General features: G+C 42.3%; 51 protein-coding genes. 8 read left to right on the forward strand and 43 right to left on the reverse strand.

Annotated features, from left to right (window positions below; all coding sequences use genetic code 11):
• From AOC28_RS10205 to bchF, 26 genes are all read right to left on the reverse strand, one after another.
• The coding region (locus tag AOC28_RS10205; protein WP_143143933.1) for an NAD(P)H-dependent oxidoreductase at positions 1-616 on the reverse strand (616 nt) is incomplete at its 3' end.
• Between the two features lie 90 nt (positions 617-706).
• Positions 707-1,015, reverse strand: a complete 309-nt coding sequence (locus AOC28_RS10210; protein ID WP_072583881.1) for a winged helix-turn-helix domain-containing protein — start codon at positions 1,013-1,015, stop codon at positions 707-709.
• A 12-nt stretch (positions 1,016-1,027) separates the two neighbouring features.
• On the reverse strand, positions 1,028-2,350 hold the full coding sequence (locus tag AOC28_RS10215) for an NAD(P)/FAD-dependent oxidoreductase (protein ID WP_072583882.1): 1,323 nt from the start codon (positions 2,348-2,350) through the stop codon (positions 1,028-1,030).
• An 8-nt stretch (positions 2,351-2,358) separates the two neighbouring features.
• Positions 2,359-3,480, reverse strand: coding sequence for a uroporphyrinogen decarboxylase (gene hemE, locus AOC28_RS10220; RefSeq protein ID WP_072583883.1), 1,122 nt, complete (start codon positions 3,478-3,480; stop codon positions 2,359-2,361).
• A 17-nt stretch (positions 3,481-3,497) separates the two neighbouring features.
• On the reverse strand, positions 3,498-4,460 hold the full coding sequence (locus AOC28_RS10225; protein WP_072583884.1) for a cobalamin B12-binding domain-containing protein: 963 nt from the start codon (positions 4,458-4,460) through the stop codon (positions 3,498-3,500).
• Between the two features lie 121 nt (positions 4,461-4,581).
• Complete coding sequence (locus AOC28_RS10230) at positions 4,582-5,799, reverse strand: Coenzyme F420 hydrogenase/dehydrogenase, beta subunit C-terminal domain (RefSeq protein ID WP_072583885.1); 1,218 nt, start codon at positions 5,797-5,799, stop codon at positions 4,582-4,584.
• A 13-nt stretch (positions 5,800-5,812) separates the two neighbouring features.
• On the reverse strand, positions 5,813-7,690 hold the full coding sequence (gene dxs / locus AOC28_RS10235; RefSeq protein ID WP_072583920.1) for a 1-deoxy-D-xylulose-5-phosphate synthase: 1,878 nt from the start codon (positions 7,688-7,690) through the stop codon (positions 5,813-5,815).
• A 16-nt stretch (positions 7,691-7,706) separates the two neighbouring features.
• Positions 7,707-9,008, reverse strand: coding sequence for a glutamyl-tRNA reductase (gene hemA / locus AOC28_RS10240; RefSeq protein WP_068949785.1), 1,302 nt, complete (start codon positions 9,006-9,008; stop codon positions 7,707-7,709).
• A gap of 13 nt (positions 9,009-9,021) precedes the next feature.
• Positions 9,022-9,507 (reverse strand): TspO/MBR family protein, encoded by a 486-nt coding sequence (locus AOC28_RS10245; RefSeq protein ID WP_072583886.1) that lies wholly within the window; start codon positions 9,505-9,507, stop codon positions 9,022-9,024.
• Positions 9,504-10,709: a geranylgeranyl diphosphate reductase gene (locus AOC28_RS10250; RefSeq protein WP_072583887.1), complete on the reverse strand. Its 1,206-nt coding sequence runs from the start codon at positions 10,707-10,709 to the stop codon at positions 9,504-9,506. The genes AOC28_RS10245 and AOC28_RS10250 overlap by 4 nt, the downstream gene beginning before the upstream one ends.
• Positions 10,710-10,712: 3 nt before the next feature.
• Positions 10,713-12,041, reverse strand: coding sequence for a BCD family MFS transporter (locus AOC28_RS10255; protein ID WP_072583888.1), 1,329 nt, complete (start codon positions 12,039-12,041; stop codon positions 10,713-10,715).
• Positions 12,038-12,922 carry a chlorophyll synthase ChlG gene (gene chlG, locus AOC28_RS10260; RefSeq protein ID WP_072583889.1) on the reverse strand — a complete coding sequence of 295 codons (885 nt, stop codon included), beginning with the start codon at positions 12,920-12,922 and terminating at the stop codon, positions 12,038-12,040. The genes AOC28_RS10255 and chlG overlap by 4 nt, the downstream gene beginning before the upstream one ends.
• A 113-nt stretch (positions 12,923-13,035) precedes the next feature.
• A complete protein-coding gene (ispH, locus tag AOC28_RS10265; protein ID WP_072583890.1) occupies positions 13,036-13,977 on the reverse strand; it encodes a 4-hydroxy-3-methylbut-2-enyl diphosphate reductase in 942 nt (313 codons plus the stop codon).
• An 11-nt stretch (positions 13,978-13,988) separates the two neighbouring features.
• Positions 13,989-14,747, reverse strand: coding sequence for a putative photosynthetic complex assembly protein PuhE (puhE, locus tag AOC28_RS10270; RefSeq protein WP_072583891.1), 759 nt, complete (start codon positions 14,745-14,747; stop codon positions 13,989-13,991).
• A 6-nt stretch (positions 14,748-14,753) separates the two neighbouring features.
• Positions 14,754-15,830, reverse strand: coding sequence for a magnesium-protoporphyrin IX monomethyl ester (oxidative) cyclase (acsF, locus tag AOC28_RS10275; RefSeq protein WP_068949108.1), 1,077 nt, complete (start codon positions 15,828-15,830; stop codon positions 14,754-14,756).
• The gene (locus tag AOC28_RS10280; protein ID WP_072583892.1) at positions 15,827-16,180 is read right to left on the reverse strand and encodes a hypothetical protein; all 354 of its coding nucleotides are present in this window, start codon (positions 16,178-16,180) and stop codon (positions 15,827-15,829) included. Before AOC28_RS10280 ends, acsF begins: the two co-directional genes overlap by 4 nt.
• Before the next feature lie 2 nt (positions 16,181-16,182).
• On the reverse strand, positions 16,183-16,626 hold the full coding sequence (gene puhC / locus AOC28_RS10285; protein WP_068949106.1) for a photosynthetic complex assembly protein PuhC: 444 nt from the start codon (positions 16,624-16,626) through the stop codon (positions 16,183-16,185).
• Positions 16,623-17,303 carry a photosynthetic complex putative assembly protein PuhB gene (gene puhB / locus AOC28_RS10290; RefSeq protein ID WP_072583893.1) on the reverse strand — a complete coding sequence of 227 codons (681 nt, stop codon included), beginning with the start codon at positions 17,301-17,303 and terminating at the stop codon, positions 16,623-16,625. The genes puhC and puhB overlap by 4 nt, the downstream gene beginning before the upstream one ends.
• A complete protein-coding gene (puhA, locus tag AOC28_RS10295; protein ID WP_072583894.1) occupies positions 17,300-18,064 on the reverse strand; it encodes a photosynthetic reaction center subunit H in 765 nt (254 codons plus the stop codon). The genes puhB and puhA overlap by 4 nt, the downstream gene beginning before the upstream one ends.
• 23 nt (positions 18,065-18,087) lie before the next feature.
• Positions 18,088-19,518 (reverse strand): BCD family MFS transporter, encoded by a 1,431-nt coding sequence (locus AOC28_RS10300; RefSeq protein ID WP_072583895.1) that lies wholly within the window; start codon positions 19,516-19,518, stop codon positions 18,088-18,090.
• Positions 19,511-20,215, reverse strand: coding sequence for a magnesium protoporphyrin IX methyltransferase (gene bchM / locus AOC28_RS10305; protein WP_072583896.1), 705 nt, complete (start codon positions 20,213-20,215; stop codon positions 19,511-19,513). Before bchM ends, AOC28_RS10300 begins: the two co-directional genes overlap by 8 nt.
• 2 nt (positions 20,216-20,217) lie before the next feature.
• The gene (gene bchL, locus AOC28_RS10310; protein ID WP_072583897.1) at positions 20,218-21,129 is read right to left on the reverse strand and encodes a ferredoxin:protochlorophyllide reductase (ATP-dependent) iron-sulfur ATP-binding protein; all 912 of its coding nucleotides are present in this window, start codon (positions 21,127-21,129) and stop codon (positions 20,218-20,220) included.
• The gene (locus AOC28_RS10315; RefSeq protein WP_202816849.1) at positions 21,129-24,911 is read right to left on the reverse strand and encodes a magnesium chelatase subunit H; all 3,783 of its coding nucleotides are present in this window, start codon (positions 24,909-24,911) and stop codon (positions 21,129-21,131) included. The genes bchL and AOC28_RS10315 overlap by 1 nt, the downstream gene beginning before the upstream one ends.
• Positions 24,901-26,523, reverse strand: coding sequence for a ferredoxin:protochlorophyllide reductase (ATP-dependent) subunit B (bchB, locus tag AOC28_RS10320; protein WP_072583899.1), 1,623 nt, complete (start codon positions 26,521-26,523; stop codon positions 24,901-24,903). Before bchB ends, AOC28_RS10315 begins: the two co-directional genes overlap by 11 nt.
• Before the next feature lie 11 nt (positions 26,524-26,534).
• On the reverse strand, positions 26,535-27,827 hold the full coding sequence (locus AOC28_RS10325) for a ferredoxin:protochlorophyllide reductase (ATP-dependent) subunit N (RefSeq protein ID WP_083564296.1): 1,293 nt from the start codon (positions 27,825-27,827) through the stop codon (positions 26,535-26,537).
• Complete coding sequence (bchF, locus tag AOC28_RS10330) at positions 27,824-28,297, reverse strand: 2-vinyl bacteriochlorophyllide hydratase (RefSeq protein WP_072583900.1); 474 nt, start codon at positions 28,295-28,297, stop codon at positions 27,824-27,826. Before bchF ends, AOC28_RS10325 begins: the two co-directional genes overlap by 4 nt.
• A 198-nt stretch (positions 28,298-28,495) precedes the next feature.
• Between bchF and AOC28_RS10335 the strand changes: the two genes are divergently transcribed.
• The 5 genes from AOC28_RS10335 to AOC28_RS10355 all read left to right on the forward strand — a co-directional run bounded on the left by AOC28_RS10335 (position 28,496) and on the right by AOC28_RS10355 (position 33,866).
• The gene (locus AOC28_RS10335; RefSeq protein WP_072583901.1) at positions 28,496-29,326 is read left to right on the forward strand and encodes a cobalamin-dependent protein; all 831 of its coding nucleotides are present in this window, start codon (positions 28,496-28,498) and stop codon (positions 29,324-29,326) included.
• A 22-nt stretch (positions 29,327-29,348) separates the two neighbouring features.
• On the forward strand, positions 29,349-30,773 hold the full coding sequence (gene ppsR / locus AOC28_RS10340; RefSeq protein WP_072583902.1) for a transcriptional regulator PpsR: 1,425 nt from the start codon (positions 29,349-29,351) through the stop codon (positions 30,771-30,773).
• A gap of 417 nt (positions 30,774-31,190) precedes the next feature.
• Positions 31,191-31,472 (forward strand): hypothetical protein, encoded by a 282-nt coding sequence (locus AOC28_RS11335; protein WP_143143935.1) that lies wholly within the window; start codon positions 31,191-31,193, stop codon positions 31,470-31,472.
• Positions 31,438-32,949 carry a 1-hydroxycarotenoid 3,4-desaturase CrtD gene (crtD, locus tag AOC28_RS10350; protein ID WP_202816850.1) on the forward strand — a complete coding sequence of 504 codons (1,512 nt, stop codon included), beginning with the start codon at positions 31,438-31,440 and terminating at the stop codon, positions 32,947-32,949. Before AOC28_RS11335 ends, crtD begins: the two co-directional genes overlap by 35 nt.
• A 194-nt stretch (positions 32,950-33,143) precedes the next feature.
• Positions 33,144-33,866: a carotenoid 1,2-hydratase gene (locus AOC28_RS10355; protein WP_202816851.1), complete on the forward strand. Its 723-nt coding sequence runs from the start codon at positions 33,144-33,146 to the stop codon at positions 33,864-33,866.
• 32 nt (positions 33,867-33,898) lie between these two features.
• Here the strand turns inward: AOC28_RS10355 and AOC28_RS10360 are convergent, their stop codons facing one another.
• The 14 genes from AOC28_RS10360 to AOC28_RS10425 form a co-directional block, all read right to left on the reverse strand.
• Positions 33,899-34,957 (reverse strand): phytoene/squalene synthase family protein, encoded by a 1,059-nt coding sequence (locus AOC28_RS10360; protein WP_072583905.1) that lies wholly within the window; start codon positions 34,955-34,957, stop codon positions 33,899-33,901.
• Positions 34,947-36,506, reverse strand: coding sequence for a phytoene desaturase family protein (crtI, locus tag AOC28_RS10365; RefSeq protein ID WP_083564297.1), 1,560 nt, complete (start codon positions 36,504-36,506; stop codon positions 34,947-34,949). The genes AOC28_RS10360 and crtI overlap by 11 nt, the downstream gene beginning before the upstream one ends.
• 57 nt (positions 36,507-36,563) lie before the next feature.
• Positions 36,564-37,607: a photosynthetic reaction center cytochrome PufC gene (gene pufC, locus AOC28_RS10370; RefSeq protein ID WP_072583906.1), complete on the reverse strand. Its 1,044-nt coding sequence runs from the start codon at positions 37,605-37,607 to the stop codon at positions 36,564-36,566.
• The gene (gene pufM, locus AOC28_RS10375; RefSeq protein ID WP_216862041.1) at positions 37,604-38,602 is read right to left on the reverse strand and encodes a photosynthetic reaction center subunit M; all 999 of its coding nucleotides are present in this window, start codon (positions 38,600-38,602) and stop codon (positions 37,604-37,606) included. Before pufM ends, pufC begins: the two co-directional genes overlap by 4 nt.
• Positions 38,603-38,634: 32 nt before the next feature.
• Entirely contained in the window at positions 38,635-39,459 is an 825-nt protein-coding gene (gene pufL, locus AOC28_RS10380) for a photosynthetic reaction center subunit L (RefSeq protein ID WP_068949089.1), read from the reverse strand.
• Between the two features lie 99 nt (positions 39,460-39,558).
• Positions 39,559-39,735 (reverse strand): light-harvesting antenna LH1, alpha subunit, encoded by a 177-nt coding sequence (pufA, locus tag AOC28_RS10385; RefSeq protein ID WP_071608677.1) that lies wholly within the window; start codon positions 39,733-39,735, stop codon positions 39,559-39,561.
• A 10-nt stretch (positions 39,736-39,745) separates the two neighbouring features.
• Complete coding sequence (locus AOC28_RS10390) at positions 39,746-39,967, reverse strand: hypothetical protein (protein ID WP_072583908.1); 222 nt, start codon at positions 39,965-39,967, stop codon at positions 39,746-39,748.
• Between the two features lie 49 nt (positions 39,968-40,016).
• Entirely contained in the window at positions 40,017-40,163 is a 147-nt protein-coding gene (pufB, locus tag AOC28_RS10395) for a light-harvesting antenna LH1, beta subunit (protein WP_068949087.1), read from the reverse strand.
• A gap of 123 nt (positions 40,164-40,286) precedes the next feature.
• Positions 40,287-41,744, reverse strand: coding sequence for a chlorophyllide a reductase subunit Z (gene bchZ, locus AOC28_RS10400; RefSeq protein ID WP_072583909.1), 1,458 nt, complete (start codon positions 41,742-41,744; stop codon positions 40,287-40,289).
• Positions 41,744-43,267, reverse strand: coding sequence for a chlorophyllide a reductase subunit Y (bchY, locus tag AOC28_RS10405; protein WP_072583910.1), 1,524 nt, complete (start codon positions 43,265-43,267; stop codon positions 41,744-41,746). Before bchY ends, bchZ begins: the two co-directional genes overlap by 1 nt.
• Positions 43,268-43,281: 14 nt before the next feature.
• Positions 43,282-44,289 (reverse strand): chlorophyllide a reductase iron protein subunit X, encoded by a 1,008-nt coding sequence (locus AOC28_RS10410; protein WP_072583911.1) that lies wholly within the window; start codon positions 44,287-44,289, stop codon positions 43,282-43,284.
• Positions 44,286-45,236, reverse strand: a complete 951-nt coding sequence (bchC, locus tag AOC28_RS10415; protein WP_072583912.1) for a chlorophyll synthesis pathway protein BchC — start codon at positions 45,234-45,236, stop codon at positions 44,286-44,288. The genes AOC28_RS10410 and bchC overlap by 4 nt, the downstream gene beginning before the upstream one ends.
• A gap of 80 nt (positions 45,237-45,316) precedes the next feature.
• Complete coding sequence (locus AOC28_RS10420; RefSeq protein ID WP_083564299.1) at positions 45,317-46,480, reverse strand: methyltransferase; 1,164 nt, start codon at positions 46,478-46,480, stop codon at positions 45,317-45,319.
• A gap of 14 nt (positions 46,481-46,494) precedes the next feature.
• Positions 46,495-47,400 (reverse strand): polyprenyl synthetase family protein, encoded by a 906-nt coding sequence (locus AOC28_RS10425; protein ID WP_072583913.1) that lies wholly within the window; start codon positions 47,398-47,400, stop codon positions 46,495-46,497.
• A 139-nt stretch (positions 47,401-47,539) separates the two neighbouring features.
• Here AOC28_RS10425 and AOC28_RS10430 point away from each other — a divergent pair, with 139 nt between their 5' ends.
• Positions 47,540-48,418, forward strand: a complete 879-nt coding sequence (locus AOC28_RS10430) for an alpha/beta fold hydrolase (RefSeq protein ID WP_072583914.1) — start codon at positions 47,540-47,542, stop codon at positions 48,416-48,418.
• Positions 48,419-48,522: 104 nt separating this feature from the next.
• Here AOC28_RS10430 and AOC28_RS10435 read toward each other — a convergent pair whose 3' ends face one another.
• On the reverse strand, positions 48,523-50,340 hold the full coding sequence (locus AOC28_RS10435) for a VWA domain-containing protein (RefSeq protein ID WP_072583915.1): 1,818 nt from the start codon (positions 50,338-50,340) through the stop codon (positions 48,523-48,525).
• Positions 50,337-51,371, reverse strand: coding sequence for a magnesium chelatase ATPase subunit I (gene bchI, locus AOC28_RS10440; RefSeq protein ID WP_072583916.1), 1,035 nt, complete (start codon positions 51,369-51,371; stop codon positions 50,337-50,339). Before bchI ends, AOC28_RS10435 begins: the two co-directional genes overlap by 4 nt.
• An 89-nt stretch (positions 51,372-51,460) precedes the next feature.
• Between bchI and hemC the strand changes: the two genes are divergently transcribed.
• On the forward strand, positions 51,461-52,438 hold the full coding sequence (gene hemC, locus AOC28_RS10445) for a hydroxymethylbilane synthase (RefSeq protein WP_072583917.1): 978 nt from the start codon (positions 51,461-51,463) through the stop codon (positions 52,436-52,438).
• Positions 52,439-52,451: 13 nt separating this feature from the next.
• Here hemC and AOC28_RS10450 read toward each other — a convergent pair whose 3' ends face one another.
• Complete coding sequence (locus AOC28_RS10450) at positions 52,452-52,688, reverse strand: CDGSH iron-sulfur domain-containing protein (protein ID WP_072583918.1); 237 nt, start codon at positions 52,686-52,688, stop codon at positions 52,452-52,454.
• 142 nt (positions 52,689-52,830) lie between these two features.
• Between AOC28_RS10450 and AOC28_RS10455 the strand changes: the two genes are divergently transcribed.
• Positions 52,831-54,600 (forward strand): ABC transporter transmembrane domain-containing protein, encoded by a 1,770-nt coding sequence (locus AOC28_RS10455; RefSeq protein ID WP_072583919.1) that lies wholly within the window; start codon positions 52,831-52,833, stop codon positions 54,598-54,600.
• Positions 54,601-54,618 lie beyond the last annotated feature (18 nt).

Below are 54,618 nucleotides of genomic sequence, written 5' to 3' on the forward strand. Positions count from 1 at the left end.
GTGGTAGCGATTCATATAGACTCATCGCCTCAATAATATCATTGGCGAGCTCTAAGCTCTTGACCTTTTGCTCCGGTGAAATAGCCAAGCCTTCTGCATAAATGAACTCCACATCGGTAATGCCGATAAAACTAAGGAAATCTTTGACGTATTTTGTTTGGGTATCTTTATCAGTTCCAAAATAGAGGCTACCCCGAGTAGCCAGAACAATCGCCTTTTTACCGGTTAGCAAACCTAAAGGACCAGTAGCTGTATATTTAAAGGTCACACCTGCTCTAGCTAAATTATCAAAGTAAGATTTAAGCTGAGATGGAATTCCAAAGTTATACATAGGCAAAGCCAGTACTACCGTATCTGCATCGCTAATCTCTTTGATTAGATCATCGGATTGACTAGCAAGCACTTTTTGCTGACTAGTACGCTGCTCAGGCGGCGTAATGAACGCGTTAAATTGCGCGCCATTTAAATGGGGTAGTGGATCCTTTGCTAAATCGCGACTCACGATTTTCACGCTGGAATACGTTTTTTTAATACGCTCAAGCAGTTTATTAGACAACTGTCGTGATTGGCTGCTATCACCTTGTATGCTGCAATTAAGACACAGTACGTTATTCATATTTAAGCCTATTTATATAGCCCTATTATGCAATAACAGTAGTGGACTTTAACGGACTCATTGGCAATCTGGCTGAAGATCAAGGGCAAATTAGACCAATGGCATGAGCCCGACACTCTCATTCGCAAGCTCTGCTAGAAATATCTGCATAACTGCTTTTGGCATAGCAGGAGAGACGCAATAACTTGCTCTTTTTCCTGTGGCTTTCTTTGCAATCAACTTTACCTTTTCTAGCTTTTTTAGATGAAAGCTTAAAGTACCTGAGTCAACATCAAACTCCTTAATGATATGTTTGGGCGCAACACCCTCATTTCCGGATTGAATAATGAACTTAAATATTTTTAATCTAATCTCAAAACCTAGTGCTTCAAAAATGGCGCAATACTTATTGATATTCATATATCCTCCAAACTAATGCAACTTAACAATCGAGTGGGTCCTACGATGAATTAATCGACTCAGAGTGTCTAAAGCTACTTTTACCCAACCATGAAGTGCTAATTGGTGCATCTTATAGAGGCTAATGTACATACATTTAGCGAATAGCCCCTCCACCATAAGGCTGCCACCAATGAGACCGCCCATCATGCTGCCGACACTGCTGTACTCACCTAGAGAAACTAGAGATCCAAAATCTCGATACGCATAAGGTTTCAGGGGCTCCTGCCTCATGATCCGATTAATTTGTTTGTAAATATGCGTTGCCTGTTGGTGCGCCGCTTGAGCGCGTGGTGGCACAATACCCCCCTTGCCATTATTTGCTTCGGGCCATGGACAGGCCGCACAATCTCCAATCGCAAAGATATTTTGGTCCAGAGTAGTTTGCAATGACGATAAGACTAACAATTGATTGACGTGATTAGTTTCTAGACCACCAATACCCTTAAGGAAATCAGGCGCCTTCACTCCGGCTGCCCAGACAATTAATTCAGCAGGTATTTCAACGCCATCTGAAAGCAATACCTTATCCGGTAACACTTTTTGCACCTTTGCGTTGGTTATGACTTCAACACCAAGATCTAGCAATAGTTTTTGAGCAGCGGTGGAAATCCGATTAGATAGTGCTGGCAATATTTTAGGGGCCGCTTCGATCAATATCACTTTTAGATCTTTTTCTGGATCAACTCTATCCATTCCAAAAGAAATGATTGCGCGAGTAGTTCTATGTAACTCTGCAGCAAGCTCAACTCCAGTTGCTCCTGCACCAATAATTGCAACTTTAAGCTGATGAGGAGCCAAAGGGTCGGACTGAGCTTGTGCTCTTAAACAGGCATTAACCAAACGTAAATGAAAGCGCTTTGCATCGGCTAGTGATTCTAGTCTTTGTGCATATTGGGCAACGCCTTCCGTCCCAAAATCGTTTGTCAAGCTACCTATGGAAATAATCAGCGTGTCATATGAAATCGTTTGTATTGGAGTTACCAATTCACCCGCTTCATCAAGAACAGGAGCAATTTGGATTTGCTTTCTTTCTCGATCAATACTGATTAGCTCGCCCAATCGAAATTTAAAATGGTGCCAATGCGCTTGAGCAATATAGTCTAACTCTTGATCGGCAAGGTCCATAGAGCCTGCAGCTACCTCATGGAGTTTTGGCTTCCAAATATGCGTTCTGTTCTTATCAACAAGAGTAATACTTGTTTTATTAGATCCTAAGTCATCGCCTAATTTGGTTGCTAACTCAAGCCCGCCTGCGCCTCCACCCACTATGACTATTCGATGTGCGCTTGACATGTGTGCTCCTAAACTTTGGCTAGCCTAAGATCAGCCGAACATTGACGGACCTTGGAGACTAATGCGGCAACATTTTCTGGCGGCGTAAATTGGCTAATGCCATGACCCAGATTAAATATATGCCCATCTAATGGACTTCCCTCTAGCACCTTTAAGGTTGATAAATCTTCAAAGCATTGCTGAACCCTTTTTTCAATCTCTTGTGGATTGGATAGAAGGATAGATGGATCAAGGTTCCCTTGTATAGCTATATGTCGGCTACTTGCATGATTAATCAGCCCACGGGCCCTAGCTAAATTGATGGTCCAGTCTATGCCCAATACATCGGCTCCTGATTTAGCAATATCACTTAACCAAATGCCCCCTCCTTTGGTAAATAAGATGATAGGTACTGGATCATATTTAGGATTACTACGGATGTCTTTAACAATCTTTGACATCGGCCCAAGAGAGTATTGCAAATAATCCTCTGAAGTTAATAAACCACCCCATGTATCAAAGATCATCACAGCCTGAGCACCTGCATCTATTTGTAGGCGCAAATATTCACTAACCGATTGAATATTGATATCTAGAATTTTCTTCAAAAGATCAGGCCGCTCATACAGCATTTTCTTGGCTAAGGAAAAGTCGCGAGAGCCTGAACCTTCAATCATGTAGCAAGCTAATGTCCAAGGACTTCCAGAAAACCCAATCAAAGGTACTTGCTGCTTACCATTTGAAGTTAGCACCTTTGCTATTGAGCTAACCGCATCAAATACATAACGTAACTCTTCCATGTTAGCCACACGTAATTGATTTACCTCACGTTCAGAGGTTAAGGGCTTAGCAAACCGAGGCCCATCGCCATTTTCAAACGATAACTCCAATCCCATGGCATCGGGAATTGTTAAGATATCTGAAAATAAAATTGCAGCGTCCAAGTCAAAACGATCGATTGGTTGCAGCGTTACTTCGGTAGCAAAATCCGGATTTTTAGCCAGATCCAAGAAACTTCCCGCCTTAGATCTAGTCTTTCGATATTCAGGCAAATATCTACCAGCCTGACGCATCAGCCAAACAGGCGTTCTATCAGTTTCGCGACAAAAACAGGCTCTGATGAATAAATCGTTTTCTAACTGAACTGCCATAAATGTTCATTAATAATTTAGCGTAATCGCTCAACATAAAAAGTGGCTTTTTCAAGCGCATCCTCAGCATCCATACCAACCATATCTGCCCCAAGATCCCCTATTAGCTCGGGGAACTGATTAAAAACAGGGCTACCGATGATGACACCTACATTGGGATTTTTAGACTTAGCTTTAATGCTCTCAATTAATTCTTTCAACTGCGGAAATTGCTCTCGAACGCTAGCTGATAAACCGACAATATCAAACCATTCGTTTGCAGCCATAGAAACAATATCTTCTTCAGTAGCAGCCAACTCACCCCATATACGCCATCCAGCCTTTGCAAAAAACTCGGAGACCATAAAGAGACCTAAATTATGTTGTGAACCAGGCAATGGAACCAACATAATGCTAGAGCCAGTTTTACCCTGCTCAGCATATTGCTGGAAAACAGGACTTAAGTCATACATTAGTTGCTTAATTCGCCAAAGCGCTATTGTGACCTCTGTAAAGCTAGATTCATCCTCTTCCCACATCTCCCCTAATTTTCTAGCAACAGGAGTTAGTAGGAGCAAGTAAATATCTTCTAACGCAGTTCCAGAAGCATGCATTTCTTTTACGTAGTCAACAGAAATACGCGCATCTTCTTGCAATACCAATTTAGTTAAATCCTCAACAGCTTTTTGATCGATGATTTGCTTAGCCGGCAATTGCGCAGGAATAGATGAATCTAGGTGCTGCTCAATAATATGGGGAAGAATGTTCCCTTCAATAGTTTTAACCAGTGATTCCAGGTACTCACCTTCTGTACAAGCTTTTTCTATTGGATGAGTATTTTTATTTTGCTGGAGAGATGATTTTGTAGGCGCATTAGATACTAAGCAATCCTCCCACATATCATTAGAGGCCTTAGTCGCTTGTTGTTGATCTAACTTGAAATCGTCACGAGTAGATTTCTTTTTAAAACCTGCAATGCTCACCAGTTTGGATAAATTCATGAACATCGCTTGATCAAGACACGGTCTCAAAAGAGTTTTTTTGAAAAAAACCGTGGCTGCCTAAGAGCCTCTTTATTGGAATAATTACTTTATAAATTGATTTAGATCAAATCACAAAGACTTATTTGTAGGTGCTTTCCCTAGAGCCCTTTGTTTCATCATATTGAGGCTCTAAACCGTAGCTCTTCGTTAGCTTCCATATGTAGTCAGGGACCATATTTTTAATTTTGTGCGGTGCAGTATTCCGTAAATGAATAACAGATTCAATTGCCTTCATCTCAATTCTTGCTTTTGCAAACTCTAGACCTCGAGGTCCAAACCTAGGCATTACCCAAGCAAATATTCCTCTTAAAAAATTCGGCATTCGTTGAAGTGGCAATCCGCCAGCCGCTAATTCCACATTCTTCATAAAACCCTTAACAGGACTTAAGCGATTGCCAGATGAAGATAAAGGCTCCAAAATTAGCTCCGCCGCAAGTAAGCTTGCTAAACCTTTTCCTTTTTCATTGCGAATAATCACCCACTGCTCACCTGTGCCCGCCATGTACCCAACTGTAATATCAGAAAGTGAATTGACATAGTCAACACAGGTCTTACAGGTTGTAGGGAAAAAATCTGCTGGCAAATTAGAGAGAGGCAGCTTTAAAAAGGGTATTTCTTGCTTTTGACCATTTTCAAAGCGAATCTCAACGTGATAGTCAGCCCTAAATTCTAGATAAGAAATCGTTTCCGGCTTATCAGAAAGCAGGCCTAAGAACTGATGAAAATGCTCAGTAGTAGTGTTATCGGAACAAGGGGAGCCAATAATCAATAATTTCTCAAAGCCAAACTCTTGTTCGAGTGCTCTGGCGGCATAGACCTGGCATGGAATACCCACCATAGCTACTTTTTTATATCCCAGATCTTTTGCCTGCTCAAGATATTGAATGATTGGGGCATAGCCCATCTTCATACCCCTGCATTGCGCCATATCCTGAGGTCTTGTCACGATTACCGGAACAGGCTTCCAGCGGTCATCAGCATCAGAGCGCATTGTAATGACAGCATCAACAACACCCTGCTCTAGCAGCACCTCACAAAGTCTCGTGATAATTCCAGTCCACTGAGCGCCTTGTAGCGGGGTCTTTAATCTAGCCCTAAACATTTCTAAATACGGTCCAAAAAAGACCTCATCAGATTTATCTGTAACGCGTTCCCTGCCGTGAACTAAGGTCTCAAATTTAGGGTAATTGGGCTGAATAAACTGACAGGCAGTTGCGCAACGTTTAGGCTGCTTAGTTCGAGATACCCCGCAATCGGTGCATAAATCACGAAATGGGGCAATCTCAATTGACTCCACTCTTTATCAGACCTTATACAAAACGCGCTAAAACTCTTTGTTTAATCTTTTCCTTAGACAGTCCATAGTTATCTAGAAGTAAATTAAGCTCACCATGCTCTACATACTCATCAGGCAGCCCTAGCAATAAGGTTTGAATATGGATATTGTTGTCTGACAGCACTTCTAAGCAAGCACCACCGGCGCCACCCTTAGTAGCGCTGTCCTCAACAAAAACTAGTCCATCGTGACTATCAGCGATTTCTATTAATAATTTGTCATCTAAAGGCTTCACAAAGCGCATATCTACCACGGTGGCATTGATTTCTTGGGCCACGGAAAGAGCGGTGTAAAGCAAGGGTCCAAAACAAATGAAAGCAATTCTTTTCTTTGGCGGTGAGGTCCTATCTATTGGACGTACTATGAGCCCCTTGCCAATAGGCAAAGTAGCTAGGGATTCACCCGCTGCTTCCAATCCGATTCCGGCACCGCGAGGATAGCGCACAGCCGCAGGACCATCATGCTTAAAAGCAGTTGTTAGCATTGCTCGGCATTCCTGCTCATTTGATGGCGTCATCAACACTAAATTTGGTAGGCAGCGTAAAAAAGCAATGTCAAATACTCCGGCATGCGTTGCCCCATCAGCACCGACCATACCAGCTCGATCAATAGCAAATACGATAGGTAAGTTCTGCAAGGTCACATCATGTATCAGCTGATCGTAGCCACGCTGCAAGAAAGTTGAATAAATCGCAACTACTGGTTTTAGTCCCTCACAAGCAATTCCAGCCGCAAATGTAACCGCATGTTGCTCTGCTATTCCTACATCGTAATATCGATCAGGAAAGCGCCTTTCAAAATCCACCAGTCCCGAGCCCTCACGCATAGCAGGAGTAATGGCAATCAAGCGTTCATCTGCCTTAGCCATATCGCATAACCACTCTCCGAATACCTGGGTATAGGCCTTCTTAGACACGGGCTTTGCCTCAATGCCCACTATCGGATCGAATGCGCTAGGGCCATGATAGGCAATAGGATCGAGCTCTGCTAATGAATATCCCTTGCCCTTTTTTGTAATAATATGAAGAAACTGAGGGCCCTCAGTTTGAGCAAGCGTTTTAACGTTTTCTAGAGTTGAAATTAATACATCTAAATTATGGCCATCTATTGGGCCGTAATAATCAAACCCAAACTCCTCAAAAATCGTTGCAGGGCCGACCATTCCCTTTGCATGACCTTCTAATCTTTTTGCAAATTCACGGATGGGTGGCGCTACAGAGAGTACTTTATCGATACCTCTTTTAGTAGCCGCATACATAGAACCAGAGATCAATTTCACTAAGTAGCGGTTTAGCGCTCCTACCGCCGGTGAAATTGACATCTCGTTATCGTTCAGAATCACAATTAGCGGTACTTTTTTATACACGCCAGCGTTATTCATCGCCTCAAAAGCCATACCAGCACTCATTGCACCATCGCCAATAATTGCTACTACATTACGTTTCTCATTTTTTGTTTTAGCAGCCACTGCCATTCCTAAGGCCGCTGAAATACTTGTAGATGAATGGGCTGTTCCAAACGCATCATATTCACTCTCACTGCGTTTAGGAAACCCTGAAATACCGCCAAACTGCCTCAGACCAGACATCGCCTCCCTGCGGCCAGTGAGTACTTTATGAGCATAGCTTTGATGACCCACATCCCAGATCAGGCGATCATAAGGGGTATCAAATACATAATGGAGTGCTATTGCGAGCTCTACTGTCCCCAGGTTTGAAGAAAGATGACCGCCCGTACTTGAAACAGAGCTCAATATAAAATTTCTAAGCTCTCTCGCTATTTGAGGGAGCTTAGAAATTTCATAGGCCCGTAATTCTTCTGGGTTTGATATGGTTTCGAGTAGGTTAGTCATTTTTAGCATAACCAACTCATTTAGAAGAATATATTTTAGAAATAATTTGTTTATATTCTTCCAGATTCGCATCGGAAGATTGCTTTAATGCATGAATTGGTGCGTGCATAAATTTATTAGCAAGTGCTATCGCCATATGTGAAAGGACAACCATGGGGTCATCACCGTTAGCAATCCTTCTACTTGCTTTTTCCAACTCAATCTTTTGATATTGCTCGCCGACGTTTTGAATTGACTTAATAATTGGTACAACGGCTCTTTTTTCTAAGGTTTCATAAAACTCCACGACACCTCTTTCGATAATCTTTTCAGCATCACCAATAGAATCCACACGATTTGCTTTCCCGGCGCTTACTATTTCACCAAGATCATCAATAGAGTAAAGATAGGCATTTTTAAGAGTCTTAATTTCGGGCTCAAAATCTCTTGGTACCGCTAAATCTATCAGAACAATGGGGCGTGATTGCCTAGCTTTAAGAGCTGTTTTAATCATTCCCATGCCAATGATTGGAAGCGAACTAGCAGTACAAGAAACAACAACATCGTATTCATGTAACTGCTTTGGTAGCTCAACTAAAGGGAATACATCTGTTCTTAAATTCTTATCGGAAAAAGTTTTAATTAACTCGCTACCCCGATCAACAGTTCTATTTGAAATTGCAATCTTTTTTGGGGCCTTACCTGCAAAGTGATTAGCGCAAAGCCCGATCATCTCCCCAGCGCCAATAAATAAAATATTGCAATCACTGACTTGTCCAAAAATACGCTCAACCAGCTTAATAGAGGCGCCCGCTATTGATATGGAGTGCGCTCCAATTTGTGTGTTGCCTCGAACAACTTTTGCCACTGAAAAAGTTTTATTAAATAAGGGCTTTAAGTAAGCTCCCAAAGTCCCAACCTGATTAGCATTTTCTATAGCTTTTTTCATTTGCCCTAGGATTTGTGTTTCTCCCAGAACCATTGAATCCAATCCACTTCCGACTCTAAAGGCGTGTTTTACAGCATCGCTTTCTTTTGCTGAATAGATGTAAGGACGTAACTCATCTTTTTGGACATTATTTTGAGCCGCCAACCATTCAAAAGCCCGATCTTCCAAATGGTTCTCGGTATATTCAACATCATTTGCTGCACAATAAATTTCCATGCGATTACATGTAGACAATATAGCTACCTCTGGTTTATGTCCCGAGCCATTTCCCTGTAAATATTTACGTAAATCGATAAGTGAGTCCTGCAAAACCTCAGGCGAGACAGCAACACTTTCTCGAATGTCGACTGGCGCTGTGTGGTGATTAACACCGAGGTTTAAGAGCTTCATGCCTGACATACTTTTAATAGGCCCCTGGGTTTAAGACCATCGTTTCCCAATTCAAGCGCATGGCGATGCTTACCCATATTAAGTATGGAACCATTAGTAATGCGGCTAACTTTCTAATCGGCCACATCACTAAAATAATCTCCAACACTGAGCCCCACAGGAAGCATGCTTCTATTAAGGACCAGTCTGGATGGTGCATCCTGAAATAGAAAACACTCCAAAGCACATTTAAAAATCCATTCAAGAAAAATAAAGTAATAATTTTATTTTTCTGAGATGAGGATGGATTGCTATTGAATGCAATCATCCAGGCGATTGCTGATAAAACAAAAATAATGGTCCAGATGACACCAAAAGCCCAATCTGGGGGTTTCCAGTCCGGCTGCTTTAATGAAAAGTACCAAGGGCCTATTTCTGTTGCAAGACCCCCCATTAATGATGTGCCAACCATCCAAATGGCAATCAGCAAAAGGTACTTATGTTGAAAGAAAATTTTCATACCTTTGCTAACCCTAGCAGATGTCCCATATCCTTAATAAAGATTCTGAAATGTGCAAGAGGTTTTTTGCGAACCAACTTTTTGTTCATATAAGACTCAAAGGTGAGTCTTTGCACATCTTTGTCCTCACACATTTTTACAAAACTCTCGCGACGTTTATCAGTTGAATACCAAAAATATTGCATGATTCCAAGCACCAGAAACGTCATACGATGCTCTTTCATAAATCTTTTTCTCGCGAGTTGTAGTTTTGCCGGGTTTTGTGTCTCTATAAATTCAGCAATAGCCTCGCCCGCTAATTGACCACCAAGCATGGCGTAATAAATCCCCTCACCAGATGCTGGCGCTACAACTCCTGCAGCATCACCAGCCAGTACAACCTGCTTTCCGTCATCCCACTTTTTTAAAGGCTTCATAGGTAGCGGTGCGCCCTCATGTCGAACTAGCTCAGCATGCTCTAATCCAATATCCTTCCTCAATTTCCCTACTGCATTACGGAGCGAAAAACCCTTATCAGCACTTCCAGTCCCAACGCTGATCGTATCGCCATGGGGGAACACCCAACCATAAAAGTCAGGAGATACCGGTTGTTGATAGAGAACATCGCATCGACTTGCGTCAAATGAGCTTGGGCTGTCCTTAGGAGTTTTAATAATCTCGTGATAAGCAAATACATAATTTGCCTCTGCGCACCCCTTAACCCCGGCACTTCTACCCACTTGGGATTTAGCACCATCGGCGCCAATAACTGATTTGGCTAAAACGCTCTTTATAGAACCATGATCGCCATCACGGGCGCCCCTAGATCGATAATGAATCCGGACATGAGAATTCTCCCTTGTCAGGGTTTCAAATAAACCATCTTCTCTTTCGGCGCCCGCATTTACGGCACGCTTTCTTAACCATTCATCAAATTGTGCTCGATCCACCATTCCTACAAAACCATTTTCAATCGGAATATCTACTGCTTTCCCGCTAGGCGAAACCATGCGTGCTGATTTTGCTCGAGCAACCAGTAATTCATCAGGAATCTGAAAATCTTTAATTAATCTGGGGGGAATAGCGCCTCCACATGGCTTAATTCTTCCCCGTTTGTCCAGCAAGAGAACTTTCATCCCCTTTAGCGCTAGAGTATGTGCAGCGGTAGCACCGGCTGGTCCACCACCAACAACTACTGCGTCATAAATCAATTCTGATGACATTGTTCACCCCGCCTTGAATTCATTAGTGGATTTGCGTTCAACCAAAGATGCCATGTAGGCAGAAGCAACAAATAAAATTGCCTCTATAAAAAATACACTTGCATAGGCCCAGGCAGGATTCGTGAATATTGAACGGGCTAGATCACTAGCGCCAGCCCCCAATAGGCCTCCAAGACCAAACGCTATTGCTTGAGCACCACCCCAAAGGCCAATTCTGACCCCCTCTTTTCCGCCACCCCCAACTACCGCCAAGCGCATCATTGATGCGATTGCCGCAATTGAAAACGCTCCATTTGCAAGACCCAAAACATACACATTGAGCTTTAGAGGCCATTCGCCTTCTAATATTCCGGCCATCACCAATCCAAACATTGCCAATGCTGATGCGAGGCAGCCATAAATCATCCATGACCTTAAAGACCCGAAGTAGCGCCTTAATCTACTTGAGCCACAAACGGCAACTAACAGCATTCCAGTTAAAACCCCGGAATGTTGAATTCCTGAAAGACTAGTCGTTTCTCCAAGCGTGTATTTGAAAATGATTCCCGCAAAAGGCTCCAAAATTAAGTCTTGGGCACTAAAAGCAAGCATCGACAAAAAGATAAAAATGGTGAATTTTTTAGTATCCGGATCGGATAGGATCTCACTAAGGGCGCTCTTGAAAGGGATTTTTTCTTTGGTCTTAGATATCTTATTTTCAAGGTCAGAGCCTTCTAGCCTGTATAGGGCTAATGATGTAAGTGCAATAGCAACTAGCGAGATGATCCCTGAAATCAGAATTACCTTTTCAGGAGCATAGGGATCTAAAAATTTCCCTGCTAATCCACTAGTCAATGCAAACCCAAAAATCATCATCAGCCAAACGGTTGTTGCTGCAGCCGCCCTACGATCGTCACTCACACCTTTTGCCAACAAGGCAAGCAATGATGTACCGCTCATACTGACACCAATGCCAATTAAGAAGAAGGCTACTATTGCAGCCAAAATTCCGATAATTAAATTAACGCCCATCAATGTCGTAGCAATAGCCGCGCCAAATCCACCCAATGCTAGCAATGCAACACCGCCGATAATCCAAGGCGTTTTCTTCGAGCCACTATCGGATTCAAAACCCATCCGCGGCCTAATAACCTGCACGAAATAATGAATAGCAACCAAAAGCCCAGGAAGGCTAGCAGGTAAAGCCAATTCAACCACCATAATGCGGTTTAGTGTTGAGGTTGTCATGACGACAATGGCACCAATTGAAGCTTGGACAAGACCCAATCGCACAATACTGAGCCATCCAAATGTAGAGTGACGAGTGACAGCTTGAGCAATTGCGATACTCATGATCCCAACTCCATGCTGTTGACTGCAAATGCTGCGACCATCATCCCCGACACTAACAATGGAACGCCAAAGCCACTATAAAAAAGTGCTTTTTGTATAGGTTTTTTGAGGAAATCAACTAACAGGAAAACCTGCCCCATCATTAATACCCCAATAACGATGGTATAACCCTGCTTATCCCAATAAGACAATAAGATCATTACCAAGATCTGCGGGATTAACATAAATGCCGCAGAAAATTGAGCTGCTCTTTTTGCTCCCAGCTGAACAGGTAATGAGCGCACGCCCATTTGTCTATCGCCCTCAATCGCCTTGAAATCATTCAGGGTCATAATGCCGTGGGCACTTGCGCTATATAAGCCTGCGAGCAATAGCGATGGCTTATTTGGAATAGATCCACCTGATAACAATGTTGCGCCTGTTATCCAAGCCAAGCCTTCATAGCTCACTCCACAAGCAAGGTTTCCAATCCAACCATTATTTTTAAATCGTATCGGTGGCATGCTGTATAGCCATGCCAAGACTAAAGCTAAAACAGTCGCTAAAAATCCAATTACACCTAAGTAGCTAGCAGCATAAAGCGAAATCAGAGACCAAATAATGGCTATATATAATCCCCAACTTCCAGGAATTCTGCCTGATGGTATTGGCCTATCTGGTTCATTGATTGCATCAACATGACGATCGTACCAGTCATTTACAGCCTGACTTGAAGCGCAAACAAGGGGGCCAGTTAAAAGTAAACCCAAGAAAAATATTGGGAGATGTTGATTGATTGTTTCACTGCCAGTGATGGAGCCGCAAGCAAACGCCCACATTGGAGGAAACCATGTGATAGGTTTCAAAAGCGTCAAAATTGCTCTAGGTTCTGGCAGATTCATGCAAATGATTTTGTCATTGACATTTTAAAGTGTCAATTAAATTTGACACTTTTATAGCCTGTTTTTACCAGTGAAAACCCTTATATATCAATGATAAAGCCAGTTTTAGGGATTTAAGCTGCCTCTAATAAGGATTTTGGTAAAGAGAAATTGACGTTCTCTTCAACACCATCCATTGCCAGTATTTTGGCCTTACAAATGACTCCTACCGCTTCAATAATTTTGGCGGTTAATGCCTCGGGAGCGGATGCGCCAGCGGTAATTCCAATATTAGCTACCCCTCTAAACCATTTATTTTGGATTTGGCTTGGTTCATCAACCAAATAAGCAGGAATATGCAAACTGCTAGCTAATTCTTGAAGTCGTTTGGAATTTGAACTATTTTGACTTCCGACAACAATAATTAAGTCGACTTGAGGTGCCATCGCCTTAACGGCATCCTGGCGATTTTGTGTTGCATAACAAATGTCTTGTCGCTTAGGCGCGTGTATCTGCGGATATCTTCGAACTAATGCAGCAGTAATCTCATGAGTCTCATCAATGGATAAAGTAGTTTGAGTTACGTAAGCCAATAAATCACTCTCACTAAATTTTAATTTGGCTACATCAGATAAGCACTCAATAAGATGAATGGATGCATCAACTTGCCCCATAGTCCCCTCTACCTCAGGATGGCCATGGTGACCAATCATAATAATTTGATAACCACGCTCTTTTAAGCGCACTACTTCAGCGTGAACCTTGGCTACCAATGGGCAAGTAGCGTCAAAAACTGTAAGTTCATGCTCATCAGCCTCAAACCTCACTGCCTTAGATACACCATGCGCACTAAATATAAGAATAGCCCCCTTAGGGACGAGAGACAAGTCGTTTACAAAAACAACTCCCCTACTTTCAAAATCTTTTACTACATAAGCATTATGAATAATTTCATGCCTTACATAGATTGGGGCACCGAATCTCTTAAGGGCTTCCTCCACGATGAGGATTGCCCTTTCGACGCCTGCACAAAATCCTCGCGGTTGGGCAAGATAAATAGTTTTAGATGAGATCATATAAATTCTCTCTAATGATTGTTCTTATAACCCCACTTCCATAACCACTCATTTGGAAATGGAAGTATGAGAAATAAATGCTCCAACAGACCAAGCCCTAATAAGGTACCCAAAAGTGCAGAAGATGTTGTTTCAAATAGGGAAGATTCAGAGGCTGCATGAGACCAGATTGGAATAAGAATAAGCAAAGACACGAGAATAGAGAAAGGCATCAATAAATTCATAGCCCTACGTCTAAAGTATGTAATTAGATATTTCAAATGCTGAGGCAAAAATGCTTCATTAAAATTCAAGACTCCCAAAAAGATATTTACCTTAGTGCTTTGCCTCATCCCCCACAAAATAACGTAGGTCCAAAAGCCAGTTTGATTGGCGGAGTCAAGATTAATCAAAAATAGAGCGAGACCCAAACCCAATAAAGTTAATTCGTGATAATTGATCGTTTGAAATGCATACCAGGCACGTCGTAAGCCTCCTGAATCCTTTGGGCAATCTGATCGCCGTGATCCTGTGATGTAGCCGAGTAAAAATGCAAGCTCTTGCCACCCCCAAATAATAATGGCACATGTAAATGAACAATAAGCGCCGGCAATAGTTGCTTCCCGACTAGATATTTGTAGGCCCCAAAATGCAAAAATCAGGGTCACAATCGAAATAACAAATATTGCTTTGTAAAAGCGTCTTGGAAGGCTATTAATTTTTAAAATAAGTCCTGTACTAAACCACCATATAAAAATGGTAAAAATTAAAGGACTTATCCAAAAATACATGAGTAGTTACCAAACAGGGGCAAGACGAATGTCTTGAGGAAGCTCATTTGGAACAACAGGCATGGTATAAATTTTCACAAATGTAACCATTGCGCAGGCTGCTAGGTATCCACGCTTGATTAGGGACAAAGGCCCTCCTATTAGCTTTAACTCCTCAACCTCATCGGAAATCCTTCTTAATTTGTCGAATCCTTCCCAGAGTCGTGGATTGTCTAAATCAATAGTGAAAGGAAATACTTGCTTAGTAATATCTGAAGTAATTTGCAATACTTTACGGTCATAGTCTGATGGGGAAACACCGAGCGCCTTATGAAACTCTGGACGGGAATGATCTCTAACATACATCGTGGCATATACCGCCAATAAGAAGAAACGAATCCAGAGCTTATTAACACCACTTAGCAGATTTGGGTTTGAGCGCATCAATAAAGCAAATGCTTCGCCATGGCGAAACTCGTCGTTACACCACTTTTCAAACCAGAGAAATATTGGATGAAAACGTAATTCAGGCTTGTTTTGAATTATTCGGTAAATCGTAATATATCTTGCATATCCGATCTTTTCCGATAGGTAGGTTGCATAGAAAATAAATTTCGGCTTAAAGAAGGTGTATTTTTTAGTTCTTGCCAAGAAACCCAAATCTACGCCAATACCAAAATCCTTCAGCCATTGGTTAATAAATCCAGCATGCCTACTTTCATCTCGAGCCATATAAGAAAAAAGGCTTTTAAGATCTGGATTGTTAATCGATTTTTTAATCTCAGAATAAAGAACACAACCTGAAAATTCGGATGTAATCGAGCTAATTAAGAAATCTAAAAATTCCTGATATAGGCCATCTGGCAAATGCGAATAATCCTTGGACATATCTTCAGGACGTTGAAAATGCGCCTGATTAATATCCTGATCAAATTCTTGCATTAATTTATCCCATTCAGGCTTTACAGAAGAAATGTCAAATCGATCCATTTCATCAAAATCAGTTGTATAAAAGCGTGGGCTAAGAATGGTATTTTCCAAAGCCCTATCAGTTGATTCATTAATTGGACGAACAGAATCCATGCTGGTAGTGGATGCGCTCATGCCTTTACTCCTTCATGCATAATTAATGGGCTAATTTCTTGCTTCACATTTGGCCTTGGGTATCTTTTGGCTTTACTGAATCGAGTTGTAGAAAAACTGACCTCGTACAACATAGTAATTTCTAGCCTTGCAGTAAGGTAGACCCACAGGCGCGAAAAAATCCCAGCCTTGGAAACCGTCGCCGTTCTGCTGTAGCTGAGAATTTCTCCATATTCAATATCTACGATTGGGTTATGTACTAAAACTGCATCGCCTGGCCCCACCTTGACACCATTAAGATCAACGTGTGCATACAAAAATTCAGATGTGTTGGACATATCAATATGACAATTCACTAACTGTTTTGACATCTCTACCTCGGACTATTTAAAAATGCAGCAAACTCAGCCGCATTATCTTTTCCAAATGACTCTAAATCAATTCGATTCTGAGTAGCCGGATCTACTAAAGTTAGCCTACCGTCAGAGTGACTAATCAATAAAAAAGCTTCATCACTTGTAATTTGACGAATGCGGCGTTCACGCGCCATTGCCCTGAGAATCCCCCTCACAAATCCGGCCTGCCCTGTTACTTGCGCAATTACCTCCCCATTATTAGCAGAAATGACCCCAACCGATCCATCCGGTAGATCCCTAAAATAGAGATCTTTTTGAACCAATACACTAGCGTCTGCCTGGCGCTCTAAGGCTCCAGCCTTCATAAAACTACCCACACCAATAACCACCATCACCAAAGCAGCGAAAATTACTAATCCAATGTAATTTTGTATGCGTGCAGTAGTCATCTGAAGAATCATGCTGTTTCAACCCCTGTGAAATGACGCTTTGACTCATCTGATGCGTTATTGCTGATCTGAACAGAACGCGAAATCATATTATTTTGCAAAGACCAGGCATTAACCAGAATTTGTGCAACTTCAGCACAATTCTTGATACACCTTAAGCTAGGTTGTGGAACAGCCCATTTAGTCGGTCTTGAATGGGGCCAAAGATGAAAAATAGCGATCTTAGTCCCCTTATTTAACTTCATGTAGATATCGCCACAACCATCTTTAGCAAGCCCGCAATCGGCTGACTCGATCTGTTTAAGTGGAAAGTTAAAAGTCATATTGAGCACAATCCCAATCCGCATCACCACCCTTTTATTAGTGATCGTATACACAGCTGTAGATGCCATGAGGTAGCCTAATAAGCCAATTAAGCCAAGTCCCAAACTTGAAAAAATAATTATTTGCAATATTGAGAGAAGCATGGGGTATAGGGCTTCACTATCTAGCACGCCACTAATAACTCGATAGGCTAGCAATAACCCAAAATATAGGACAAGTCCCTTCATATGAAAAACTTTTAGTAATAAAGTTTTCAGATCTGGAGAGCCTTGCCATAATACTTTCTCCCCTTCCGGCAGCTTTTCTGGAAGCCCTAGTTCCGGCTCAAACTCATGCTCCGGACTGCTGTGGATATTCAAACTCATATCAGCGGTTCCTGACGACCTGGAGTGGCATATAAAGTGCCCGCACCAAAGTAGGCCATGATTTTTTCTTCCTCTAGCAGAGTAACTTCTTCAGGATGCTTAGTCTTAGGGACCTGATTAAATTGACCGGCAAGAATTGACTGAACTTTGATGTCCCTCTTTCCTATCCGTGAAAAATTGATTGGTAGCAGCGTCCTATTGCCAGCAACATCTACCTCTAGATAGCGAATCAACATTTCCATATGATCTACCCAGACATCCGTTACAGTTCCGGCTTTTTGGCCATCTGCCCCAATAACGCTTAAGCCAATTGGGTTGGTATCAATCTTAGATATTGAAATTTCGTGTAATTTTCGCAATGGACGGATACGCGCGTGGCCCTCTAGATCATAATCAACATGATCAGCTCTATTGGCATATGAACCAGGACCGACACCGGCCAGGAGAGGGTTTCCAACTGGTGCTAAGGGTGCACCATTCCATGGATGAATAGGCACTGCTGAAACTTTTTCAGTATCAGGAGGACTTGCCAATGGGGCTAGATAAGTCTCGCCAAATTCTGTAACAAACTTTTTAATACGTGGCATACCAAGAATTCCATACTCGCGACGAATCTTTCCAAAACGCTCCGTCTCCAATGGAAATCCTTCTCTTTTGCTTTCCAATGTTAGATAGACAACCAATCCAACAAAGAAAAACAAAAAAAGATAAACCACAACTTGAGCTACATCAACATATTGTGTAATTGCACCTGTACCCATTTTTCTCTCCTTCTTTAAAAAAACTAGCCTGGAAAATCAGCTAGACCAAACTTACTCATTTTTGAACCAACCTTATTGGATCCTTTGTTGACTAATGGACCTAAAGCAACCAAAGTAATAAATAACAAATAAATTTCAATGTGATAGACGAAGCTATATCCAGTTGCAGGGCTTATTAGGGCAGATCCAATAACTCCATTCATTGCCAGATCGGCTACTACATCGCGCACCACACCACCCAATGACATGCCAATACCGGAACATGTTGCTGTAACAGCCCCCCAAGCGCCTATTACCATTCCACTCATATTTTCTTTATCCATACTCATTGCAATGGTCAGCGTACTGACCGCAAATAAGCCGCCACTAAAGCCGATCAACAAAGCCCCTGCCCTGAATAAATTTGGCGAATCCATAGGTTCAGAAAAAATGACTAATGTGAATGCAATCAAACCTAGCAATAGACCAACAGAAGCTATTCTGTATGCGTTATATCCTCGACTTAACCAACGCGCAGAAAGAGAAAATGCTGCTAATGATCCACAAGCAATTAAAGCAGTTAGGAAACTTGTTGCAGATACATCAAGCTTTAAGATTTCACCGCCATAAGGCTCCAAAATGATGTCTTGCATGCTAAAAGCAGTGGTACCAAGCCCCAACATAATTAAAAAACGGCGTACATTGGGTGCTTTAATAAAGTCTTGCCAACTTTGGCTAAATTTAGGCTGCGGAATGGAGGGGGATGTATTTTTTGGTTGCCTTGCCTCTTGCTTCCAAAGCGCGGATATGTTTAGCAACAAGGTAACTAAAGCTACACCCTGAATTACTTTAACAAGTTGTAATGGGCTAAACGGCTTCAAAAATATACTAAATAAAATTCCACTTACTACCATGCCCACTAGCAACATCACATACATCATTGCTACTACTCGGGGTCTATTTTTTTCATCGGCTAAATCCGTCGCAAGAGCCAAACCAGCTGTTTGAGTTGTCTGCATCCCAGCACCAACTAACAGGAAAGCAAATCCGGCTCCTAGATAACTAAACCAAATCGGCCAATGCGTATCCCCAGAGAGAATGATTAAGGCAAAAGGCATGATGGCAAGACCGCCAAATTGCAGCCAAGTGCCAATCCAAATGTAAGGAACTCTTCTCCAACCCAAAATTGACCGATGAACATCAGACTTATGGCCAATAAGAGCTCTAAATGGGGCAAAAATCAACGGGAGCGCTACCATCAATGCAACCAACCATGCCTCCATTCCCAACTCAACAATCATGACACGATTCAAGGTTCCAACCAATAATGAGGTGGCCATGCCAACTGAAACTTGGAACAATGAAAGTCGTAAGAGTCGGCTCAAAGGCAAATTAGGAGTAGCTACATCAGCAAAAGGCAAAAACCGAGGGTCTATCCTCATCCATGTCTTAGCCATCCTTGATAACTTAATCATGATTTTTTTGTAACTCCATCAGTTGCGACTTATAAAAACCACTAGATACCAAATCAGTAAAAGGGGTTCCCCAATCAACAAACCAAGGAGATTGAGAGATAAGCTTATGAAGCTTTTGGTGGCTTATAGGCTCAATGAAAGGAGCCCGGTTCTTTCTTGGAAACAGGCGGCCAACTCGAATCATGACCTCTAACGGTAGGGTGCTCGGCGCAAATGTAAATAAGATCCTGTCTTTAACACGAGGTGATAACTTCTCCAGGACTACCAGCATGTCGGCAGCACAATAGTGAATCATTGAATCCATCCCTACTACATAATCAAATTCACCTAAAGCCTCATCCAGCATATCGCCAGCATGAAACTCTATATTTTGGCGATCGAACTCAGGAATTCTATCTTTAGCTAATTTAATGAGCTTAGGAGATAAATCAACGGCTGTTACTTTTGCCCCTTTTTTTGCCAACTCAAGTGCTAAAGCTCCGGTGCCACATCCCGCGTCAAGGACTCTTTTTCCATGAAGGTTTTCTGGCAATCGACCAATGATGCTATTGCGCATTTGATCTCGACCCGCTCTCACAGTAGCCCGAATTCCGCTTACTGGTGCATCCGATGTTAGTTTCGCCCAGGCGTCGAGAGCTGTTCGATCAAAATAATCTTGCAACTTACCCCGTCTACTTAAATATGAAATAGCATCCATGATTAATCAAATCCTAGTAGGTCAAAAATTTCACGATCTTTGAGTGATTCCATGATTAAGGGGTCATCATCTAACAGTAAGCTAGCTGCCAAGCGAAGATATTCCTCCTTAACCTTCTCGATTTCTGGCGTAGACTCCATCTCAAAAATGGTGCACTTCTTTAAGCGACTTTTACGTATAGCATCTAAGTCAGGAAAGTGGGCCATCTTCTTCAAGCCGACACGATCATTAAATTTATCAATTTGATCTGTGTCTTGACTGCGGTTTGCAATTACGCCACCTAGCCTTACGTTGTAATTTTTAGCCTTTGCACTAATTGCCTGAACAATTCGATTCATTGCAAAAATAGAATCAAAATCATTTGCAGCGACAATTAAGGCGCGATCAGCATGTTGCAAAGGAGCAGCAAATCCACCGCAAACTACATCACCCAAAACGTCAAAGATCACAATATCCGTATCTTCAAGTAAATGGTGTTCTTTTAATAATTTGACGGTTTGACCAACGACGTATCCACCGCATCCTGTTCCTGCAGGAGGTCCACCCGCCTCCACGCACATAACCCCATTAAATCCCTCGTAAACAAAATCTTCGATCCTTAATTCTTCAGAGTGAAAATCAACCGACTCTAAAATATCAATCACTGTCGGAACGAGTTTTTTAGTCAAAGTAAAAGTAGAGTCATGCTTAGGATCACAACCAATCTGTATTACTCGCTTGCCTAACAAAGAGAAAGCTGCAGATAAGTTTGAGGATGTTGTACTTTTACCTATTCCCCCTTTGCCATAAATAGCAAATACCTTTGCATTGCCGATCTTTTCATTAGGGTCAAGGTGTACCTGCAAGCTACCCTCACCATCTAATGGCTTAGTTTTAGTACCGATGGATGAAACTGGGACACTAACTGTGTTCATTAAATGGGTACTCCTTCATAGACACCTTCAAGTCGATCTTCAAAATCATTGGCTACACGACGTAATGTTTCCAATACGGATGGTTCAGGCTTCCAATAGTTTCTTTCGGAAGCCTCTAATAAACGACTTGCAACCTTTGCAGATGAAGCTGGGTTTAAACTCATTAAACGCTCGCGCATCTCAGGATCTAGGATGAATGTTTGGGTTAAATGCTGGTACACCCAGGGCTCGACTTGGCCAGTAGTAGCTGACCAACCAACAGTATTAGTTAAGTGACTCTCTAGTTGACGAACGCCTTCATAGCCGTGCTTTAACATTCCTTCGTACCACTTTGGATTTAACATGCGTGAGCGGGTTTCAAGAGAAACTTGCTCATTTAGAGTTCTCACTACTGCGTCACCCTTAGTTTGGTCGCCTATATATACTGGAGCCGCTTTTCCGCCCTTGGCTCTGCGAACTGCCCTGCTAACACCACCTAAGGTATCAAAATAAGTATCAATAGTAGTAACGCCCAACTCGATTGAATCTAAATTTTGATAAGCTAATTCAACATCTGCAAGGATATTATTGAGTAGTTCTGACTGCAATACAGGAGTCCCGGATCTTCCGTACGCAAAGCTTTTGCGGCGTGTATATGTCTCCGCTAATTCGTTTTCGTCTTGCCATAATCCATTGTCAATCATCATGTTGACATTAGCGCCGTAAGCACTTTCAGCATTACCGAAAACACGCAATGATGCAGTTTCGAGATCGCATTGATGCAATGCTTGATACGAAAGTGCATGTTTACGAATAAAATTTTGCTCCAATGGTTCGTCAGCCGATGCAGCTAAATAGGCAGCTTCTGCAAGAATCCGAATCTGTAATGGCATCAAGTCTCTAAAAATTCCAGAAATCGATACCATGACGTCTATTCTTGGACGCCCCAACTCTTCCAAGGAAATTAATTGGGCTCCCGCTAGCCGACCAAAACTATCAAAACGGGGTAAGGCGCCCATCAAAGCAAATATTTGTGCGATGGGACCGCCCTCAGTTTTTAAGTTGTCAGTACCCCATAAAACCATAGCAATCGACTCTGGCAAAGGATTTCCATCAGCCTGATAACGCTCCAGAAGCTTGCTTGCCTGATATTGACCGTCTTTCATAGCGAACTTACTAGGAATACGAAATGGATCAAAGCCGTGAACATTACGACCAGTAGGTAAGACTTGTGGGTTTCGAAGAACATCCCCGCCAGGGGCTGGTCTGATGTAACGACCATCCAAGGCTTTTAAAATACCCTGCATTTCACTATCAGATTGAAGCTCACGATACATTGTTAATACTTGGTTTATTTCGGTCCTTAGGCTCTCACTAAGTCTTAAATTTTGGTTTTTTGCGAATAGCTCAATCCCGCCACCTTGAACCAACTCAGCTAAAGCTTCTTTATTAATATTCTGTAGCTCACCATCTTGAACTGATAAGTAACTAAGTAGCATCTCAATACTTTGCTCAAAATTTACAGGCGCCCCTAAAATATGTAATCCATAAGGAATCAGTGCGTACTCTAATTCAAGAATCTGCTCACTCAGGTGCAAAACAATTGCATTGACTTTATTGGCGTCTAAATTTTTCCATAAGGGCTCAGCTACTTCAAACTCCAAACTCACTGCTTGCGCTTGCAATGAATCCAATAGCTCGATTTGATTGGGATCCCATGACGTATCTTTAGCCGTTGGAGCTAATTTGCGCCAATGTTCAACCGCTTCCTTAAACTCAAGCAGGCCCTGATACAAGCCAGCCTGAGATACAGGTGGAGTCAAATAGCTAATTAACGTTGCTCCAGCTCGTCTTTTAGCAATCGCACCCTCGGAAGGATTGTTTGATGCATAAATGTATAGATTTGGTAAATCATGAATTAGACGGTCTGGCCAGCAAGCGCCGGACATACCCGATTGCTTACCAGGCATAAATTCAAGTGCACCATGCGTGCCAAAATGAAGCACAGCGGATGCTGCAAAGTCTTCTCGAATATAGCGATAGAACATTGAAAAAGCATGGGTAGGAGCAAATCCTTTTTCATACAACAAGCGCATAGGATCGCCTTCATACCCAAATCCAGGCTGTAGTGCTACAAAAATATTTCCAAACTGTTTTCCAAGAATAAAAATTGAGGCTCCGTTCGTTAGAAAAGTACCTGGTGCAGGACCCCATTGGGATTCAATCTCTTTTAGCCAAGGCTCACGTTTGATGTAGTCGTTTGCGTCAACTTGCGTATGTACATTTGCATCGGTACCAAATTCTTTAGAATTCCCCGCCAGTATTTGATTCCTAAACTCATCTACTGAATTCGGTACATCAACTGTGTATCCCTCTGCCTTAAGGCTATTTAATGTATTGAAGACTGACTCAAATACACTTAGGTGTGCCGCCGTTCCTACCCTGCCAGCATTTGGAGGAAAGTTAAACATGACTAGCGCAACTTTTCTATTGGCCATCTCTGATTTACGCAAAGCGACCAACTTACTTACTCTTGCAGCCAACATTGCAGTTCGTTCTACACAAGTGTGCATGTCATGCCGATTGATGCTGGCCTCAAATACACAGCCTTTATGACAGCCCTTGCATTGCACATCAGCATCACCTGCGCGACCACCAAATACCATAGGCACAATCGCACCATCTAATTCTGGTATGGCAATCATCAGGGTATTTTCAACTGGGAGTAATCCGCGATCAGAGCTACCCCATTCATTTAATGTCTGGAACTCCAGTGGCTGTGCTGCAAGGTAAGGCACATCAAGAGATGCTAATACTTCTTCAGCTGCTTTTGCATCGTTATATGCTGGACCGCCAACCAATGAAAATCCAGTTAAAGAAACTACTGCATCAACTATATTTTTTCCATTTTGGTAGAAAAATTGATCTATCGCAGGTCTTGCATCAAGACCAACAGCAAAGATTGGTAGAACCTGTAAACCCTGAGCTTCTAGCGAAGCAATCACTGAGTCATAATGCAAAGTATTGCCAGCCAAGATATAAGATCTCAGCAAAAGCAGTCCAACCCGACCTTTGGATTTCTTATCAGAAACCAATTTAGGTAAATCATCAATAGACTCACTCATACGGCCTTTGAGCCGTGGATGATAAATACCGTTATCAGGATAAATGACTGGCTCAATAAGCTTTTCTTTAGTCCTTAAAACTTGTCTCTCACCGGCGGCATAACGATTAACTAAATTGGTCACCATATGGAAGAGGTTTTCCTCGGAGCCACCCAACCAATATTGCAATGTCAAGAAATAGGCTCTGACGTCTTGTGCGTTACCTGGAATAAATCGAAGAATTTTTGGCAAACGACGCAGCATTCGCATTTGTGCTGCACCACCAGTTTGAGCCTTCTCTTTATTTCCGCGCAAACGCTTTAATAAAGCCATCAATCCAGTCGCCGGCTTACCCATATCGAACCCGCCCATACGAGTGAGGGAAACCACTTCACCTGCTGACATTGCACAAATCATGGCATCGCAATGATCACGGCGAGCTTTTAAGGCCTCAATTACAGGCTTGTAGTGATCTTCCATGAACAGCATCGTCACAATCAGAATGTCAGCTGCCTCGATATCGTGAATGCAGCTATCAAGCGCTTTGCTATCGACCGTCCAAGCTGAAGCAGCGTGAATAGATAATTCCAGTCCTGGAATTTTCTTTTTAAGTGCATAACGAGCCCTCTCGGTCGCGCTAGATAGGTGCGTATCCATCGTGATAATTGCAACTCTCATCGGAATATGCTTATCTACCATAGTGAGCCTTTGCATCGTAGAGGGTTTCAATGGTGATGTGACTAATACCATGCTCAACTGCAAATTTTTCAGTATTACGACGCGCCTTCCCTCTGACAAAAAATGGAATCTTTCCCAACTCTTTTTCAGCATCGGCAGCCCACAAACTATCAACAGAGCTAGATATTGCCTCTCCTGCATTAATCTTGATGGGAGATGGACTTGCTACAGAAATCTGTGAGGTCTTTGCCTGGCTAGATTCGGGTGGGGCTGCATGCCCTAAATGAGAAGGCGCAGCTTTTGCACTAAATTCAAAATCATCCCGAAACATCATGATCAGATGCTCTTCAAGCCCCATCATCAGAGGATGAATCCAGGTATCAAATAAGACATTGGCACCCTCAAAGCCCATCTGAGGAGAATAGCGCGCAGGGAAGTCTTGTACATGCACTGGCGCAGAAATTACTGCGCAAGGAATGCCTAATCTCTTAGCGATATGGCGCTCCATCTGAGTACCTAAAACTAGATCTGGAGCTAATTCAGATACTTTTTGCTCGACCCCTAAATAATCATCAGTAATTAGCGCTTCAACATCGTACAGTTTTGCTGCTTCGCGTACTTCACGAGCAAATTCACGGCTATATGTTCCTAAACCGACTACCTTAAAACCAATTTCTTCTGCGGCCACCTTGGCTGCAGCGATAACGTGACTTGCATCACCAAAAATAAATACCCGTTTATCAGTTAAATAAGTAGAGTCAACTGATTTTGCATACCAGTGTGCCCGCTCCTCTTGATTTGCTAAGGTGGACTCAGGATTGAGATTGGCGAGCCGTGCTACCTCCTCAATAAATGCCTTAGTCGCTTTAGTACCAATTGGAATAATCTTTGTAAATGGCTGTCCAAAGGTTTTATTCAACCAAGTGCAAGTCAGCTGACTAATCTCAGGATAGAGTGATACATTGAAATCAGCCGCCGGGATCTTGGCCAGATCAGATACAGATGCATTTAAAGGGGCTACCACCCTTACTTCAATGCCCATAGATTCCAATAAGCCCCGAATCTCCTGTACATCATCACGATTTCTGAACCCTAAGGCTGTTGGTCCCAAAATATTGCAAGTAGGTTTCTGACCTTCTTGCTTACTAGCAATGCGATTCTCTTGATACTGTTGTGCTGAAATGGATTTATCTACAGCTACCAAACCACGAACAATGTGATATAAAGTTTCTGAGGCGCCCCAGTTTTCCTTTTTCTGATACGAAGGTAGCTCTAGAGGAATCACAGGGATTGGCAGAGTAAGTGCTCTAGCTAGACCACCTGGGTCATCCTGAATTAACTCAGCAGTACAAGATGCTCCAACAATCATCGCCTTAGGTTTAAAACGCTGATATGCGTTATTCACAGAATCCTGAAATAGCTGGGCGGTATCCCCTCCTAGATCCCTTGCCTGAAAGGTCGTATAGGTAACTGGAGGACGCTTACGAGACCTGCCAATCATCGTAAATAGTAAATCTGCGTAAGTATCTCCCTGGGGAGAATGCAAAACATAATGTAAGTCGGTCATTGATGCAGCAATTCGCATTGCACCAATATGTGGAGGCCCTTCATAAGTCCAGAGTGTTAGTTGCATGGACCTATTCCTTATGCCACTAACTTCATACTGCGATTTAAAGGACGTGCGAAAAGCTCTGCCAAATCAGCAGCTTGCTCATAGCCATGCACGGGACTAAATACCAGCTCAATAGACCACTTTGTAGTGATTCCCTCTGCTTCTAGGGGATTTGCCAGCCCAAGGCCGCAAACCACAATATCGGGTTGATCGGCGCGACAACGATCTAATTGGCGCTCAAGATCCTGCCCCTCTACAATTTTTGAGCCCTCTGGCAATAAATCTAGCTCGCACTCTAAATGCTGCTTGTGAAGGTAAGGCGTACCAATTTCAAGCACCCTCATACCGCACTCACGAGATAAAAATCGTGCCAAAGGAATTTCTAATTGCGAGTCCGGGAAAAAAGAAATGGTCTTGTTTTCCAGTGCCGGAAGATAGCGTGCCAAACTTTTTTTTGCCCGCTCAATTTTTCCCTGAGTTACACCTTCAAAATGTTCTGATGTAATTCCCCACAAATGAGCGGCTGCTTTTAGCCAGGCGGTAGTTCCTTCAATTCCAAAAGGAAAAGGTGCTGCGATTCTTTTTGCACCACGTTCCTCAATCAATCTAGCTGTCTCAGCTAAGAATGGCTGAGCCAATAAGTATTGTGTATTACCGTGTATTTCAATTGACTGTTGAGAGTTTTTTGGCGGGAAAAAGGAAACATTTTCAATGCCAAGCTCAGTAAAAAGTCGTTTGAATTGATCTTCAACCACGTCTGGCAAGCAACCTACGATTAATAGATTTTTGTCTTTTTCCGCTACCTGTTTAGGGGTATCGTTAATGAGTGAAGCTAAGCAAGCATCCTCACCCTGTGTAAAAGTTGTCTCAATTCCACTGCCGGAGTAACTTAATATGCGGCATTTGCTGACAAATTCCTTACTCAATCGCTGAGCAGCGCGAGATAGATCTAATTTAATCACCTCCGATGGACAAGAGCCAACTAAAAAAAGCATCTTAATGTCGGGGCGCCTAGCCAGTAAGGCCTTCACAACGCGATCTAACTCCTCGTGCGCATCTGCCAAACCCGCTAGATCACGATCATCAATAATGGCCGTAGCAAAACGGGGCTCGGCAAAAATCATTACGCCAGCCGCAGACTGTACTAAGTGTGCGCAAGTACGAGAACCGACAACTAAGAAGAAAGCATCTTGAATCTTACGATGCAGCCAAATAATTCCTGTCAGACCACAAAACACCTCTCTTTGACCACGTTCTTTATAAATAGGAATACTTTTCCCTGATTTATTCAAATGGTCTTGGGGCAATTCAACAATGGCATTCATGCAACCACCCCATTGCTCACTTGTAGGCGGGCCATCCTGAGCTTATAAATAAATTGCCCAGCATTAACAAAGTAGGAGGTATATGCGGCTAATGCGAGATACATTAAGCCCTCTTTACCCATTCCCCCAACGATGAGGAAATAAAGATACAAAGTATGCAAAGAGATCACGAGCATACTAAATACGTCTTCCCAAAAGAAGCTCTCGGCAAAGAGATATTTACCAAATACAACCTTCTCCCAAATACTTCCAGTCAACATGATCAAATAGAGGAAGATTGTTTTGACTATCACAGAGATAGTTGCCATTTCATACCCCTCACCACCAATGAGGTATCGCAAGACTAAAGTGAGACTAATCAAACAAACTAAAAATTGAATTGGTGCCAAGATTCCCTGAACCAAGGTCCACACAGTTGCATCGCGTTTTGCACGCTGCTCTTGGCTGTAAAGTGGCTTACTAATCTTCATTTTTTGGCGCTGTCTTATTGGCTTTGTGTAAACAAAACTTTACGCCAAATACGCCTTACTAGAACTAGTACTTACCCCTATTTAGGTAGGTAATAACCCTTAAATATCAAAAATAATTGCATTATTAAGGACATAAATGTAATATTTATTTTACATATAAGTAACGTTGATAAGCAACTTTTATCCTCGGGAGCATTGATGGACACCTTAGTCAAAAAAGAACTCATCAGGGAAGTTTTCAGCACTCAATTACCCAGGCTAATTGAAGAGATTGAACGCAAGGTTGATAAGTCAACCCTTAACCCACCATCCAATGAAAGCTGGATTCAAACTCCAGCAGCTCAACATAAAAACCAAAAAGCGTTAAACGAAGAGCAGGTATGCAAAATTACTGAGTTATTACTTGATACAGAAGAAGGCGCATTCGAGCTTGCAATCACCGTATTAAAAACTCATGGAGCATCAATTAACTATATTGTTTTAGAGCTTATTCCCGAAATCGCCAAGAAGCTGGGGAAGCAATGGGAGGAAGATACATTAAGTTTTGCCGAGGTATCCATTGGGGTTGGAAAGCTAGAGCGCGCAATACATAAGCTTGATTACTTATTCCAAGCTACTCAATTAGAAAAGCGACAGGACAAATCAATTCTGATCTCTCTCTTTCCGGACTCGCAGCACTCTCTTGGAACATTAATCTTATCTAACTTCTTTACCTATTCTGGCTGGCAGGTTTATCGGCCAGCTAATAATGGACTGAATGCAATAATTCATGAAATTGAATCAAAACATCACCATGTATTAGGAATATCTATTTCTACTTATGAGCAACTTCAGGAGCTTCCAAGCTTAATTAAGTTACTCAAGGGAAAATCTAATAACCCTCAAATCCTTGTTCTAATTGGAGGTCCGCTCTATAATAAATCTCCTGAAAAGTTTAATCATATTCAGGCAGATGTCAAAGCTTTTACTCCTGAAGAATCTGTGCAAAAGTTAGATCAGCATCTCAGCCTAATAGAAAATAACACTTAGATGCATAAGTAGAAAAAATATTGTGACCAAAATTGTGAATTTAGCCACACCCGAACTAAATACATTAAATGTAAATCAAGCAGCTTCTCTGCTTGCGTATTCTGTAGATCTCGTTTTAGTCATCAATCAGTCTGGAATGATTGAGAAAGTCATCGACGGCTCAAAACCAGTTCATACCAAGACACAGTCATTGCTTGGGAAAAAATGGATAGACACTGTTGCGATTGATAGCCAGCCGAAGGTAAACGCACTACTTAAAACAACTAGCAATAGTGAAGAGCAGAATTGGCGTCAAGTAAATCAAGAGATGGGTGACTCTTCTTCTATCCCCATTCAATTTAGTACGCTCTTTTTTCAGCAACAAAATAAGCTAATTGCAATCGGAAAAGATCTTAGCGGTCTATCTGCCCTTCAGCAAAAATTAGTTCAATCTCAACAAGAAATTGAGCGGGACTATGCAAGTCTTCATGCAATAGAAAATCGATACTTACAATTATTTAATAGCATTGATCAGGCCTATTTAATTATTGATAGCTTGACTCTGAAAATTTTAGAAGTAAATAAATCCGCCGGGTTTTTAGTAGGTGATCTTAAAAAGATTCAGGGCAAGCTATTTACCAATCTTTTCCCAGTAAAGGATCATGTCGCTATACAAGAATACCTTACTGGATCTAAGTCGGGGATCATGCAATCCTCTATTCATTCGACCCTAGAGAACCTTCAGGAAGATGTAGAAATTTCCAGCGTACTTTTACGCGAAGGTAATCACAATATCTGCCTAGTTACGGTAAAGCCTAAAGCTAACGGCATTCAAGTTGGTAATGCAAGCGATCAAAGCGTCCTGGTATCACAAGCAATCGAAGATTTCCAAGATGGCTTCATCATTTGCAGTACAAATGGCGTTATTTTGACCGCGAATAACGCTTTTCTTTCGATGTCACAAACTACTCAGAAAGATAATATTCTTGGCAAGTCTTTTGAGCTATGGCTTGGTAGAGCAAGTATTGATTTAAAAATTATTCTCGGGACCGTACGTGAGTACGGAGTAATTAAAGACTATGCAAGCACCATCACTACTGATGATGGCAGCTCACCGATAAATGTTGTCATATCGGCAACAAATTTCAATGCTGGAAAATTGTCAGCTGTAGCCATTGGCATTCATCAAATATCAAAAACTTCTCGTGAACCAGCAAGCAAATCAGATAACTTGGGCAAGAATGCAAAAGAGCTTACCCAATTAGTTGGCAAAGTTCCGCTTAAGCAAATTGTCACTGAAACAACAGACATTATTGAAAAACTTTGTATCCTTGCAGCCCTCGATCTCACCATGTCTAACAGGGCCTCAGCTGCCGAGCTACTGGGATTATCACGCCAAGGTCTCTATATCAAAATGAGACGTTTTGGTATTGTCGATAACAACGCTAGCGATGATTTAGATTCATAAGGCCTCATGAGCGAACAGACGGCAGTATTGGTTTTAATAGATATTGCGTCTGGATCTAGGTTGTGGGGGTTTAGTCGCTATATTTTTGGTAAATTGCCATTCAGGAATATTCCCGGCCTCCTTTTTTGTAAGATTTTGGGATCTGGTTTTAATGGCGGCTTTAGTACCAAGCCAAGCCTTACTAAACAGGGATTCTTTTGTGTTTTTGATACAAAACAAAATGCAGAAATTTTTCAGCAAACATCTCCCACTGTGAAAGCTTACAGATCCCATGCTAATGAGTTCTTTATAGCTACACTCTATGCTTATTCCAGCCGAGGATCATGGTCAAGATTCTCAATAGATGAGTTGAGCTCTCCCCCTGAAAGTGGGCCAATAGCATCTCTTACCAGGGCATCAATCAGACCTTTCAAAGCAGTGCAATTTTGGGCCAAAGCAAAACCAGCAGAACAAGCAATTAAAGAAGCCTCAGGATCGATTCTGACAGCTGGGCTAGGAGAAGCACCCTACTTTCGTCAAGCTACATTTACTATATGGGAAAATCTCAAATCCATTGATGCGTATGCACAATCAGGCGCACATCTCTCGGCCATAAAGGCAGCGTACGGAGAGAATTACTTTTCAGAGTCTATGTTCACTCGCTTTAAGGTCGGCTCAGCAAGCGGTGTTTGGCAAGGAAAATATGTCCAAATCCCCTAAGGTCATCATAGTTGGTGCAGGTATTGCCGGTCTTACAGCCGCTCTAGAGCTAGCTCACCATGGTCTCAACGTAACCGTTCTTGAAAAGAATAGCTACCCAGGCGGGAAAATTCGTCAAATCGATATTGATGGTGCATTGATAGATTCAGGGCCTACGGTCTTTACAATGCGCTGGGTTTTTGAAAAATTATTTGATGATTGTGATGAAAATTTTTCTTCTGAATTTGAGTTAGAGGCTTTAGATATCCTTGCTAGACATAGTTGGGGCGACGACTATCTAGACTTATATGCTGACAACAAAAAAAGCGCAGATGCTATCGCTCAGTTTTGCAATCCCAAACAAGCACAATTATTTTTAGAGTTCTGTAGTACAGCTAAAAAGGTTTACGAATCCTTAAAACAGCCCTTTATAGAATCTACACGCCCCAGCATGCTGGGAATGATGGGTTCATTGGGGATTGAGAAAAGTAAAATATTATGGGATATCGGACCCTTTAGTAGTCTTTGGTCCGCTCTAGAAAAATACTTTCCAGACCCACGCTTACATCAACTCTTTGGACGTTATGCAACTTACTGTGGCTCGTCTCCCTATTTAGCTCCAGCAACTCTGATGTTGATCGCCCAAGTAGAAATGGATGGAGTTTGGTCAATCAAAGGTGGCATGGCAAAAATACCTGAGGTAATAGCTAGGTTAGCACAAAAAAAGGGTTGTAAATTCCGCTATGACTCAGAGGTTGATTATCTTGAGCTGGCTGGTTCGCAAATTAGTGGCGTACATCTCAAAAGTGGTGAATTTCTAGAATGCGATTACCTCATTTTTAATGGTGATGTAAATGCTTTAAAAAATCACTTATTAGGTGAGAGAGTAAGTACTGCGATACCTGCCAAGCTCAAACAAACAGACTCCCTATCAGCGGTGACTTGGTCAATGAAGGTAAAATCTTCAGGATTCCCTCTAGTGCGTCATAACGTGTTTTTTAATCAGCCCTATCAGAGCGAATTTTCTGATATTTTTGAAAAACAGCGCCTTCCACTCAACCCAACAGTCTATATCTGCGCTCAAGATAGAAATGATTTAGCACTTGAGAATAATCAGCCTGAAAGATTGTTTTGTTTAGTAAATGCACCTGCGAATGGCTCAAAAAAACCTTATAACAATGAGGAAATCGATCAATGCGAACAAAAAGCATTTTCAATCATGAACAAATATGGACTCCAGCTGAAGGATGCTCAAATTACGCGAACGACTCCTCAGGATTTCTCAATGCTATTTCCGGGTCGAGGCGGAGCGCTATATGGCCAAGCAACTCATGGATGGATGAGCTCATTTCACAGACTAGGTTCTCAATCGCAAATCAACAATCTGCTCCTAGCAGGAGGCAGCACCCACCCAGGTCCGGGGGTTCCAATGGCGGCAATATCAGGACGATTGGCGGCCGCAACCCTGATGGATCGCCTAGGTTTGACCAAGCGGTAAATCCGGGCAACTATCTCTGGTGGTACATTGACGGCCTTAGCGATGATGGCTTAAATGGGTTTAGCATTATTGCCTTTGTTGGCAGCGTCTTTTCTCCCTATTATGCTTGGGCAAATAAAAGCAAGCCTGCACAAGCTGAAGACTTTTGCTCCATTAATGTTGCGCTTTATACGCCAACCAAAAAATATTGGACGATGACTGAGAGAGGCAAAAATGCAATCCATCGCACAGCCAATCAGTTCACTATCGGCCCCAGCCAGCTAAGCTGGAAAGATAACGCTCTTACTGTCACCATTGATGAGCGAGTTCCCTTGCTTGGTCAAAGAGTTCAGGGAACTGTCAAAGTATTTACAGAGCAACTTTTTAATCATGTAGTAGCTCTTGATGATCAACAGAAGCATCGCTGGGGACCAATAGCGCCTTCCTCTAGAGTCGAAGTCTCTTTTAATAAACCCAATCTAAACTGGCAGGGCAATGCTTACTTTGACTCTAATGAAGGAGATGAGGCAATCAACAAGCCCTTTAGCGAGTGGGATTGGTCACGAGCTCACTTAAAAGATGGAAGCACTGCTGTAATTTATGATGTGCGACAAAAGAATGGAGTTGAAAAGGTTTTGGCAACCATCTTTAAATTGGATGGTAGCACTGAGGATTTTTTGGCGCCAAATAGAGTTGAACTTCGCAAAACAGGATGGAGAATTCAGCGCAATATGCGTTCTGAGTCAGATCACAAGGTAACGGTAATGAATACCTTAGAAGATACGCCTTTTTATGCTCGCTCGATGATTGCATCAAAACTACTTGGAGAGGATGTTATTTCGATGCATGAAACATTAAATATAAAACGCCTAGAATCCAACATCGTCCAATTTATGCTGCCTTGGAGAATGCCTAGAAATCCAACGCGTCTATATTAATAAGCTAGCAATATAGAAACAGCTAAGCAATGCTAATGCCGAGCAAAAGAATGGTATGAGTCTATTTTTCTATGCTCTACTTTTTCCATAAGACTAACAACCCAAATGAGCCTATCCTCTACAGATCCACTGTAATGCGCGTACTGTCCTTCTGGCTCTACTGCATCAACCAAAAACTGTATAGCAGGAATGGGATCTAAACTCTGCACTAGTTTTGTACTATAGATAGCCGCCCCAAGAGATTTGAATAGTAATAAAACTTTTCTTCTCTTTGATACAACAGCTCTTTTTGTAACCGAATCCATCCCCTGTCGCTCAATTTGTCTACCGATTTCTGAATAAATCAAACTAGCAGCGGCTATGGCTGATCGACAATTTCTTGGTAAACCAGAGAATCCAAATGCCGAACGAGCATATAAATCATCGGCGTACTGAATAAGCTTTTGATTCACTCGCAAGATACCATCATTAAAAATAGGATTTTTTAGCCATTGATCAGGGTCTATATTTTCTTCTTTAAGCCAATCCCTAGGAAGATAGAGGCGCTGGTTTCTGGCATCCTCTCCTACATCCCGCGCAATATTAGTCAACTGCATCGCCAAGCCAAGCTCACATGCACGTTCTAATACAGCCCGATCCCGTATGCCCATAATCAGAGTCATCATGACTCCTACTGTGGAAGCAACTCTAGCAGCATAGTCACATAAATCTTCTATAGTTTGATATTGGCGACCAGTACGATCCCACTTAAATCCTTCTACCAGTGCCTCCAGGAGGCTTCGAGGAATTAAAAATCGCTCAACTACAAGAGCTAAAGCTCTATCCGCGGGTATATCTAGTGGATTTTTTGAATAGATACGATCTAATCGATATTCAATCTGCTCTATAACATTATCAGACGCATTTTGATCGTCCACCATATCATCCAACAAACGACAAAAAGCATATAAAGCTATAGCAGAATCACGAATATTAGAAGGCAGTATCCTGGATGCAGAAAAAAAGGACTTGGAGCCATCCCTCATCAAGCTCTCGCAAGAGAGTAGATCAAGCTGAAAACCGTATTCGGAGGTAATGGCTCTATCGTGCATTTTGAGAAAATATTTTTGCGGGTTTAATCAACGAATCTAAGGCTTTGGCTGATGACAAAACCCCAGGAATCCCCGCACCCGGATGAGTGCTTGCCCCAACCATATAAAGACCCTGGATATCCTCGCTACGGTTATGTGGCCTGAACCAAGCGCTTTGAGTAAGCAAGGGCTCCAAACCAAAAGCAGCCCCCTTATAAGAAAGCAGCCTGTCCTTAAAATCTTCCGGAGTCATTACAAACGATTCCACTAAATTCTCTTGCAAGCCCGGTAAAACAGTTTCTTCAAGCATCTTTGCAATGGCTTTTCTATAGGGCTCAGCCTCCTGCTTCCAATCGGTTCCACTGTCCAGATGGGGAACGGGGGAAAGTACATAAAAGGTATCACATTCTGGAGGAGCTAAGTTAGGATCAGTTGCTGTGGGACGATGCAAATAAAGGCTAAAGTCTTTAGCAAGATGATGGCGTTTAAAAATATCCTCTAAAAGAGTTTTATAACGTTTACCTAACAGCATCATGTGGTGCGGTATTTTTGGGTATTGTTTTTTAGTGCCAAAGTACCAGACAAATAGACTCATTGAGTACTTACCATTCTCAATTTTTTTATCAGTCCATATTTTTCGATGCTCTGGATCAATCAAATTTTTGTAAGTCCATGCTGTATCAGCATTACAGACTACCTTATTGGCAAATAAAACCTCACCATTTTCCAATGTTACGCCCGTTACTTTATTGTCAACGATATTAATTTTCTTAACGGTACTTGCATAACGGATTCTTACGCCAAGGCCATTTAGCAAACCAACAAGTCCTTTAATAATTGATCCCGTTCCACCCATTGCGGAATGAACGCCCCATTTGCGCTCTAAGGAATTAATTAATGCATAAACAGAGGTAACCGAAAAAGGATTACCGCCAATGAGCAATGGATGAAAGCTCATCACTTCTCTAAGCTGTGGGTCTTTGATATGTTTCGCAACTAAGCTATAGAGATTATTCCAAGCCCTCATCTTCACGAGGCTTGGAAATGCTTTGACTAAGTCTTTTAAGCTGTCAAATGCAACATCTCCCAGCTCTTCAAACCCTAGTTTGTAGCAATACTCTGCCTCTTCTAAAAAACGTAGATAACCTGGTAAATCACTAGGGCTAAATTTGGCAACTTCTTGCTTCATTCGCTCCAGATCACCGGTGTAATTAAATATGCGGCCATCTGCAAATCGGATTTGATAAAACGGATCCATTGCGCGCAAATCAACATCGTTAGACATTTTTTTGCCGCACAAGCTCCATAACTCTTCTAGTAAAAAAGGCGCGGTGATAATGGTAGGGCCGGCATCAAACGTATAGCCATTTCTTCTATGTACATAAGCCCTACCTCCAGCGTCTCCCAATCTTTCCAATACCTGGACGTCATATCCTTTTATGGCTAGACGTATTGCTGCAGCAAGACCACCAAACCCTGCGCCGATTACAAGAGCGCGTTCAGAAGCATGTACATTTCCAACTGTGGCTATGTTTTCGGGGATCTTAAATTGATCGACCTGTTGGTCCATCAGACTTCCTTTGTTTAAAAACCCCTTTGATATTTACCATCAAAGGGGTTGGTATGACTATTTTGCTGCGCTATGGGTGCTATCTTTTGGCATATCTCTATTTGGAGCAAGATACGGATAATCCTTAAGCATACTTTGACCTAAGAGTGGTTTATTTACACCTTGATGACAGGTAGCGCAGTTTGCTTTAGCAACGTCGCCAGTGGGCCCGAGTCGATTTGGTGGAAATACACCATCTAAGGATGTCAAAAAGTTTGTATTAACATCTTTTAGCATCTGTATTCCATACCAAGCCTGTACCCGCTGTGGCGTACTTTGCTCCCAACTAGAGAAGTTCTGAGAGTTATGGCAGTAAGTACAGTTAACCCCCAGAGAATGGGACATGTGGGTCATCATTCCATATACATTTTCTGTACTTTGCAGGGTTGCTTTGTTACCCGTAGGAAGTGCCGTTTTGCCAACAATCCTTGCTGGGCCACCTTTTTCTACCAAATAGGCTGCAAATGGTTTGTTAGGCAAAGAAGTGTAAGCAACAGCTGGGGCTGGATCATTTTGTCCGTTTGTATTGCCTAGCATGTTACCGCCACGCTTTTCTTCTGGGTTGAACCAAACATTTTGAGGAATGTTATTGCCTCTATGGCAGGTATAACAAGTTACGCCCGTTTGTTTTACGTGATCAGTCCAATTGCTATTAATTTGCTGATTCATCTGAATCATTCTTCTGGCGACAGTTTTAGTGTAGAGAGAATCATCTGCAAAATTCTGAACATTGTGACAATAAGAGCAGCCCTCTTTGGGGGCCACCCATGAGGTCATGGAGACCATAAAAGCACCAAACTGTGCAGTGCTTAAATTATTTAAAACTTTGACGTTCTTATACACGGCACCAGCCTTTGGTCCATCCGGGGATGCAGGAACCCCGGCTGGCATTTCATTAATCTTAGCTAGCTGTTCTTGTGTTCTAGGATTGTTAATCTGATCCATACCAGTACCGCGGTATCCAGTTTGCTTTGACTCAACAGGAGGTCGCTCACATGCCGTAAGCGTCACGATTGCCAAAACACTGAATGCAATGGCAATTTTTTGGCGAACGTTTTTCATTTTTTCTCCCCTATTGCTACTGGAGCTGAAGGTGCTTTTAAAGCAGGATCAGAAACGGTCCCATATATTGCAGGATAAGTTGGCGCCATATTATGCTTAACAGCCCATAGATACCAGTTATCCACAACGGTGCCGGTTAGTAAAATTCCAATGCCACCTGTTAATGGAGTGAGTACAGCAAACCACCAGGCCCAACGGTGAATGGATTCCATGGTAGCGTTAAAGCCCATAGTCCATCTCCAGAATAAAGCAGCCCTTTCAGATGCGGTTCCGCGATCGACAATTTGTTCAATTTCTCTTTCACCACCAAATCGACTCACTGCCAGAATAGTTGCGCCGTGCATGGCAAACAAAAGAACTGACCCATAAAGAAACACAATGGACAGCATATGGAATGGGTTATAAAACAAGTTGCCGTAGCGAATTGAAAAGGCGGATACCCAATCTAGGTGAGAAAAGATACCAAATGGTACCGCTTCGCTCCAACTACCCATCAGCACGGGACGAATCAGACCTAATACCAAGAACAACCAAATTGCTGATGCGAATGCCCAAGGTACATGGGTACCCATTCCAAGAGCCTGAGCCCTACGGAAGGTTCTAAGCCACCAAAGCATGATTGAGATCGTTAAAAATAATCCAACAATTGACCACCAGCCCCCTTCATTTAATGGCGCAAGGGTTAAACCATACTTTGGTGCTGGAGGGTCTAAAGAGAGCCAAAATAATTTCCTCACAAATTGCAAAGGATTCCAGCCAACCTGGGCCAGCATATTCATACCAATAATGAAAAATGCTGTCATCCCAAATATTAGTGATGCGACCCCCAATCTCCCTAGGTATATAGGTCCGAGCTGCGCATTACCAATGCGCCCCATCAAATGACTAAATCCAATAGAGCGAGTTCGCTCACGCATATCGTAGGCGTTGATCGGAACGCCATGACTCGCAGGACCAGTTACTTGTGTTTGTGTAAATAGATTTTGATATTCCATAATGCTCTCCGCATTTTCAATTTAGCTGAAAACTAACCCCAGATTGGCAAATTCAACCACCATGTCCACCATTCAGGCCAACCCTTTGTCCAGAAGGGGCCACTAATAACAATACAAACAGCACTCCAAAATACAGCCGCTAAGGCTAGGAATAATCCAAGACGATGAATGCCCAATGTTCCAACGGAATATCCAATAATGTCTCTAAAGAAAGTATCCTCGTGCTCAGGAGTTTTGACCGGCTGTCCAGGTTGTGGATTCGTAGAAGATAAGATCAAAGCTCCATGCAGCGCAAGCGCTAATGTTGTTGTAAAAAATAGTGTTACAGCAATCATGTGGGCTGGGTTGTAATGAAAGTGAAGATACTGATACCCAGTATTCGATACCCAATCTAAATGGCTCAATATTCCATAGGGAAAACCGTAGCCCCATGCACCCATTAACACTGGGCGAATTACAACCAAAGTGAAATACGCAAAGATGGCCATACTAAAAGCAACTGGTACATGAAGGCCCATTCCCAATTTTCGAGAAATTTCCACCTCACGCATTGCCCAGGAACCAAATGCTCCTAAGGCGCAGATCGTAATGATTTGCCATAATCCACCCTCCATCAAAGGAGCTACGCCTAACCCATATTTCAAATCCGGAGGGGCAATATTTATTTGCCAAGGATTAAAGACGCCCGCTTGGGATGTCCCCCAAAGAATCATTGCAGTCCCAAGGAATGCAAAGAATATAGTGGTTACCCCAAAAAATCCGACGTAGAAAGGGCCTACCCAGAAATCAAAAAGATCTCCTCCTATTAGAGTCCCACCGCGCACGCGGTATTTTTTTTCAAAGTTGAGCATGGCCATTTAGCGCTCCTTACACAGTGAGAATTTTTCTCACATTAAATTAATCTTGCGTAGACGAATCACTATTTCTAGAAATTCGCCTACGGTTTGCACATCTAATTACTTCTTCGCTGCTGATATAGCTGCTTTGTACTGCTCTTGACTCATACCATCCAACCATTTGTATTGAACTGTGCTCAATAAAATGAGATGAATCATTGCTGCCAAAGCAAAGAGAAAAACGCCCTGTGCAACCATCGCACGTAGTGGGTCGTATAGTTTCCAAATTCTCCACATAATATTTCTCCTAATTTAAGTAAGACATAAAGCCGTAAACACCTGTTTCAACTGACTTGAAGAATGAACCTCCGTCAGCACCAGAAAATAACCAACTTTTCTGTGATGCAGGCAAGACAATTAAAAAAAGTGCTACAACAAAGAGCACCACGTAACTAATCAAAAAAATAATTTTGAATGACCAGGTGTCATGCAAAACATGTTTATGCATTAAATCCGTATTGATCTTCATAAAAACACTCCCTCTAATTGACTACGTTTACTATGTACTTACTACTGCATCAAAAGAACCATGGACGCCATGCCCATACAAGTATGTGCGCGACGACAGCGATTGCAGTAAATCCAAGAAGACCTTGCATATAAAATGTATGGAATTCTTTAGCTTCTGCATCGGTAAGCCCAGATATAGATCTGTTTTCACTCATGATGACTACTCCTTGAAACTGACCTTGCGGTCTTTTCTACATCACCCCTGTAGATTTGAGGATATGGCTTAACAACACCATATTGGTTTAGCTCTTTACTAGAGCAATATCTTTGAATGCGTGTCATACAGCCTCCCCTTCAACTAAGGGAAAGGATGACTTCTGTAAACAAGCTACAGTTACTCTTTCAATATTTTGTTTACGTGCCTCTAACTCAGCCTCATCACGAATTTTTTTCGCTGCCGAAATCTGAGTGAGCACTGGTTGTTTACTAATTAACTTGTTTAATAACTCCTGGGCCTCCTGCTCCCATGGCATTGCCTGAATGAAGCTTTGTAATTTCGCAGGGGTTGGATCAACCTTATCCATTTCAGTACCTAGGGGCAAAATATTGAATAAAGCATCAAACAGTGAATTGCAAACTTCCTGGATTAAATAAACTGATCCGGAATATCCCATATAAGGAGTGCCGGTATGCCTACGGATAATGGCCCCAGGAAATGAAGCGGGTATAAAAGAAAATCGTGCGCTGATTTCACTACCGTACATCCGCTCGTTATAACTTCCAAACATTACTAAAGGAGTCTTCTTTTGAACCAACTCTCTGATTTCAACGTTATTTGTCTTGTTTCCAGGCAATCTAGAGACTGCAAAATTACACGGAAGACCCATTTCTTCTTCGAGGAAATTTTTAACTCCTCGTGTATAGGTTTCACTTGCTACGATGGCAAAGCTAGCTGTGCCAAAAAAATCTTGCGTGACAGAACGCCATAAATCCCAGATTGGCTTTAATGTTGTGTGCTTCTCTTTTTCAACGAAAGGTTCCACGTCAAGACCACACAACTCACCCAGCTTTCGTAAAAAAGCAGTGGTAGATTGCATTCCAATGGGGGCTTGCAAGTAAGGTCTCTCAAGCGTCTCACATAGGAGTCGTCCATACTCTCGATACATGCAGATATTGACATCCGCATCAATTAATTTTGGAATATCTGCAAGGTGAGTTCCCAAGGGGAATACTAAATTTACTTCCGCACCAATACCTTCGACTAAACGCCTAATTTCAGCTAAGTCACTATATAAATTGAAGCTGCCATAAGAAGGTCCAATAATATTGACCCTAGGTTTTGTATCTGCATCTCTTTTGCGTGGAGGAATCTTTTTAAGTCCATATTCGGTCCAAAGCCAATTCATTGCCCTATTTGCGCATTGCCATTGATCTTCGTCAATTGTTCTTGGCAAGAAGCGCTTAATACCAGTTCCCTCAGGTGTTACACCACCACCAATCATCTCCGCAATAGAACCCGTTACTACTACTGCAGGTAAATCAGGATCAAGCACTTTATGAGCGCGCTTCATTGACTCTTCTGTACCTTCTCTGCCTAACTGCTCTTCAGCTAAACCAGTCACTACTATTGGCAATTCATGAGGGGGCAAGGCATCGGTGTAATGGAGCACTGATGTCACCGGCAAGTTTTCACAGCCAACTGGACCGTCAATAACAACTTGAAGCCCCTTTACAGCTGTAAATACATATACAGCCCCCCAATATCCTCCAGCGCGATCGTGATCTAGGACTAGCATTAGCCCATCTCCTCAGCTTTTTGCTTGGCTCGCGCTTTTTCCATGCGACGCCTTACATCAGCTTTAAATTCCGGCCGATCAACTGGTACCGATTCCCATACGCCAGTAGCATGATCTTTACCAACACCCTCAAAGAACGTATTCATGCTATTGAATCGATCTTGATTTGCTAAAGCAGCATTCACTACCTGCGCAAGTGATCCCGCGCCAGCAGCGCCCATTAATGGTCTAGCTGAAATCAAGTTTGTAAAATACAAGGCTGGGATAGCTAATTCTTTAGCCTTTTGAACAACTGGGGTTGTACCAATCACCAAATCAGGTGAAAACTCTTTCATTGCAGCCAGATCCTGCTCTAGAGACGCGCGATATTCAACGTGAACGCCGCGGCTTTCTAGCCAGTCAAGATCGCCGCTACTCCATATCGTTTTTGGACATGCAGTTCCTACATAACGCACATCAGCACCACTCTCAACTAGTAAGCGCGCTACTAATAATTCAGATCCCTCATATCCGCTTACAGTAATCCTACCTTTGATAGGCTTTGCTTTTAAGGCCCCTTTAATCATTGGTAAAAACTTATCTTTTGCGTTGCCAATTTTTTCTGCGCTGACGCCATTAGCAATACCGATCTGCTCCAACCAATTTGCGGTACCGTCATAACCAACTGGAGCAGATCCAACAATAGTCCGGCCAGCATTTTCAAATTCACGAATACTTGCCGTATAAAAAGGATGAATTGCTGCGACAACCTTGGAATCTAAAGCCTGGTATAGCTCACGCCACTCTCTCGTTGGCACAACTGGTCCAACCCCTAAACCCATTGGCTCTAACATCATTCCAATGCTGATCGGATCTACCGGAAACATTTCACCTAATAAGGTAACTGTCGGCTTATCAGAAAGACCATTCCGCGGTGCAGACACTGGGCCATTTTCTATTTCAGTACGTGCATAACGTAACATTGCGCTTGCTAGAACATCTTTAGCCTCAGCATGGGTAGGCACCCCAAATCCTGGAACATCAATACCAATAATACGAACACCATTTATTTCTTTTGGTAATAATTGCAACGGCACGCCACTAGCAGTTGGAACACATAAATTGATAATGACTATGGCGTCATAGAGTTCGGGATTGGCCTCTTTATAAACCGCATCCCGTATATCTTCGAATAACTTTCCAGTAACCAAGGACTCAGAGTTAAATGGTACATATCCGACACTACGCCTCGCACCATAAAAGTGGGAGGTAAAAGTAAGGCCGTATACACAACAGGCCGAACCCGACAGAATTGTCGCTGTCCTACGCATTCTCAAGCCTACTCGCAAAGAACCAAATGCAGGGCACATACTTTGTGGTTGATCATGAGGGCCCTTAGGGTAATCTTTTGCGTACTGACCCAAGATCTCACTTTTATTGGCAGACTTAGCAGCTGCCAATAATTCTTCTGCGCCTGAATGACAGGTTATTCCAGCCTCAGAAGTGTTCTGAGCTTGTATCGGAATAACTTTAGATGATTTCACGATGGCTCCGGTTTCTAGGCTTTGTCGTAAATCACTTCAAGCGTTGGCTTAATCACTTCATTCTTACCAACCATATCGAAAATTGTTGCAGGCTCAAGAACGATATCTCTACCAACCTGGCTTGCTGAAAATAAGCCCAGCAAATCATCTGGAGCCATTGGCTTTGGTCGCACTGGAGGCGCCTCCGCAACATTACTTGCCAAACCCTCAAAGAGCGGACCCCATTGTGAATCTGGCTTACCAATGATTTCGTAGCTAGCACTTTTCCTTCTGATATCGTCATTCGCTGGAATAACCGAAAGTACAGGGATGCCTACATGCTCAGCAAAAGCTGTTGCTTCGCCAGTGCCATCATCCCTATTGATAACCATGCCAGCAACACCAACATTGCCACCTAATTTACGGAAGTATTCAACTGCAGAGCACACATTATTAGCAACATAGAGCGACTGGAGATCATTGCTTGCCACAACAATAACCTTCTGACACATATCTCTAGCAATTGGTAATCCAAAACCTCCGCAGACTACGTCACCTAAAAAGTCTAGCAATACGTAATCAAATCCCCAGTCATGAAAACCAAGCTTCTCCAGTGTTTCAAAGCCATGAATGATTCCCCTGCCACCGCACCCTCTACCGACCTCAGGGCCACCCAATTCCATGGCATATACGCCATCACGCTTAAAACAAACATCGCCAATCTTGACTTCTTCACCGGCTAACTTCTTTTTGGAAGAAGTTTCAATAATGGTAGGACAAGCTTTACCTCCAAATAGCAATGAAGTGGTGTCGCTTTTTGGGTCGCAGCCAATCAGCAATACCTTTTTGCCCTGCTGCGCCATCATGTAGGACAGGTTGGCTAATGTGAAGCTTTTCCCAATTCCGCCTTTGCCATAAATTGCAATGATCTGAGTTTCTTTTTCAATCTCACCTGTATGGACCTGATCAGGCTCAATAGCGGCCTCTTTTTTCAATTGCGTAAATTGAATTGTTATTTCTTTTGGGACGCTTGGGGCATTCATAGTGCTTCTCTCCAATCAACTACCATTTTGAGACAGTTAGGATCCTCAAATGCGGTGCGATATACATCGCCAATTGAAGAAGGCTTACGATGATGAGTTATCAATCCATCCAGATTTAATTTGCCAAACGATATAAGCTGCTTTACATCTTTCAAATCCTGGGGTGCCCACTGCGCAGCAATTCGCAATTTAGCTTCCTTCATAAATGCACTAGGAAAATTAAACTGAATGTCTTTGTCGTAAAAACCAGCAAGGGTAATTTCTCCGCCAAACTGGAGTTGACTAATTAATTTATTTAATACACTCACCTGTCCACTTGCATCGCAGATTTTTTTATATTGGTTATCTTTGTCATCACAAGGATGAAGAACTGTATAGCCCTTAGCTCCACCCATACGATCTGCATCAATTTCCCAGACAACTGGCTGGTGACCAAACATGACTGCAATTCGAGCGATCAATCTTCCCAATACGCCATGGCCCACAATCAAATCGGGTTGTAGTGATTTTTTTCCTTGAGTCACGTGATAGGCGGTGGCTGCTAAAGCAAGCAAGACACCCTCTTCGCCAATTTCTTCGGGGAGTTCAATAACCCTATCGGAAGGAACAACAACATGTGAGGCAGCCCCTCCAAACAATCCCTTCACATCACCAAAACACTTTGCGCCAGGAACAAAAACTCTTTGGTTAAGACTTAGGTGTGATGACTTTCCTACCCGAGTAACCCTGCCAACGGATTCGTATCCAGGAACTAGCGGATACCCCATCCCAGGAAAATCTGGCATGGTTCCATTCCAAAGTAGCTTTTCAGTCCCAGTGCTGATGCCACTCCACTCAATTTGCACTACAACATCTGAGTCATTAGGCTCATCAAGTAAAAGTCGCTTCAACCTGAGCTCTCTTGGAGACTCAAGTAAGACTGCTGTGGAATGAAGCTGACTTTGCATATGTCTATTTATATTTACTATGTTCTATGTAAAGTAATTTATACACTATTCAAATACTAGCTATTAGTACTTACCCTTAATTAGGTGCTCAGTAGCAAAACTTGGGCATTTATAGGCATATCCGAGTGCAATATGTCGATATTTTTAAAGCCAACATGAAGAGCTAAATGACTTATCTCTTCAACTGTTCTGGGTCGACCCCTACCCATCGCCATTAAATAAAAACCAAAATATGCATGCCCCATTGGGGGATGTTCAGGCGTCTCTGCCATAGGCTCAGCAATCAATAACTTGCCACCTGCAGGAAGAGCCTTAAAAATTGATTTCAGTAAAATTTTTACTCGCTCATCATCGTGATCAAAAATGACACGGATAAGAGTGATTAAATCTGCTCCACTAGGCAGGTCATCTTTAAAGAAATCACCACCAAAAACTTTGATGGATTGATCTTCTGAATTGGCCAAGAAATTTTCTGCGGCAAGATTCACAACACCCGGCAAGTCGAAAAGCATTCTCTCTAACCGAGGGGATTGAAGATGCACTCTTTTTAAAAAAGTACCCTGCCCTCCTCCAACATCCAATAAGCAGCGGTGCCTAGAAAAATCATATGCGCTTACGACTTGATCTGCCACCAATGGTAGCGATGTAGACATTAAATCTGAGTAGCCCTTAACTCGATCTCGATCTTTAAGAGACTCTTGATCCTCAAGATCATTAGAAACGTAAGGCCAAAATTTTTCTAATTTCTTACTCTTCAATTTGCCAGATAGTAAAAGAAGAGGATCTCTCAAATCTTCATACAAAACGGTATGGTGCTCAATCATTGCCGCTAAAGCAGAATTCTCAACTAGCGGTGCACCTAACTTTCCCAAACCAAATTTTTGATTGCTGCGAATTTCTAATAAATCAATTGATACGGCGGCGTCTAGTAATTGTTTTAGAGGTGCTTGCTCTAAACCACATTTATTTTTTATGGCCTCTAAAGTTAATGGACCGTTTTTTAAATGATTAAAAAGATTTAGGCGTATACAAGCTAGAAGGATTTGGGAATATACAAAACCCGCCATTACATCAAATAATTGATTAGCTCTTTTTTTTGCGATACGTCTTAGAAATGGAATTTTTGCGACTGTATTTTGGAATCGAGAATTTGCTATTAGCTTATCTTTGTAGATAAATAACCTATCCCACAGACCATACTCACTTTGGTCTTGTTCAATTAGAGTTGTTCGGGCTTGAGGCACTCTAATTAGGCGCGCTATGCAGCCTGACGAAGGGTTTCAATAGCAATGTGTCTTTCACCACGCTCAAACCATGATGAAGGCAGTAATCTCTCGGCCTCAAATGCGACTAATTTTTTTAGCGCCTTATCACCTATGCAGCTTGGAATGGATGCCACTGCCTTACCGACCAACAAATCAAAATGCTCAACAGCTCCATTTAATCCCAATTCTTTTGCAGAGCTAGGGCGATGATGTTCCTGGTCTTGCCCTGCAGGCTTCCCCAAAAATTGCGCATCACCTAATACATCTCGAATATCATCTGCAATTTGATACGCTTCGCCAAGCCATTCACCCAAACCCCTCCATGTCTCGGCATCAGCTCCAGCAGCCTGTGCACCGCTTGAGGTTGCCGCAGCAAACAACGCTCCAGTTTTAGCTCTCTGATAGTCACTAAGGTTGGCTTGTGTCTCACACTCCCAAGACTGTCCGGCAATAATTCCAAATGGCGCTCCAACGCCCTGTGAAATCGTTTTGATAATTGGTGCTAAGCGATGAGAGGATCTTCTTGAAGCAGCTGCAACTGTTTGATAAGCCATAACAATCAGCGCATCACCAGTTAAGACGGCCAACCTTTCGCCATATTCTTTATGAACTGATGTCTGACCGCGCCGCATATCTGCATTATCAAAACAAGGCAAATCATCATGAACCAAAGAGGCGCAGTGAATCATTTCAATAGAAATTGCACTGGCCATCGATAATTGGGGATCATCATTTCCGCAGGCTTGAGCCACTGCCAAAGTCAACTGAGGCCTAATCCGTGCACCACCAGGAAAAACAGCATGTCTAATAGCCTTGCTTAGCGAAGGAGGCCCCTTCATAGACTCGTGCGATTTCAACGCCTGCTCTATTGCCCGATCCAAATGCTTAATTGGTGACATGATCTTGCCCCTATGAAGGAAATAGCTTTGTCTAAATTAAAATACAATTTAATATGTAAAAAAATATAGACACAATTAATCGAGCTGTCAAACTTATTTATTCGGGTTTACCCTTAATTAGAGTGAAGTTTTAATACAAATGAAAAACATTCCAAAGGATTGGCCTAACCAATCCTTCAGTAGAGAGATAAAGACTGAGGACCTATCTTGGCATGTACAAGTTGGGGGTAATTCGCCAAAACACATGCTCATGCTTCATGGAACTGGTTCTTCAGCACACACCTGGGGAACAATCTTTACAGAGTTAGCAAAGAATTACACCGTGGTTGCTCCTGACTTGCCGGGTCATGGTTTTACAACGAGTGTTAGAAAAAAGTCCTTCAGCTTAGATGAGCTTGCAACCCAACTCACAAGGCTAAGGGAAGGTTTAGGTATTCAATATTTTGATTACATTATTGGTCATTCTGCTGGTGCAACACTTGGATTAAGTTACGCACTCATTAATGAGCAACCCAAAGAAATCATTGGACTAAACCCATCACTAATTACCTTACCTAGCTTTTATCAAAACTTTATAGCCCCACTATTAAATCCTATTGTCACTTCGTCATTCTTCACTTCCATATTAAGTGACCTATTGCCTCACACAAAGATTATTGATGGACTTTTAGACTCAACGAAAACAAAGTTAAGCCCTGATAAAAGAGAGAAATATAAGACTTTATTTAATAGCGCAGATCATCTTAATGGCTCTATGAGCTTCATGGCAGGAACAGACATAGCGATTTTGCTAAAGAAATGCAAATTAATAAAATCAAAATTGACCTTCATCCTCTCAGAAGATGATGGTTGGATACCAATTAAAAATTTACGTGACGTAATTAGGGAATATTTTGATAAAGCAAAAGTGATTGAGCTAAAAGGTGGCCACTTATTTCACGAAGGCGATGAAGAAATGGCTCTGAACTTAATTCAGAATGCCTTAAATAAGGAGGAAGAGGAGAATGTCAACTCTTAACAATGTATTAATAATTATCTGCATTGCCCTTGGTCTTGGGATGTTTTTAAATGCTTACATCAAAGGCAAAAAGGTTCTCCGAAAAATTCGAGAGCAAGCCTATATTAGAAATTTGCCAATTGAATAGCTGCAGATGTAATTTTTTTTCTGGACCCGGTATACGGAAGGGGGAAATATTGTGCAGCCATGATCCCAGCAAGCTCTTGGGCTAATTTTTCGGGTTGAGGTGCAGTGTCTACAAATAAAATTCGATGACTCTTCATGCTTAACTCTTTTGCGGCCGTGATTGCATCATTGTGAGCCCCCGCTCTTCCGCCTACGCCATTCAAATTAACATTTGCCTTACCATCAGTCATGATTACGATGATTGGCGTTAAGCCTTTTCGCTCTGATGAACTTGCCATTTCATTAGCGGAACGAAGTCCTAATGCAAGGGGGGTGCCGCCACCGCCGGGTAAGGTAGCTAAATTTCTTTTTGCTCTAACTAGCGACCTAGTTGGCGGCAAAACAATATCTACCTTAGAGCCTCTCATAGACAGCATTGCTACTTCATCGCGTCGAATGTAGCATTGACTCAATAATTCTTCTAAAGCGCCTTTAGCCTCCGATAATCGTTGAGTTGCTGATGAGCCAGAGGCGTCCACCAAAAATATAGTTATCGTGCCTCGGCGTTTCAAATATTGTTTGGTATGTAAATCCTCTGCTCTAAAGTGAATTTTGCTTCTATTATCTGCTTTTAAGAAAGCGTTGTTCTGTTGAGCGCGTATTCTTTGCCATGGGATAGCAGATCGAATACTTTTTAAGATATCAAGGCGCCTGCCATTACCAGGAAGCCCTTTTCTTGCACCATGAGGTCTCCCGCTGGTGAAGCTTTTCTCAGTTGATCCCGATTTACCAGCAATACTCGCTTTAGTCTTGGTGGATCTTAGGGTCTGATTCATCCGCATCATAAATTTTGGGGGTAAAGAAGCCTGTACAGCTTCAACCACTAACTCCTCTAATTCATCAGCAGAAGATGGAGGATCTGTATTTTCTAAATCTGAGGTTTCTTCATCTTTTGAAAGTTCATTGTCTGAGTTATGTTGACTTTCCTGATTACCCTCAACATCTTCGCCGTCATCTGTTTTATTGTCTGCCCCCTCTTCGAGCGGCGATTGCATACTTTTAAGATGGGTGTAGACAAGTCGTGCAGCATCAATTACCTCTTCTTGGCCCACCGTAATTAATCCCCTCAGCGCAGCTAGCGACTTGGCAACATCTAATGCAAATTGATTGGCTCTTAATGAGGAAATTCCAAGGCTCAGACCAGCTTTTATGAGTACCTCCATCAAATCTTGGGGGCAAGTTACAGATGGTAGCAATGCTATAGCGTCCTTAATATCGGACGGAGTAACTTCTAGATATTTCTTAGTATCGTTAATTGAAAAACGATCGAGATAAATCCCAAACGCAAGCCTATCTAATAATCGTAGGTTAGCACCCTCCTCTTGGAATTCAGACTCATCAAAGACAATTACTCCAAAGTGATCATTGTTGGCCGCATGAGGATGATTGAAAAGATTTTTTTCATCTAAAGCCTGAGATATATGAGTTATCGTTTGTAAATTCATTCTCTCAGCCATGGGCAAAAGAAGATATTGCCCGCCCAGCCTTTCTAGAAGGCCCTGGCTGACCTTAAATTCTCCAGATAAAAGTGCGCTTTCAATATCTAATGAGCCAAATAATTGCTCGGAGGATAAATTTGCCGGAGCTTTAATAACTTTACTATCTGCGGGCAATAGATTCATAAAATAATTAAGCCAGGAATCTCTGATGGGCCCAAACTGGCTCTTTATCGATACTCCTTTTAAGCCACGCGGGTTAATAGCCAAAAGAATGGCGATTAAGTTTGCATCAAACCAAGCTTGTTGTACTGGATTCACTTTTCAGTACTAGCAAAGAATTCTTGCATGGCACGCTCAATACGAATTTTTGAATTGCTATCGTCAAGTGGATTACGACGCAATCTATGCCCAAGCGCTATTGGCGCAATTTTCTTTAAATGATTCAGATTCGCTTTTTTCTTACCCTCAAAAGCAGCTAATGCTCTGACACCTCTAAGCAAGGTAAGCTCGCCTCTTAGGCCGTCAGTGCCAAGATGAGCGCAAAGCTTAGTAGCAGACTCAAGCAATTGATCATCTACCTCCACTTTATCCAGAAGCTTCTTCGACTTAATGATCTGCTTCTTAAAGCCTTCTTCTGACTCTTCCCACTTGGCAATAAATTTTTCTGGATTCCGCTCGAACTCATCTCGTCTTTTTATAATCTCAATCCGTTCTTTAAAATCAGTAGGTGTTTTTACCTCTATAGATAGTCCAAAACGGTCAAGCATTTGCGGGCGCAGCTCCCCTTCCTCCGGATTACCGCTTCCAATAAGAACGAACCTAGCCGGATGTCGAATACTCAATCCCTCACGTTCAATAATATTTTCACCAGAAGCAGCTACATCAATTAGCAAGTCAACTAAGTGATCTTCAAGTAAATTGACCTCATCGATATAAAGATATCCACGATTAGCCTTTGCAAGCAAGCCAGGCTCGAAGGATTTGATGCCTTGGGTCAAGGCTTTCTCAATATCCAAAGCGCCTACAACTCTATCTTCCGTAGCTCCAAGCGGCAAATCTACCACTGGAACAGAAATATTTTCGGACCTTAGCTTATGTCCCGCACTCTTTTTGAGCTCACATTCAGGACAAAGGCTATTAGCATCTGGATCGCAATGATAGTTACAGCCAACCACTGATTTCATCGTTGGAAGCAAGGAGGCCAAGGATCTAATGGTGGTGGACTTACCTGTTCCACGATCTCCAAAAATAAGAACACCGCCTAACGAAGGGTCAATCGTACAGAGGGCGATTGCCAGCTTCATTTCTGATTGCGCAACAATGGCAGTAAAGGGGAAGTTGATAGTCATTGACGTCCTACATAAATCATTCAAATTAAAATATAGGTTAAATTTAGCTCAGTTTAACCAGATGTTAATAACGCTTTGAGCAGATTGCCATGTCGCAAACCCTGAGTTTTAACCCCACCTCTTCATCTTTGGCAGCCCCAAAGCGCCTCGTAATCGCTTCCCGTGAAAGTCGCCTAGCCATGTGGCAGGCTGAGCACGTCCGGGATTGCCTTAAAAAGCTCTATCCAGGCTGCGATGTCCAGATTTTGGGCATTACTACCCGTGGGGATCAGATTTTGGACAGAGCCCTCTCTAAAGTGGGTGGCAAAGGCCTTTTTGTGAAAGAGCTGGAAACCGCTCTCGAAGATGGTCGTGCTGACCTAGCGGTTCACTCCCTGAAGGATGTCCCGATGGTGATGCCTGAGGGATTCGATCTTTCTTGCGTCATGGCCAGGGAAGATGCGCGTGATGCCTTTGTTTCGAATGATTACACCAGCCTTGAAGAGCTTCCTCAAGGTGCAATAGTAGGCACATCCAGTTTGCGCCGCGAATCCGTTTTGCGCGCTAAGTTTCCGCATTTAGTAATCCAGCCATTGCGCGGTAACTTAGATACCCGCATGGGTAAATTAGATAAAGGCGAGTACCAGGCGATTATTTTGGCAGCCGCTGGTTTAAAACGTTTAGGCCTAGAGTCACGCATTCGTGCATTTTTGCCATACGATCCCTATACGCCAGCTGCAGGTCAGGGCGCTCTTGGTATCGAAACTTTAAGCAAGCATCCAAATATCAAACATTGGCTTGCTCCATTGAATGACTTGCCAACTTTATTTGCAGTATCTGCTGAGCGCATGGTATCGCGTCAGTTAGGCGGATCTTGTGAAGTACCGCTTGCCGCACATGCTGTGTGGGATCAGAGCCAAATGAACATTCGATCTTTTGTGGCAAGTGTTGATGGCAAAGCGATTTGCCTGGCACAGGGAAGTGGGGCAGTGCAATCGGTTGAGGATGCAGAAGCCTTGGGACTTGCCGTTGCAAAAGACTTGCTGGCACAGGGTGCTGCAGATTTAATTCCCAATGTGAGCAAGTAAAGCGCTTGCCTAATTAGAGATCTGCGTGGCTACCGTCGCAATAAGGCGGTGTTTTGGTGTGCTTACATCCACATAAGTAGACAGTTTTGCTTTGCATCTCTGAAAATTCAATAGGCTGAGCTGTATCACTTGCATGGGAGCCATTGCACAGAGGTTGCGTATCACTCAAACCGCAGGCGCACCAGTAATATTTTTTTTCCGCATCTACTAATAGCGGATAAGGCAAATTATCAGACTTCTTTTTTCTCATAAAAATGCCTCTGAATTACTGAATCTATGTAAGATAACTTCTGCAAGGCCATTACATAACAGCTATATTTAATAGTCAAGCACCCCCTTCAAAATAAGATAAATCCTCAATAACAATGCAATAAAGCAATAAAAAATGGCTTATGACTGATAAAGAAATTCAAAACTCAAAAAAACTTAACTCAATAAAGTCATTTTTACCTTTTTTAAGGCCATATAAAAAACAGCTAATAATTGCTGCAGTAAGTCTTATTCTTGCTGCGTCAGCAACTTTAGTAGTACCACTTTGTTTTCGGAAGATCATTGATCTAGGATTTAGCGATATAAGCCATGAGCAAATTAACCTAACCTTCATTAATCTTTTTGCGGCTGCGTTTGTGCTCGCATTTGCAAGTGCACTGCGTTACTACATCGTCTCCTGGCTAGGGGAAAGAGTCACTTGTGATATCCGCAAAGCAGTCTACTCACATATCATCGTACAAAGTCCAGAGTTCTTTGAAACCCAACAAAGTGGCGAACTTCTCTCTCGGATCAATAACGACACTTCAATAGTTCAAATACTAATAGGTACAAGCGTTTCTATGGCGGTGAGAAATTTATTTCTACTGCTTGGTGGGATGACAATGATGTTTATTACCAGTATTAAATTGTCTTTACTAATTCTTGCTACCCTATTATTAACTGTAGTACCCATCATGGTGATGGGTAAAAAAGTTCGGAAGCTATCCAGAAATTCACAGGATAAAATTGCGCTAGCCTCTGCAATAGCTGGTGAAAAAATAAATGCCATTCTTACTGTTCAGTCGTTTGCAAATGAACAAAAAGAAATCCGGGCATTTAACACATCTGTTGAAGCTTCATTTTTGGCTTCAAAAATTAGGAGTGCAGCTCGCGGCAAGCTTACTTTTGTTGCCATACTCTTGGGCTTTACCAGCATCATCACTGTGTTGTGGCTTGGCGCTTATGCAGTCAGCAACCAGGAGATGTCTGGTGGTGAACTAACCCAGTTTTTCTTATATGCAGTAATTGTTGCAGGATCCATAGCAGCTCTTTCAGAGGTTCTTGGTGACTCACAAAGAGCGATTGGTGCTGGCGATAGACTTTTAGAGCTATTGAGCATCGAGTCACAAGTACAAAATCCTAAAGAACCCTTTATTCCTCCTTCATCAGCTAATAAAGCTATCAGCATTAACATCCAAGGATTAAGCTTTCACTACCAATCCATTCCAACAAATGTACTTACAGATATTTCTCTAAATATTCAGGCTGGAGAAAAAATTGCGATTGTAGGTCCATCAGGTTCAGGTAAAACAACCTTATTTAAATTAATACAGAGATTTTATGATCCTCAGTCAGGTAGCATTTCTTTTGATGGCGTTGATATAAAAAACTATAAATTAGATGATTTACGAAAACTCATTGGAGTGGTGCCTCAAGATATCAGCATCTTTTCTGAAAATGCGCTAGAAAATATCCGCTATGGTGATGAAAATGCAAGCGATGAGGATGTAATTAAGGCGTCTAAGATTGCCTTTGTGGATGAATTCATATCCAAGTTACCTGATGGATACAGCACATTCTTAGGTGACCGAGGTGTCAGGCTATCTGGCGGTCAAAAACAACGAATTGCCATAGCAAGAGCTTTACTAAAAAATCCACCATTACTTTTATTGGATGAAGCAACTAGCTCCTTAGATGCAGATTCAGAAAGACTGGTACAACAAGCACTCGAAGAGGCAATGAAAGATAGAACAACCATAGTCATTGCACATAGACTGGCGACTGTCAAAAAAGCTGACAGAATTGTCGTCATGGAGAATGGTCGCATTGTCGAAATTGGCAACCACTCCTCACTTGTGAATAAGCAAGGTCTTTACTCACATCTAGCTAAGCTGCAATTTACTGATGCCTGACAATAAAGAACAACATTT

The organism is Polynucleobacter sp. MWH-Adler-W8, assembly GCF_001889925.1.
GTDB lineage: Bacteria > Pseudomonadota > Gammaproteobacteria > Burkholderiales > Burkholderiaceae > Polynucleobacter.

Excerpts from the sequence above, each read along its gene's own strand:
- AOC28_RS10210 (WP_072583881.1), bottom strand. The coding sequence starts at position 1,015 with ATGAATATCAATAAGTATTGCGCCATTTTTGAAGCACTAGGTTTTGAG.
- AOC28_RS10215 (WP_072583882.1), bottom strand. The coding sequence starts at position 2,350 with ATGTCAAGCGCACATCGAATAGTCATAGTGGGTGGAGGCGCAGGCGGG.
- hemE (WP_072583883.1), bottom strand. The coding sequence starts at position 3,480 with ATGGCAGTTCAGTTAGAAAACGATTTATTCATCAGAGCCTGTTTTTGT.
- AOC28_RS10225 (WP_072583884.1), bottom strand. The coding sequence starts at position 4,460 with ATGAATTTATCCAAACTGGTGAGCATTGCAGGTTTTAAAAAGAAATCT.
- dxs (WP_072583920.1), bottom strand. The coding sequence starts at position 7,690 with ATGACTAACCTACTCGAAACCATATCAAACCCAGAAGAATTACGGGCC.
- hemA (WP_068949785.1), bottom strand. The coding sequence starts at position 9,008 with ATGAAGCTCTTAAACCTCGGTGTTAATCACCACACAGCGCCAGTCGAC.
- AOC28_RS10245 (WP_072583886.1), bottom strand. The coding sequence starts at position 9,507 with ATGAAAATTTTCTTTCAACATAAGTACCTTTTGCTGATTGCCATTTGG.
- AOC28_RS10250 (WP_072583887.1), bottom strand. The coding sequence starts at position 10,709 with ATGTCATCAGAATTGATTTATGACGCAGTAGTTGTTGGTGGTGGACCA.
- AOC28_RS10255 (WP_072583888.1), bottom strand. The coding sequence starts at position 12,041 with ATGAGTATCGCAATTGCTCAAGCTGTCACTCGTCACTCTACATTTGGA.
- chlG (WP_072583889.1), bottom strand. The coding sequence starts at position 12,922 with ATGAATCTGCCAGAACCTAGAGCAATTTTGACGCTTTTGAAACCTATC.
- ispH (WP_072583890.1), bottom strand. The coding sequence starts at position 13,977 with ATGATCTCATCTAAAACTATTTATCTTGCCCAACCGCGAGGATTTTGT.
- puhE (WP_072583891.1), bottom strand. The coding sequence starts at position 14,747 with ATGTATTTTTGGATAAGTCCTTTAATTTTTACCATTTTTATATGGTGG.
- acsF (WP_068949108.1), bottom strand. The coding sequence starts at position 15,830 with ATGAGCGCATCCACTACCAGCATGGATTCTGTTCGTCCAATTAATGAA.
- AOC28_RS10280 (WP_072583892.1), bottom strand. The coding sequence starts at position 16,180 with ATGTCAAAACAGTTAGTGAATTGTCATATTGATATGTCCAACACATCT.
- puhC (WP_068949106.1), bottom strand. The coding sequence starts at position 16,626 with ATGATTCTTCAGATGACTACTGCACGCATACAAAATTACATTGGATTA.
- puhB (WP_072583893.1), bottom strand. The coding sequence starts at position 17,303 with ATGAGTTTGAATATCCACAGCAGTCCGGAGCATGAGTTTGAGCCGGAA.
- puhA (WP_072583894.1), bottom strand. The coding sequence starts at position 18,064 with ATGGGTACAGGTGCAATTACACAATATGTTGATGTAGCTCAAGTTGTG.
- AOC28_RS10300 (WP_072583895.1), bottom strand. The coding sequence starts at position 19,518 with ATGATTAAGTTATCAAGGATGGCTAAGACATGGATGAGGATAGACCCT.
- bchM (WP_072583896.1), bottom strand. The coding sequence starts at position 20,215 with ATGGATGCTATTTCATATTTAAGTAGACGGGGTAAGTTGCAAGATTAT.
- bchL (WP_072583897.1), bottom strand. The coding sequence starts at position 21,129 with ATGAACACAGTTAGTGTCCCAGTTTCATCCATCGGTACTAAAACTAAG.
- AOC28_RS10315 (WP_202816849.1), bottom strand. The coding sequence starts at position 24,911 with ATGGTAGATAAGCATATTCCGATGAGAGTTGCAATTATCACGATGGAT.
- bchB (WP_072583899.1), bottom strand. The coding sequence starts at position 26,523 with ATGCAACTAACACTCTGGACTTATGAAGGGCCTCCACATATTGGTGCA.
- AOC28_RS10325 (WP_083564296.1), bottom strand. The coding sequence starts at position 27,827 with ATGAATGCCATTGTTGAATTGCCCCAAGACCATTTGAATAAATCAGGG.
- bchF (WP_072583900.1), bottom strand. The coding sequence starts at position 28,297 with ATGAAGATTAGTAAGCCACTTTACAGCCAAGAGCAGCGTGCAAAACGC.
- AOC28_RS10335 (WP_072583901.1), top strand. The coding sequence starts at position 28,496 with ATGGACACCTTAGTCAAAAAAGAACTCATCAGGGAAGTTTTCAGCACT.
- AOC28_RS10355 (WP_202816851.1), top strand. The coding sequence starts at position 33,144 with ATGACTGAGAGAGGCAAAAATGCAATCCATCGCACAGCCAATCAGTTC.
- AOC28_RS10360 (WP_072583905.1), bottom strand. The coding sequence starts at position 34,957 with ATGCACGATAGAGCCATTACCTCCGAATACGGTTTTCAGCTTGATCTA.
- crtI (WP_083564297.1), bottom strand. The coding sequence starts at position 36,506 with ATGGACCAACAGGTCGATCAATTTAAGATCCCCGAAAACATAGCCACA.
- pufC (WP_072583906.1), bottom strand. The coding sequence starts at position 37,607 with ATGAAAAACGTTCGCCAAAAAATTGCCATTGCATTCAGTGTTTTGGCA.
- pufM (WP_216862041.1), bottom strand. The coding sequence starts at position 38,602 with ATGGAATATCAAAATCTATTTACACAAACACAAGTAACTGGTCCTGCG.
- pufL (WP_068949089.1), bottom strand. The coding sequence starts at position 39,459 with ATGGCCATGCTCAACTTTGAAAAAAAATACCGCGTGCGCGGTGGGACT.
- pufA (WP_071608677.1), bottom strand. The coding sequence starts at position 39,735 with ATGTGGAGAATTTGGAAACTATACGACCCACTACGTGCGATGGTTGCA.
- AOC28_RS10390 (WP_072583908.1), bottom strand. The coding sequence starts at position 39,967 with ATGAAGATCAATACGGATTTAATGCATAAACATGTTTTGCATGACACC.
- pufB (WP_068949087.1), bottom strand. The coding sequence starts at position 40,163 with ATGAGTGAAAACAGATCTATATCTGGGCTTACCGATGCAGAAGCTAAA.
- bchZ (WP_072583909.1), bottom strand. The coding sequence starts at position 41,744 with ATGCTAGTCCTAGATCACGATCGCGCTGGAGGATATTGGGGGGCTGTA.
- AOC28_RS10410 (WP_072583911.1), bottom strand. The coding sequence starts at position 44,289 with ATGAATGCCCCAAGCGTCCCAAAAGAAATAACAATTCAATTTACGCAA.
- bchC (WP_072583912.1), bottom strand. The coding sequence starts at position 45,236 with ATGCAAAGTCAGCTTCATTCCACAGCAGTCTTACTTGAGTCTCCAAGA.
- AOC28_RS10425 (WP_072583913.1), bottom strand. The coding sequence starts at position 47,400 with ATGTCACCAATTAAGCATTTGGATCGGGCAATAGAGCAGGCGTTGAAA.
- AOC28_RS10430 (WP_072583914.1), top strand. The coding sequence starts at position 47,540 with ATGAAAAACATTCCAAAGGATTGGCCTAACCAATCCTTCAGTAGAGAG.
- bchI (WP_072583916.1), bottom strand. The coding sequence starts at position 51,371 with ATGACTATCAACTTCCCCTTTACTGCCATTGTTGCGCAATCAGAAATG.
- hemC (WP_072583917.1), top strand. The coding sequence starts at position 51,461 with ATGTCGCAAACCCTGAGTTTTAACCCCACCTCTTCATCTTTGGCAGCC.
- AOC28_RS10450 (WP_072583918.1), bottom strand. The coding sequence starts at position 52,688 with ATGAGAAAAAAGAAGTCTGATAATTTGCCTTATCCGCTATTAGTAGAT.
- AOC28_RS10455 (WP_072583919.1), top strand. The coding sequence starts at position 52,831 with ATGACTGATAAAGAAATTCAAAACTCAAAAAAACTTAACTCAATAAAG.